The following is a 57,671-nucleotide window of genomic DNA, read 5'->3' as shown; positions in this document are numbered from 1 at the left end:
TCAGTAACAGCGGCTGTCCTGTGCGCATGATGTTATGCGCGTTAATCTGCAAACGCACGTCGATGTGCGCCTGCTGGGCTGGATGGTAGATATCCATCACCGCGGATTGCAAAAGCTCCTCCAGCGAGATTTCCGCCACATCCTGAAGATTGTCGAGGGAGTCGAGGCGTGAAAGCGTCAGTAACTGATCGACCAGTCGGGTGGCGCGTTCAATTCCCGCATGCAACTGTACCAGCGCTTTTTCCCGCGTTTGCGTGTCGTCGTCTGACAGTTGCACCACTTCCGTTTGTACTTTCAGCGCGGTCAACGGGCTGCGCAGCTCGTGGGCAGCATCAGAAGTGAAGCGCCGTTCGCGGACCATCATGGAATGGGTGCGGGTAAACAACTGATTGAGCGATTCAACCAACGGGCGCACTTCGCTAGGTACACCTTTCGGATCGAGCGGCTCTTCCGATTCCGGTGAGCGCCAGCGCAGAGCCTGCGCCAGTTTTTTCAGCGGCCTGAGTTCACGGCTAATCATGACCACCAGGATTAGCAACATCAGCGGCAGCGCAATCAACCACGGTGTTAACTGGGCGGTGACGATCGACAGCGCCATATCCTCTCGATACTCCCACTCCTGGCCTACCACAATGCGGTATTTGCCGTCAGCGGAATTCAGCCACAGAAAACGCCATGCGTCGTTGTCCCCCTTGAGTTGACCATCGGTAAAGCCTTCGCGGGTGTAGCTGTAGGGAATATCCTGGCCGTTGTCGCCATCGTGCAATACCATTTTGCCGTCGATGGTGAAGATGGCAAACGTCAGCGCGTCGTCATCAATATGGCCGTGCTTGAGCTTCTTCGGCGTGCGAGCCATATTGCTTGAGGTGGTGACGTCGCTGATATCCAGCGTGCTGAGCCGCTTGGCGAACAGCATCAGTTGGGTATCAAACAGCTCATCGACATGGTCGGTGGTCTGCTTCCAGGCTACAAAGCTCGAAACGGCCCAGGTTGCCGATGCCAGAATCAGAAAAATAAGCGTTAGCCTGACGCGCAGGCTGAGGCGTTGTGTGAGTTTCATGCGTCACCCAAGGTGTAGCCAATGCCATGCACGGTACGGATAAAGTCGCTGCCGAGCTTACGGCGTAAGTGATGGACGTGTACCTCAATCGCATTGCTGGAGACGGTTTCGTCCCAGGTATACAGTTTTTCTTCAATCAGTTTGCGGGGCAGGACGCGACCCTTATTGCGCATCAGCAGCTCCAGTAGAGCGAACTCTTTGGGTTTGAGAGACAAAGGCTCATCTGCCGCCGTGGCAACCAGCGCGCCGGGATCGAGCGTCACGTGGCCATGGCGCAATATGTTGCTCGCCTGGCCGCTGGCACGGCGCACCAGCGCCTCCAGTCTGGCGGCAACTTCGATCAGCGCAAAGGGTTTGCACAGATAGTCATCCGCGCCGAGACGCAGACCCTCAACGCGTTCCGCCAGCGCGTCGCGAGCGGTCAGAATCAGCACTGGCTCCTGCTTCCCGTTGGCTCGCCATTCGCGCAAGATGTCCCGTCCGTCGATGCCTGGCAGCGTCAGGTCGAGGATCACCGCATCATAAGGGGCGCTGTAGAGCGCTTCTTTCCCCTGGCGACCCTCGGTAAACCAGTCGATGCTGAAACCCATTTTACTCAGACCTGTTTTCAGGCCGTCGCCGATCAATGTGTCATCTTCGATCAGTAAAATACGCATATGTTCTTCCCTGCAGCCGCTCTCATTAGCGTCAGTAAACCTTGTGACTACAGCCTCTGTACAGCAAAAAAAGTATCTTTTTTTGCCTTAAGAACTTGTTAAGGATTAACTTATTTAATAGTCGTAAACCAAAATGAAAGGGAGACATGACGATGAAAAAATTAGCTGCAATGGTTGCCGTAATGGCACTGTGTTCCGCACCTGTTCTGGCAGCGCAGCAGGGCGGTTTCTCTGGACCGACAACCACCACGCAAAGCCAAAATGGCGGATTTGTCGGCCCGAATGGTAGCAGCGCGACGGTAGAAAGCGCCAAATCACTGCGTGATGACACTTGGGTTACCCTGCGCGGGAACATCGTTGAGCGTATTTCCGACGACCTGTATGTGTTTAAAGATGCGACCGGCACAGTGAATGTGGATATCGACCACAAGCGCTGGAACGGCGTAACCGTCACACCGCAGGATGTGGTTGAAATCCAGGGGGAAGTGGATAAAGACTGGAACTCCGTTGAAATCGACGTGAAACAGATTACCAAAGTTGCCAAATAATCCCCATCAGGGCCGCACTCGTGGCCCTTTTCTTTGTGACTCAACACGCCAGATAGGGTAGTATCTGCGGCAATATTGCCCTTCAATAGAGGGGTACAAAGTTGAGGAACCACGATTAATGAGCGATATGGCAGAGCGCCTGGCGCTGCATGAATTCACGGAAACCGCCTATCTGAACTACTCCATGTACGTCATCATGGACAGGGCGTTGCCGTTTATTGGCGATGGTTTGAAACCCGTTCAGCGTCGCATCGTGTACGCGATGTCCGAACTGGGGCTGAATGCCAGCGCCAAATTTAAAAAATCCGCCCGTACCGTCGGTGACGTACTGGGTAAATACCACCCACACGGCGACAGCGCTTGTTATGAAGCGATGGTGCTGATGGCGCAGCCGTTCTCTTACCGCTATCCGCTGGTCGACGGGCAGGGGAACTGGGGGGCGCCGGACGATCCGAAATCTTTCGCGGCGATGCGTTATACCGAATCCCGTCTGTCTAAATATGCGGAAGTTCTGCTGGGTGAACTTGGCCAGGGAACGTCGGACTGGGTGCCAAACTTCGACGGCACCATGCAGGAGCCGAAGATGCTGCCTGCGCGTCTGCCAAATATTCTGTTGAACGGCACGACCGGTATTGCCGTTGGTATGGCGACGGACATTCCGCCGCATAACCTGCGTGAAGTGGCGAAAGCGGCGATTACCCTGATTGAGCAGCCGAAAACGACGTTGGATCAGTTGCTGGACATCGTGCAGGGGCCGGATTACCCGACCGAAGCGGAGATCATTACCTCGCGGGCAGAGATTCGTAAGATTTACGAAAACGGACGTGGCTCCGTACGTATGCGCGCGGTATGGACGAAAGAAGACGGCGCGGTGGTGATTTCCGCACTGCCGCATCAGGTTTCCGGGGCAAAAGTGCTGGAGCAGATCGCCGCTCAAATGCGCAATAAAAAGCTGCCGATGGTAGACGACCTGCGCGACGAATCGGATCACGAAAACCCGACCCGTCTGGTGATTGTCCCGCGCTCCAATCGTGTGGATATGGAGCAGGTGATGAACCACCTGTTTGCCACCACCGATCTGGAAAAAAGCTACCGCATCAATCTGAATATGATCGGTCTTGATGGTCGTCCGGCGGTGAAAAATCTGCTGGAGATCCTCACCGAATGGCTGGCGTTTCGCCGCGATACCGTACGTCGTCGCCTGAACTATCGTCTGGAAAAAGTGCTTAAACGCCTGCATATCCTTGAAGGTTTGCTGGTGGCGTTCCTCAACATTGACGAAGTGATCGAAATTATTCGTCATGAGGATGAACCTAAGCCCGAGCTGATGTCGCGGTTTGGCATTTCCGAAACCCAGGCTGAAGCCATTCTTGAGCTGAAATTGCGCCACCTTGCCAAACTCGAAGAGATGAAAATCCGCGGCGAGCAGGATGAGCTGGCGAAAGAGCGCGATCAGCTGCAAGGCATTCTGGCTTCTGAGCGTAAAATGAGTAACCTGCTGAAGAAAGAGCTGCAGGCTGATGCCGAGGCCTATGGCGACGAACGCCGCTCTCCGCTGCAGGAACGTGAAGAAGCGAAGGCGATGAGCGAGCACGACATGCTGCCGTCAGAGCCAGTGACCATTGTGCTGTCCCAGAGTGGTTGGGTGCGTAGCGCGAAAGGCCACGACATTGATGCGCCGGGATTAAGCTATAAAGCGGGCGACAGCTTTAAGTCTGCGGTGAAGGGTAAGAGCAACCAGCCGGTGGTGTTCGTGGACTCGACCGGACGCAGCTACGCCATCGACCCGATTACGCTGCCGTCGGCGCGTGGACAGGGTGAACCGCTGACCGGGAAGCTCACGCTGCCGCCGGGCGCGACGGTTGAGCACATGCTGATGGAAGGCGACGATCAGAAACTGCTGATGGCATCCGATGCGGGTTACGGTTTTGTCTGCACCTTCAACGACCTGGTAGCTCGTAACCGTGCTGGTAAGGCATTGATTACGCTGCCAGAAAATTCGCGCGTTATGCCGCCGGTTGTGATTGAAGATGAAACCGATATGCTGCTGGCAATCACCCAAGCCGGTCGCATGTTGATGTTCCCGGTAAGCGATTTGCCGCAATTGTCAAAAGGCAAAGGGAACAAGATTATCAATATCCCTTCAGCGGAAGCGGCGAAAGGTGAAGATGGCCTGGCGCAGCTCTACGTGTTGCCGCCACAAAGCACGCTGACTATCCACGTCGGTAAGCGCAAAATTAAACTGCGTCCTGAAGAGTTGCAGAAAGTGACCGGCGAGCGTGGCCGTCGCGGTACGCTAATGCGTGGTCTGCAGCGTATCGATCGCATTGACATTGACTCGCCTCGACGCGCCAGTCACGGCGACAGCGAAGAATAACGCTACCGTCCGGCTCTCCCTGTTTTAGCCCGGGGAGAGCCAACGTTAAAAATTCCCGTGAAACCGTTGTTTATTCGTGCGTTGCGATTAACAATACGCTTTTCCAGAGAGCCGCCCTTAACAAAGCCCTAACCTGATACTGCGTGATGAATCAGGTGACGTAAAATGCCAGGCTCTTAGGCCTCAGAGGTTGTTATGCTATATATTTTTCGTTTAATCATTACTGTTATTTACTGCGTTCTGGTCTGTATTTTCGGTTGCATATACTGTCTGTTCAGCCCACGAAATCCAAAACACGTCGCAACGTTCGGTCATATGTTTGGCCGCCTGGCTCCCCTTTACGGCCTGAAGGTTGAGTGCCGCATGCCGGCAGACGCGCAGAACTATGGTAATGCTATCTATATTTGTAATCATCAGAACAACTATGACATGGTTACCGCTGCGAATATCGTTCAGCCGCCGACGGTGACGGTAGGTAAAAAAAGCCTGTTGTGGATCCCATTCTTCGGGCTGCTGTACTGGTTAACCGGCAACCTGCTGATTGACAGAAACAACCGTACCAAAGCGCACAGCACCATTGCGGCGGTGGTGAATCATTTCAAAAAACGTCGTATTTCTATCTGGATGTTCCCGGAAGGAACGCGCAGCCGTGGTCGCGGTCTGCTACCGTTTAAAACCGGCGCGTTTCATGCGGCGATTGCGGCGGGTGTCCCGGTTATTCCGGTGTGCGTTTCAACTACCTCGAACAAGATAAAACTCAACCGACTCAATAATGGTCTGGCGATTGTAGAGATGTTGCCACCGGTAGATATTAGCCATTTTGGGAAAGATCAGGTTCGTGAACTGGCAGCGCATTGCCGTACGCTGATGGAACAAAAAATCGCAGAACTCGATAAAGAAGTTGCTGAGCGGGAAGCCGCCGGTAAGGTTTAATCCGCGCAATTCGGGTTTGTTACAGGAAAAGATTTCCTGCGTGTTAATCGCCAGTTTTTCATGGAGTTTATATGTCATTCAGTCGGCGTCAGTTCATTCAGGCATCGGGGATCGCACTGTGTGCAGGTGCTGTTCCGCTGAAGGCTAATGCTGCCGGTCAGCAACAACCGTTACCCGTACCTCCGCTGCTGGAGTCCCGTCGGGGGCAGCCGTTATTTATGACGCTGCAACGCGCCCACTGGTCCTTCACGCAAGGCACGCGCGCACCTGTCTGGGGGATTAACGGTCGCTACCTGGGACCGACGATCCGCGTCTGGAAAGGGGATGACGTCAAGCTTATCTACAGCAACCGTCTGACTGAAAATGTCTCGATGACTGTCGCTGGATTACAGGTGCCAGGCCCGCTGATGGGCGGCCCGGCGCGCATGATGTCCCCTAATGCAGACTGGGCACCAGTGCTGCCGATTCGTCAGAATGCCGCTACGCTGTGGTATCACGCCAATACGCCAAATCGTACTGCCCAGCAGGTTTATAACGGTCTTGCCGGAATGTGGCTGATTGAAGATGAAGTGAGTAAATCACTGTCTATTCCCAACCACTACGGCGTGGATGATTTTCCGATCATTATCCAGGACAAGCGTCTGGACAACTTTGGTACGCCGGAATATAGCGAACCCGGCAGCGGTGGTTTTGTCGGTGATACCCTGCTGGTCAACGGGGCGCAAAGCCCGTATGTCGAAGTCTCTCGCGGCTGGGTGCGTTTGCGTTTGCTGAACGCTTCAAACTCGCGTCGTTACCAGTTGCAAATGAGCGATGGCCGCGCGCTGCATGTGATTTCCAGCGATCAGGGCTTTTTACCTGCGCCCGTTTCGGTGAAGCAGCTCTCGCTGGCGCCTGGCGAGCGCCGTGAGATCCTGGTGGATATGACTAACGGAAATGAGGTCTCTATCACCTGTGGTGAGGCGGCCAGCATTGTCGACAGGATCCGCGGATTCTTTGAGCCTTCCAGTATTCTCATCTCCACGCTGGTATTGACGCTGCGCCCGACCGGTCTCCTGCCGCTGGTGACCGACAGTCTGCCAATGCGCCTGCTGCCAACGGAAATCCTCAGTGGTTCACCGATTCGCAGCCGTGATATCAGTCTGGATGACGATCCCGGCATCAACGGTCAGCTGTGGGACGTCAACCGCATGGATATTACCGCTCAGCAGGGCTCCTGGGAGCGCTGGACGGTACGGGCGGATATGCCTCAGTCTTTCCATATCGAAGGCGTCTCGTTCCTGATCCGTAATGTGAATGGCGCAATGCCGTTCCCGGAAGACCGGGGCTGGAAAGATACCGTCTGGGTCGACGGCCAGGTTGAATTACTGGTCTACTATGGACAACCTTCCTGGGCTCATTTCCCGTTCTACTTTAACAGTCAGACGCTGGAAATGGCGGATCGTGGCTCGATCGGACAGATGTTGGTGAACCCGGCGCCGTAATGCGCCGGAGTTTCCGTTACGCCCGCCAGAACATGCGCGAGAACAGGATCAGAATGGGGTAAATCTCCAGACGCCCCATGATCATGGCCGCGCACATCAGAAGTTTTGCCTCCTCGTTTAAGGTGCCAAACGTCGTTGCGGTGATGCCAAACCCCAGCCCCATGTTATTGATGCAGGCGGCTACGGTGGCGAAAGAGGAGAAGAGATCGTAGCCCATCAGATTGAGCGCCCAGATAAAAAAGCTGGTAAATAAAACGTAGAGAAAGAAAAAGCTCCATACCGAACGCACTACTCGGTCGCTTACCACGTTATTGCCCACTTTGATATTCAGCAGGGCGCGAGGATGCGCGAGCTGATGTAACTCCTGACGGCATTGCTTGAACATAATCAAAAAACGCAGCACCTTAATCCCCCCGCAGGTCGAACCCACACAACCGCCGAAGAAGCTGGCGCTGAGCAGCATGAAGATCGTGTGCGAAGGCCACTGCGCATAATCCGCCGTCGACAGGCCATTATCTGTCAGCATGGAGCTGGCCAGAAAAAAGGCATGCACCAGGCTGTCCGTTATCCCGTACATACCCGCCCGCCAGACCTGCCAGGTGGCGATCAAGGTGACAACCAGCGCAATAAGCAGAAAGAAACGCAGCTCGGCATTACGACGAAAGGGCTTAAAGGTACGTTTCACAATAGCTACGTACCAGAGGGTGAAGTTAAACGCAGACAGCAGTGAAAACAGTCCGGCGACTAACTCAATAGCATGGCTGTTATAAAAGCCGATGCTCTCACTACGGGTGGAAAATCCGCCGAGAGAGACCGTCGACAGCCCGTGGCATAAGGCATCGAAAAACGACATCCCGGCAATCCAGTAGGCCAGAGTACAAATAAGGCCGAGAATGACGTAGGTCAGCCACAGCGTACGTGCGGTATCAGCAAGCCTTGGCGTGAGGCGTTCTTCTTTAAAGGGACCTGGCATTTCAGACTGATACAGCTTCATACCACCAATACCCAGCAGGGGTAATACCGCCACGGCAAGGACAATAACCCCCAGGCCGCCAATAAAATTGAGCTGAGCCCGATAATACAGATACGATTTCGGCAAGGCGCTGACGTCGTCAATTACCGTAGCGCCAGTGGTGGTTATCCCGGAAACCCCTTCGAACAGGGCATCGGCAAAGGAGAGATTTAAGCCATCGTCCATCCACATCGGCATGGCGCTGATAAACGAAAACAGCAGCCAGAACAGGACGATAATGACGAAGCCATCCCGGGTTCGTAGTTGAATACCTGCATGTTTGGTTGCCAGCCACGCTCCACCGCCGAGGGTAAAGAACGTCATAAATGTGCTGAAAAAGGCGAAAAAGCTCCGCTCTTTATTTAACAGAGCAATGGCCATCGGCGGCAGCATGGAGAAGCTGTAGAGAAGAACCAGAAATCCGCATAGGTGAACAACTACCCGTAACTGGGAAATATGCAGTGAATCGTTGAGTCGCAATGAAAAATCCCCCGCCGAAAAAGAGTTATCTCAGCTGGCCGGCATGGTGTTAATTATGAATGATAAAAATGGGCGTCGTAAAATTTAACAATTTAAATCACTTTCTACTTGTCTGACTCAGACTCCACTTCATTTCTTGCCGACATACAGCGTATAATCCCCGGCCTTTGATTATTTTTTTACCATTTTTGGAAGCACTATGAGCGCAATATCCCTGATCCAGCCGGACAGAGACCTTTTCTCCTGGCCGCAGTACTGGGCTGCCTGTTTTGGCCCGGCACCATTTTTGCCGATGTCACGTGACGAAATGGACCAACTTGGCTGGGATAGCTGCGACATCATTCTGGTTACCGGCGATGCATACGTCGATCATCCCAGCTTTGGCATGGCAATTTGCGGCCGTATGCTGGAAGCGCAGGGCTTTCGTGTTGGGATTATCGCCCAGCCGGAGTGGAACAACAAAGACGATTTTATGCGTTTGGGTAAACCGAACCTGTTCTTTGGTGTTACCGCGGGCAACATGGATTCGATGATCAACCGTTATACCGCCGATCGCCGACTGCGCCATGACGATGCTTATACGCCAGACAACGTGGCGGGCAAACGCCCGGACCGCGCGACACTGGTCTATACCCAGCGCTGTAAGGAAGCATGGAAAGATGTGCCGGTTATTCTCGGCGGTATTGAGGCCAGCCTGCGCCGTACCGCGCACTACGATTACTGGTCTGATACCGTTCGTCGCTCCGTGCTGGTGGATTCAAAAGCCGACATGCTGATGTTCGGTAACGGCGAACGTCCGCTGGTGGAAGTGGCGCATCGTCTGGCGATGGGTGAAACTATCGATCAGATCCGCGACGTGCGTAACACCGCGATTATGGTTAAAGAAGCGCTGCCGGGCTGGAGTGGGGTGGATTCCACGCGTCTCGACACGCCGGGCAAAATTGACCCGATCCCGCATCCATACGGCGAGGATTTGCCGTGTGCCGACAACAAACCTGTCGCACCGAAAAAGCAGGAAGCGAAAGCGGTAACTGTACAGCCGCCGCGCCCGAAACCGTGGGAAAAAACCTACGTGCTGCTGCCGTCCTTCGAAAAAGTGAAGGGCGATAAAGTGCTGTATGCACATGCGTCGCGCATCCTGCACCACGAAACCAACCCAGGCTGTGCGCGTGCGCTGATGCAAAAGCATGGCGATCGCTACATCTGGATCAACCCGCCAGCCATTCCGCTCTCTACCGAAGAAATGGACAGCGTCTTTGCGCTGCCGTACAAGCGCGTGCCGCATCCGGCGTATGGCGACAGCCGCATTCCGGCCTACGAGATGATCCGTTTCTCGATCAACATTATGCGTGGCTGTTTTGGCGGCTGCTCGTTCTGTTCGATCACCGAGCACGAAGGCCGCATTATCCAGAGCCGCTCTGAAGACTCGATCATCAATGAAATCGAAGCTATTCGCGACACCGTTCCGGGCTTTACCGGCGTGATTTCCGATCTCGGCGGCCCAACGGCGAACATGTATATGCTGCGCTGTAAGTCACCGCGTGCGGAGCAAACCTGCCGTCGTTTGTCATGCGTCTACCCGGATATCTGTCCGCATATGGATACCAACCACGAGCCGACGATTAACCTCTATCGCCGTGCGCGTGATTTGAAAGGCATTAAAAAGATCCTTATCGCTTCAGGTGTGCGCTATGACATCGCGGTTGAAGATCCGCGCTATATCAAAGAGCTGGCGACCCACCACGTGGGCGGCTATCTGAAGATTGCGCCAGAGCATACTGAAGAAGGCCCGCTGTCGAAGATGATGAAGCCGGGGATGGGCAGCTACGATCGCTTTAAGGAATTGTTCGACACCTACTCTAAACAGGCCGGTAAAGAGCAGTACCTGATCCCGTACTTTATTTCTGCGCATCCTGGGACGCGTGACGAGGATATGGTGAATCTGGCGCTGTGGCTGAAGCAACGTCGTTTCCGTCTGGATCAGGTGCAGAACTTCTATCCATCACCATTGGCGAACTCCACAACCATGTATTACACCGGGAAAAACCCGCTGGGTAAAATTGGTTACAAGAGTGAAGACGTGGTGGTGCCGAAAGGTGATAAACAGCGTCGTCTGCATAAAGCGCTGCTGCGTTACCACGACCCAGCCAACTGGCCGTTAATCCGCCAGGCGCTGGAAGATATGGGGAAAAAGCATCTGATCGGTGGCCGTCGCGAATGTCTGGTTCCGGCGCCTACGCTGGAAGAGATGCGCGAAGCGCGTCGCCAGAACCGTCATACCCGTCCGGCGTTGACCAAGCACACGCCTGTGGCGCATCAGCGCCAGACGCCTGCCGCGAACAAAAAACGTGGGAAAGTAGCAGGGCGCTAATCTGTCATGCCCGGGTGTGAAATGTTTACCGGGCCTGAAAGACCGTCGGCCGGATAAGGTGCTTGTACCGCCATCTGGCAGAAGTGCTCAGTAATTATGCCTTACGAATTCTGGCCGCTAATGCGGCCAGTTTTGCATCATCCGCCCGTTCACGATCGTGTGACGACAGATATCCTTCATACTGCTCGAAAAATTGGTTCTGCCGCGATTCAATCGGCTTCCAGTGGGGCAGATCGCATGGGACTCAATTAGCTGTGCACGTGGTCTACGTCGAAATTCAAATCAGTAAAGGCCCGACGAGAGGTCGGGCAGGAGAGAAGGGGTTAACCGCCGAACTGGTCCGGGTCTGGTCCCAGACGTTTGCCCTGATCGAGCTTTGCGATTTCGCCTAATTCATCTTTATCCAGGCGGAAGTCCCAGACGTTAAAGTTTTCTGCGATACGCGCAGGGGTGACTGATTTCGGAATAACCACCAGGCCGCTATCCAGATGCCAGCGGATGACAATCTGCGCCGGTGATTTGCCATATTTCTCTGCGAGATCGCGGATGATCTTTTGATCAAAGACGTCTTTGCCGCCCTGCGCCAGCGGGCTCCAGGATTCGGTCTGGATTTTATGCGTTGCGTTCCAGGCGTGCAGTTGGCGCTGTTGCATAAGCGGATGAAGTTCTATCTGGTTAATCACCGGTGGTACGCCGGTTTCATCCATCAGTCGCTGGAGATGATTGATCTGAAAGTTACACACGCCGATGCTCTTAATCAGCCCTTCTTTTTGCAGATCGATCATGCTTTCCCACGCTTCAACGTAGTGGTCGATCGCCGGAACTGGCCAGTGCATCAGATAAAGATCAAGGTAATCGAGCTGGAGTTTCTCCATGCTTTCGAGCAAGGCTTCCCGAGGGCGTTTCTGGTCATCATTCCACAGCTTGGTGGTGATGAATAACTCTTCCCGCGGTACGCCCGCATCGCGTATTGCTTTGCCGACACCTTCTTCGTTTTTGTACGCCGCAGCGGTATCAATTGAGCGATACCCCACTTCCAGCGCTTTATGAATGGCGGTGATGACCTCTTCGTTACTTGCCTTCCAGACCCCCAGGCCCAGCTGTGGCATGACGTTACCATCCTGTAGTTTAATAATGGTTGGACCGGTCATAATTCCTCCCCTGAATTGAGTTTACCGAGGCAAGCCCCGGTAAGTTAGGTGTGACTTAAGTCTGGCCTATCCTCGTCATACTTCAAGCTGCATATGCGTTGGCTTTATTACGCGGCCCATCCATGGGCCTCGCCCTTTCAGGGCCGCTGCAAGCAGCGTTCAAATCTGCTCCCGGCAGGTTTGTCGTTTCACCCCCAGTCACTGACTTATGTAAGCTCCTGGGGATTCTCTCCTTTGCTGCCTTTATGCAACTCGAAATATTTAGAATATAAATACCCAAAAAATCAAAGGCGGAGGTGAAAAAACCTTAGCGGGCAGCTTCGTAAATCCGACGGCTGACCTCGAGCGTAATGTCCTGATGTTCGCCCAGTTTCGTACCGCCGTGCGCTTGCAGTTTTTCCAGTAGCGCCGGGATGGAACTACCGTCCAGGCCGTAGTCAGACAGACGAGTCGGTACGCCCATTTGTTCGAAGAAAGCGCGGGTTGCGGCAATAGCGGCGTCGATGCGTTGGTCATCGGAACCTTCAGTGATATTCCAGATACGCTCTGCGTATTGCAACAGTTTGGCACGTTTGGTATCGCGTTTTTCATTCCACAGCGCTGGCAGAACGATCGCCAATGTTTGAGCATGATCCAGACCGTGCATTGCGGTCAGTTCGTGGCCCAGCATATGCGTTGCCCAGTCTTGTGGTACGCCTGCGCCAATCAGACCGTTCAGCGCCTGGGTTGCCGCCCACATAACGTTCGCACGCACGTTGTAATTTTCCGGCTCCTGCAATGCTTTCGGGCCTTCTTCTACCAGCGTAAGCAGAATACCTTCAGCAAAGCGATCCTGAATTTTCCCGTCAACCGGATAAGTCACATACTGCTCAACGGTATGTACGAAGGCATCTACGACGCCGTTCGCAACCTGACGCGGCGGCAGGGTATAGGTGTAAACCGGATCCAGTACGGCAAATACCGGCTGCACAAATGGGGTCATAAAGGCCAGCTTATCGCCGGTGGTTTTACGCGAAATGACCGCGCCGGAGTTAGATTCAGAGCCGGTTGCTGGCAGGGTTAATACGGAGCCCATCGGGATAGCGCTTGTTACGTCGTTGCCGTGGGTTTCCAGAATGCGCCATGGATCGATGCCGTCAGCGTATTGTGCCGCAGCCGCGATGAATTTGGTGCCATCCAGCACCGAACCGCCGCCTACCGCCAGCAGGAACGTCACTTTCTCATCACGCACGATTTTTACCGCGTTCATCAGCGTTTCATAAGACGGGTTCGGCTCAATACCGCCAAACTCCAGCACGTCCAGGCCTTTCAGCGCATCCTGAACCTGTGCCAGGACACCGGTTTTTTTCACGCTACCGCCGCCATAGGTAACCAATACGCGAGCATCCTGAGGGATTTGATCGCGCAGCTCAGCAATCGCACCTTTACCAAACAGAATGCGGGTTGGGGTATGGAGATTAAAGTTGTTCATTGCTCGTTCCCTTATGTGGGTAAAAAAAGAGGGCAGGAGAGTGTCTGCCGGATGATGAACATTGTGGGCGCCAGCCGCGCTGCTCTCAATGCTCATTTCTGCCGATGTCTTGCCCATTTCTACAGACTGCTGGAGAAAACGGATAAATCTGCGCATTATGTCAGGGTTGCAAACCGATGATGAAATGGTGCTCTATGAACCGTGATGAGATCTGCCTCCTGCTGACAGATAAAATTAAGCAGCTGAAAAACAATGAAAATAAACTCAGCGAACTGCTGCCAGATGTCCGCCTGCTGCACGGCACTGAGCCGGCAGCGCGTACACCGGTAATGTATCAGCCAGGAATCATATTTCTCTTTTCGGGACATAAAATTGGTTATATCAATGAACGTGTATTTCGTTATGACGCCAACGAATACCTGTTGCTAACCGTGCCGTTACCCTTTGAATGTGAAACGTATGCAACGCCGGAGGTTCCCCTGGCCGGTATCTACCTGAATGTCGATATTCTGCAATTGCAGGAGCTGTTGATGGACATTGGGGAAGATGAGCTGTTCCAGCCCGCCATGGCGGCCAGCGGGATCAACTCCGCGACGCTTTCTGACGAAATACTGTGCGCCGCTGAGCGCCTGCTGGATGTGATGGAGCGACCGCTGGATGCGCGTATTCTGGGGAAACAGATTATTCGCGAGATCCTCTACCATGTGCTGACCGGGCCGCGCGGCGGCGCATTACTGGCGCTGGTTAGCCGCCAGACGCATTTCAGTTTGATAAGCCGTGTGCTAAAGCGCATTGAAACCAAATACACCGAAAATCTCAATGTCGAACAGCTGGCGGCAGAAGCGAACATGAGCGTGTCGGCGTTTCATCATAATTTTAAAGCGGTGACCAGCACGTCGCCGCTGCAATACCTGAAGAGCTATCGTTTGCATAAAGCACGGATGATGATGATCCACGACGGGATGAAGGCCAGTGCGGCTGCCATGCGCGTCGGCTATGAGAGCGCATCGCAATTCAGTCGGGAATTCAAACGTTTCTTTGGCGTAACGCCAGGGGAGGATGCGGCCAGAATTCGAATGATGCAGGGGAGTTAAACTTGCTCAGCGCTGGCCTGATAAGCGAAACGTCATCAGGCGAAAATGCCGGGGGAACCCCGGCCTACGGTTAATACTCAGGCGCTACAGTATTTTTTTTTAATCACGACAAACAGGGTACCCAACAGACCCGCGGTTAACAGGGCAATCGGCAGGATCATTAAAAAGGTCATCACCTGATCTTCATGGCGTTTGACGAACGGGATCATGCTCAGCGCATAGCCAAAGCCGGTGACGACGGTGACCCACAGCAGACCGCTCAGCCAGTTAAAAAACTGGAACCGACGGTTTGGCAGGCCCGAAATTCCCGCCATTGTTGGCAGCAAGGTACGAACGAATGCCAGGAAACGCCCAGCCAGCAGTGCCATCAGCCCGTGTTGGTCAAACATGCAGGTAGCGCGCTGATGATATTTATCAGGTAATTGCGCCAGCCAGCCTTTTACCGTCCGCGTGTTGCCCAGCCAGCGTCCCTGAATGTAGCTCAGCCAGCAGCCCAGACTGGCTGCGGCAGTCAGAATAGCTATGGTAGGTATAAAACTCATCACGTCCTGAGCGATCAGCGCCCCTGCCAGCAATAACAGGCTGTCTCCGGGTAAAAAGGAGGCAGGCAGCAGGCCATTTTCTAAAAACAGTGTGGCGAACATTACGAAGTACACCACGCTCACAACGTGCGGATCCGCCAACGCGGCAAAATCGTGTTGCCAAAGCGCGGAGACAATATCTTGAATGACTACCATGGACTTTCCTGTGGAACAGCGTTTATGTGTGGATTGTACTCCTGAATTGTCCGGGATGCCTTGATCCCGGACGCAACAATTGCAGACTTTTCCACCAGAAGTGTCTGCATATATGTCCATCTATGGCAATTTTACTCGATTCGGGCAAATCCTGCGGCCAAATCGGCAATCAGATCGTCAACATTCTCTAAACCGATATGCAAACGGATGAGCGTTCCACTGAAGTCCACCTCGCCTTGGGGACGGATTGCCGCAATGTGTTCCGGCTGATTTGCGAGAATCAGCGACTCAAAACCGCCCCAGGAGTAGGCCATGCTGAACAGGCTGAAGTGGTCCAGATACGCGGCCAGCTCTTCATGATTTAGTTTCTTATTCAATACAAATGAGAACAGACCGCTGCTGCCGGTGAAATCACGCTTCCAGAATTCGTGGCCTTTACTGCCGGGCAGCGCGGGGTGGTTCACGCGGGCGACCTGCGGATGGCTGGCCAGCCACTCTGCGACCTTTAAGCTGCTTTCATGATGTTGGCGCAGGCGAACGCTTAGCGTACGCAGTCCGCGGCTGGTCATATAGGCGGTATCGGCGTCCAGCATTTGCCCCATCAGATAGGCATTTTCGCGCAGTTGATCCCAGCAACGGGCATTAGCCACCGCAGTGCCGACCATGGCGTCGGAATGGCCAATCAGATATTTGGTGCCAGCCTGAATAGAAATATCGATGCCAAAATCCAGCGCTTTGAACAGCACCCCGGCAGCCCAGGTGTTATCAATTATGATGATCGCATCCGGCGCGACGCTTCTGACGGCGGCAACAATAGCAGGGACATCATGTACTTCCATGGTGACAGAGCCGGGAGATTCCAGAAATACGACTTTAGTGTTCGGCTGTATGTGCTTCACAATATCGGCACCAACCAGCGGATCGAACCATCCGGTGGATACGCCGAGTTTGCCGAGAATTTTGGTGCAGAAATCCTGGCTGGGTTCATAGGCGGTATTGGTCATCAGCACATGATCCCCTTGTTCCACAAAGGCGAGGATGGTGTTGGCAACGGCCGCCGCGCCGCAGGGGAACAACGCGCAACCCGCGCCGCCTTCCAGTTCACACATTGCCTCCTGCAGGGAAAAATGCGTCAGGGTTCCGCGACGTCCATAGAAAAGCGCACCGTTAGCACGGTTGTGCGTAGCCTGCTTTTTGGCCTCTACGGTGTCAAACACTAGCGAAGAAGCGCGCTGGATCACGCTATTTACCGCGCCCAGCGTGTACTTTTTACTGCGTCCTGCGTGAACGAGTTTGGTTTCAAGTTGCTTATCTGCCATGTCGTCTTACCTGTTTTTATACGTCTGGATGTCTAAACTACCATGAATCAAAGATGACGCATCCTGCAGAACGGTCATACAGTAGAAAATAATCTCAAAATGCTTCTGGTGACTTTTTTACTGCGTAAGCGCAAGGAAAAGAAACCAAAGGTGCGGCAATATGTAAATAGTAATGAGAACGACTATCAATTCGACGTCGTTTTGATATCATTACGCTCAGATTTTGTGATTTGCGTCCTGGAGATACAGAGTGGGTAATAATTTGATGCAGACGGATCTTTCCGTCTGGGGTATGTATCAGCACGCCGATATCGTGGTTAAGTGCGTGATGATTGGGCTGATTTTGGCATCAGTGGTCACCTGGGCTATCTTCTTTAGTAAGAGCCTTGAGTTCTTTACTCAGAAACGCCGCCTTAAGCGTGAACAGCAACTGCTGGCGGACGCCCGCTCTTTAGACCAGGCAAATGAGATTGCTGCAGGATTTGATGGCAAAAGCCTGGGCGCACAGTTGATTTACGAAGCGCAGAACGAACTGGAATTGTCAGAAGGCAGCGACGACAACGAAGGTATTAAAGAGCGTACCGGCTTCCGTCTGGAGCGTCGTGTGGCGGCGGTAGGTCGTCATATGGGACGTGGTAACGGCTACCTGGCCACCATCGGGGCTATCTCTCCATTTGTGGGTCTGTTCGGTACTGTATGGGGCATCATGAATAGCTTCATCGGGATTGCACAAACCCAAACGACCAACCTGGCCGTTGTTGCGCCGGGTATCGCAGAAGCACTGTTAGCGACGGCGATCGGTCTGGTCGCGGCAATTCCTGCGGTTGTTATCTACAACATTTTCGCACGTCAGATTGGCAGCTATAAAGCGATGCTGGGCGATGTCGCGGCACAGGTATTGTTGCTGCAAAGTCGCGATCTGGACCTGAACGCTAGCGCTTCTGCCCATCCGGTACGTGCAGCGCAGAAATTACGTGTAGGATAATGTTCCATGGCAATGAGCTTTAATGAAAACCTGGACGATAACGGTGAAATGCATGAAATCAACGTGACCCCGTTTATCGATGTTATGTTGGTTTTATTGATCATCTTTATGGTGGCCGCACCGTTGGCAACGGTGGATGTGAAGGTGAATCTCCCGGCTTCCACCAGCACGCCGCAGCCGCGTCCGGAAAAACCGGTTTACCTGTCTGTTAAAGCCGATAAGAGTATGTTTATTGGCAACAATCAGGTGACGGATGACACCATGATTAGCGAATTAAATACGCTGACCGATGGGAAGAAAGACACCACGATTTTCTTCCGTGCGGATAAAACCGTCGATTATGAAACCATGATGAAAGTTATGGATACGTTGCATCAGGCGGGTTTCCTGAAGATTGGTCTGGTCGGTGAAGAGACCGTGAAAGCGAAGTAATCCTGATTGCCGGGTAATGGTTGTTGCCTTACCCGGCCTTCCTCTCCTGATTCAGCTCTCCCCAGACGCCCTTATCTGTCCTCATCCAGTGCGACTGCCGTTATCCTGGTGGGTTCGTAGTTCCCTTCAGACAGTTTACGCGTCAGGCGTAAGGTGGCTGTTTCTCGCTTGAGTATATGCTGGTATGTGCTCTCCAGCCGGGCCATGATTTTGTCCCGTAGTTCTGGTTGCTGCTCCATAATGGCTTCAATCGCGGCGCCATAGATCTCTTCTTTAGCCTGTAGCGCATAAATTTCGCGACGATTTTGCCATTTCATCCGCACCAGCGCGGCGGGAATAGAGACCATCTCCTGGGCAACGCTTTCCAACGTCGCATTTTTATTGGCAATCAATACGGCCAAATTTTGCTTTAAGACAAACTCATCGCTTTTATGGTCATCTAAAGCCAAATAAACATTATTATCCTCAACATCTTTCATTTTATTTCTCTTCCAGAGAATAAAAAATAGGATCGCTGGTCTCACGCGTAATTAAATTAAGCCAAATTTTATTGCCCTGTTCATTTACGCTGGCTGTTTTTGTAGATAAAATTTTACTTAATTCTTGAGCGTTAATGTCGCCTTCCGCTTGTAGTGAATTGAGCAGGCGAGTGAAGGACTCAATTTTTGCAGCACGAAACAGGCGCTCTTTTAAATGGCGATCGCACTCTTCAAATAACATATTGCGCGCCTGGCCGTTAGCTGTAGAGCTAATCAAAATATCGGGTTCGTAATCGCTTAATGTTCTCTTTCCCTGAGTCAAATTTTCACTATTATCTGTGGGACTGGTATTAGTAGATGAGCTGGATAAGTGAAAACGCGAGGGAACAAGATGCTCGGGAAGCATGTTGAAATATCCTTTGATGCCAATGATATGTTGTTCTAAATAAACCAGGCTGCGTTGACAATAGCATGGCGTAATTTTAAAATCAAAAAAAATGGAGCCAGTATATGAACAGTATATTTTATTCTGTTATTACCCTGCTATTGCTTACCTGCGGGGTACTTTTGTTGATGCGCAGTGCAAATAAAAACCGATATGCAGAAAATGGGCACTCTGAAAACCAGCCGGAAATGCTGAGTAAAGAAGAGGGGGAAGATCATTTTTCGGTACTGATGAATTCGATTACCCCAGTATGGTATTGGCGCGTTAATCACGAATATATCGATTTTATCCACTCAACGATCAAGCGGATGACAATGGTAGAGCTAAATGAGACGCCAGGGCTATTTGATGCACAGCGGCGTTGTAGCGATCTCAACTCTGCGGTGTATAAATATTACGACAATATAAAAAAGCGCTGTCTGAGCGGTGAGAAAGTCCCGCATGCCGATCTGGATGTGCTTAACTTACGCCAGTGCTTCAGGGAGTTCAGTTTGGAGGCTTATCCTGCGCTTGTCGCGCTGGTGTGGCCGGAATTTCAACGTCCAGAGATCAAAGCGGAAGAGGTGTGAAGGGATTGGCTGGCCCTGTTACGTGCCGGGGAGGCTAACGCCGCTTCCCGGCACAGAGTTACAAACGGCTATTTGTCAGATGAGGCCTGCCACAGGTTCAGCTTACCATCCGCGACATGCTTATCGATCTGCGCCAGTTCTTCGGCGCTGAACGTCAGGTTAGCCAACGCCTGAACGTTCTCCTCCAGTTGCTCCGGTCGGCTGGCGCCAATTAATACCGACGTCACCCGGTTGTCTTTCAGCAGCCAGCTTAAGGCCATTTGCGCCATCGACTGTCCGCGCTGTTGCGCCATTTCATTGAGCAAACGCAGGCTGTTAAGGTTTTCTTCCGTCAGCATATTTTCCGTCAGCCCACGAACTTTTTTCCCTTCACGCTGCATGCGTGAACCTTCCGGAATGCCGTTGAGGTATTTCCCCGTCAGCAGCCCCTGGGCCAGCGGCGTAAATGCGATGCAGCCCATGCCGTTGGATTCCAGCGTATCCAGCAGACCGCTGCTGTCTACCCAACGGTTAAGCAGGTTGTAAGAAGGCTGGTGGATCAGCAGCGGAATTTTCCATTCCCGCATCAGCTCGGCCATTTTCTGCGTACGCTCCGGGGAATAGGATGAGATGCCGACATACAGCGCTTTACCGCTTTGCACCGCATGGGCCAGCGCTGAGGCGGTCTCTTCCATTGGCGTATTTTCGTCAACGCGGTGCGAGTAGAAGATATCGACATAGTCGAGGCCCATGCGTTTCAGGCTCTGGTCGAGGCTGGCGAGCAGGTATTTGCGCGAACCGCCAGAACCGTATGGCCCTGGCCACATGTCATAGCCTGCCTTGGTGGAGATGATCAGTTCATCACGATAGTGTGCAAAATCCTCGCGCAATAATCGGCCAAAATTCTCTTCTGCGCTGCCCGGAGGCGGCCCGTAGTTATTGGCTAAATCAAAATGCGTGATGCCTAAATCAAATGCTTTACGCAGCAGAGCGCGCTGTGAATCCAGCGCCTGAACGTGCCCAAAACTGTGCCACAAACCCAGTGATAGCGCGGGTAAACGTAAACCGCTGCGCCCACAGTAGCGATAGAGCATCTGCTCGTAACGTTCAGGATTGGCAAACCAGTCCATGAGATCTCCTTAGTGCAGGTGAATTTCGAAACAACGTTTCTATTCTAGCGGGTTCATGGTGAATATCCCGTTCACCAGGTCACACTGGAATGAAAAACTGGGCAAAAACAGACCACTGTGCTTTGCTTAAAAAAACATCGATCTGGAGTGCTGCCATGCCGCGTCTAACTGCCAAAGACTTTCCGCAAGAATTGCTCGACTACTATGACTATTACGCTCATGGCAAAATAACGAAACGCGAGTTTCTCAATCTTGCTGCGAAATATGCAGTCGGTGGTATGACGGCGCTGGCATTATTCAATGTATTGAAACCCAATTATGCCCTCGCAACGCAGGTGGAGTTCACCGATCCTGATATCCTGGCGGAATACATGACTTATCCTTCACCTGAAGGGCATGGTGATGTGCGTGGGTATCTGGTTAAACCTGCGAAAGCGACGGGGAAAGTTCCGGCGGTAGTGGTGGTGCATGAGAATCGTGGGCTGAATCCGTATATTGAGGATGTGGCACGGCGGGTGGCGAAGGCGGGCTATATTGCACTCGCGCCTGATGGATTAAGTTCAGTGGGGGGCTATCCTGGCAATGATGATAAGGGTCGGGAGTTGCAGCAGCAGGTTGACCCCGTAAAGCTGATGAACGACTTCTTTGCCGCCATTGAATTTATGCAGCGTTATTCAGGCGCGACGGGAAAGGTGGGTATCACCGGATTTTGCTACGGTGGTGGCGTATCGAATGCCGCAGCCGTTGCTTTTCCTGAACTGGCCTGCGCAGTGCCTTTTTATGGGCGTCAGGTTCCTGCATCAGATGTCCCTAAAATCAAAGCGCCTTTATTACTGCACTATGCGCAATTAGATACCCGAATTAATGAGGGATGGCCTGCCTATGAAGCGGCGCTCAAAGCCAATAAGAAAGTCTATGAGGCATATATCTATCCCGGCGTTAATCATGGTTTTCATAATGACTCGACACCGCGTTATGATAATGCTGCCGCTGATTTGGCCTGGGAGCGTACTCTTGCATGGTTTAACAAATATTTACGATAGAAAACAAGGGATTATTTAATGCTTCAGGTTAATTATCTGAATAATAATGCTAGCTAATTTCATTAGCATTCATGTTGATATAGTGTAAATAATATTGGATGTACTTAAGAAAGTAAAAAAATAAAGAATGCATTATATCTTCTCTGTTGCCTGCCGATAACAAGGATAAGTATCGCCTGATGGCGAATTCCTCATCAACGGCAAGGAAATTATTATGCGTTTGCTGAAAAACTTCACTATTCGTATTGTCATGTTGGCAATACTGGGACTTTTTTGCCTGCTCTGGTCGGGCGTGGGTTTATTCAGTCTTCATTCTTTATCAAAAATATCTGAAGGCAATGATATTGACCGTCATCTTGTCCATCAGATGACGGTGCTCAGTCAGGGGAACGATCAGTATTTTCGCTTCGTAACGCGCTTAAGTCGCGCCATGGATGTCAAAATGAGCGGCGGAACGCCTGATTTTGCACCAGCGCAGCAGTCCCTGGAGAATATGAGCAAAAAACTCCAGGAGATGAAAACGTTGTCTCCGGGGCCTATGGATCCGGACGTTGCCGCGGCGGTACTGGCGAAGTGGCAGGCGCTGCTGGATAACGGGGTGATTCCGCAAATGCAACTGGCGCAGCAGGGCACGCTTACGGCCTTTGCGGAGCATGCCAGCACCGTTACGCCAGCGCTGAGCCGTGAATTTGGCGCCAGTGCCGAACGTTTTAACGCCACGGCAGGTGAGCGGCTTGATACCACGCGTGTCATGGTCGATGGCAAAACGTCTATCATCCGGACGCTAATTATTACCGCCGTGATCCTCGGTATTGCCCTCCTGTTCTTCACAGACCGTTACCTCGTCGCCATGATGGTGAAACCCCTGGGACGTATCCGCCAGCAGTTCCAGCAGATTGCTCAGGGCGATCTCAGCCATCCAATCGAAGATTTTGGCCGTAACTGCGTGGGCCAACTGGTGCCGTTATTGTGCGCGATGCAGGACAGCCTGCGCGAAGCCGTCAGTACAATTCGCTCAGGTAGTGACAACATCTGGCGAGGGGCTACGGAAATTTCCACCGGTAATAACGATCTCTCATCGCGTACTGAGGAGCAGGCTGCGGCGCTGGAAGAGACCGCTGCCAGCATGGAGCAACTGACCGCAACGGTAAAACTGAACGCCGAAAACGCGCGTGAAGCCAGCCAGCTTGCCGATACGGCGACAGAGACGGCAGGTAAAGGGAGCAGCCTGGTTTCAGAAGTGGTTGAGACGATGGACGGCATTGCCGCCAGCTCTAAACAGATCGCGGAAATTACGTCTGTTATTAATAGCATTGCCTTCCAGACCAATATTCTGGCGCTGAACGCGGCAGTTGAAGCTGCCAGAGCAGGCGAGCAGGGGCGTGGTTTTGCCGTTGTTGCCGGTGAGGTGCGTAACCTTGCCAGCCGTAGCGCCGGGGCGGCGAAAGAGATTGAGACGCTGATTGGCGAATCGTCGCGTCGCGTCGATCAGGGCGCTCGACTGGTTAAAGAGACGGGATTAACCATGGAGGCGATTCTGCGCGGAGCCACCGAAGTGACCGTTATCATGAAGCAAATTGCTTCTGCCTCAGAAGAACAGAATAAGGGCATTTCGCAGGTGAGCGTGGCGATCACGCAGATGGACAGCGTAACGCAACAGAACGCCGCGCTGGTAGAGCAAGTTTCCGCCGCGGCTGTGGCGCTTGAACGGCAAACGGAAGAGCTGCAACGCTCGGTACAACAGTTCCGTCTTTCAGCAAACGATGTGCAGTACGCCGCCGCCAGTACCGCTTCCCCTTCAGCAGACAGCAAAACGTCTGCGGCCGCTAAAAAGGATGAATGGGTGTCCTTTTAAGCGGGCATAAAAAAGTACGTGATACCTCTGGTCTTTGCTTAAAAAATCGCTATATAATTTATTATATAGCGATTGGAGGTTATGCATGGACAACCATTTTGGAAAAGGTTTGATGGCCGGATTAAACGCGTCAAGTGCGGATAGCGCACGCACGGCGGCCAATTTTTGTGCTGATTATAAACGCGGTTTTGTGCTGGGATTTTCTCATCGAATGTTTGAAAAAACGGGCGATCGACAGCTCAGCGCGTGGGAAGCGGGGATCCTCACGCGTCGCTATGGGCTGGATAAAGAGATGGTTATGGATTTCTTTAAAGAGAACCAGTCCAGTACAACAATTCGTTTTTTCATGGCTGGCTATCGTCTCGAAGCTTGATCCGAAAGGGGTATTATCTTGCTTTAATTAATTACACTATTGACCTACGCCTTCGTTTTGTTGCTCCGCCGAAGTATTATAATGCACATAACCATATAAAAAGTGTGGTAAATGGCGCGCCGATCGCAATATGCAACATGCGAAAGGTGCAAAATAAAAGCCAGGTCTTCGCAACGGAATAACTATAAAATGACTGGAGATAACTCTCTCATCAATTCGAACGGCATCAATCGCCGTGATTTCATGAAGCTTTGTGCAGCACTGGCCGCTACCATGGGGCTCAGTAGCAAAGCCGCCGCAGAAATGGCCGAATCAGTTTCTCGTCCTCAGCGTCCACCGGTTATCTGGATTGGTGCGCAGGAGTGTACGGGTTGTACTGAATCGCTACTTCGCGCGACACACCCTACAGTGGAAAACCTCGTTCTGGAGACAATCTCTCTGGAATACCATGAGGTACTCTCTGCCGCTTTCGGCCACCAGGTCGAAGAGAATAAACATAACGCTCTGGAGAAGTACAAAGGGCAATATGTTTTGGTTGTAGATGGTTCTATCCCACTGAAAGACAATGGTATTTACTGCATGGTTGCCGGTGAGCCGATCGTAGATCACATCCGCCGGGCCGCAGAAGGCGCTGCCGCTATCATTGCCATCGGCTCTTGTGCCGCGTGGGGTGGTGTTGCTGCTGCTGGCGTTAACCCAACGGGTGCCGTCGGCTTGCAGGAAGTTCTGCCAGGCAAAACCATCATCAACATCCCCGGCTGTCCTCCGAACCCGCACAACTTCCTTGCAACGGTCGCGCATATCATCACTTACGGTAAGCCGCCGAAGCTGGATACCAAAAACCGTCCGACATTTGCCTATGGTCGTTTGATTCACGAACACTGCGAACGTCGCCCGCACTTCGATGCAGGTCGTTTTGCTAAAGAGTTTGGCGATGAAGGTCACCGTGAAGGCTGGTGCCTCTACCATCTGGGCTGTAAAGGACCAGAAACCTACGGCAACTGCTCAACGCTGCAATTCTGCGATGTTGGCGGCGTGTGGCCGGTGGCTATCGGTCACCCTTGCTACGGCTGTAACGAAGAAGGTGTCGGTTTCCATAAAGGTATTCACCAGCTTGCTCATGTGGAAAACCAAACACCGCGTTCCGAGAAACCTGACGTCAATATGAAAGAAGGCGGCAATATTTCTGCCGGGGCGATTGGGCTGCTTGGTGGCGTAGTAGGACTGGTTGCCGGTGTCAGCGTGATGGCGGTTCGTGAACTGGGGCGTCAGCAGAAGAAAGATAACGCTGACTCACGGGGAGAATAACCGTGAACAGACGTAACTTTATTAAAGCAGCCTCCAGCGGGGCATTGCTGTTGGGCGCTGCGCCGTCCATCAGCCATGCGGCTGCAGAAAACCGTCCGCCGATCCCTGGTTCTCTTGGGATGCTCTATGACTCGACGCTGTGCGTAGGCTGCCAGGCCTGTGTTACCAAGTGTCAGGATATCAACTTCCCGGCGCGTAACCCGGAAGGCGAGCAGACCTGGTCGAACAACGACAAACTGTCACCGTATACCAATAACATCATCCAGGTGTGGCGTAGCGGAACAGGCGTTAACAAAGACCAGGAAGAAAACGGCTACGCATACATTAAGAAGCAGTGCATGCACTGTGTCGATCCGAACTGCGTCTCCGTTTGCCCGGTCTCCGCGCTGAAGAAAGATCCGAAAACTGGCATCGTCCACTATGACAAAGATGTCTGCACGGGCTGTCGTTACTGCATGGTCGCCTGCCCGTACAATGTGCCTAAGTATGACTACAACAACCCGTTTGGTGCGCTTCACAAATGTGAACTGTGTAACCAGAAAGGTGTTGAGCGTCTGGATAAAGGCGGTTTACCGGGTTGTGTTGAAGTGTGCCCTGCTGGTGCGGTGATTTTTGGTACGCGTGAAGAGCTGATGGCTGAGGCGAAAAAACGTCTCGCGCTGAAGCCTGGCAGCGAATACCACTATCCGCGTCAGACGGTGAAAGCAGGCGATACCTATCTGCATACGGTACCGAAGTATTACCCCCATCTGTACGGCGAGAAAGAGGGTGGTGGTACACAGGTTATGGTACTGACGGGCGTTCCTTACGAGGATTTGGATCTGCCGAAACTGGATGATCTTTCAACCGGTGCGCGTTCCGAACATGTTCAACATTCCTTGTACAAGGGCATGATATTACCCCTGGCTGCGCTGGCGGGCTTAACCGTGCTGGTTCGTCGTAACACGAAAAACGACCATCACGATGGAGGAGACGATCATGAGTCATGATCCTAAACCGCTGGGCGGAAAAATAATCAGCAAACCGGTCATTATTTTTGGGCCGCTTATCGTCCTGTGTATGCTCCTGATCGTGAAACGTCTGGTCTTCGGATTGGGCTCAGTCTCCGATCTGAACGGCGGTTTCCCATGGGGTGTATGGATCGCGTTTGACCTGCTGATTGGTACCGGCTTCGCATGTGGTGGCTGGGCGCTGGCGTGGGCGGTGTATGTTTTCAACAGAGGACAATACCATCCACTGGTACGTCCGGCGCTGCTGGCGAGCCTGTTTGGCTACTCGCTGGGTGGTCTGTCGATCACCATTGACGTCGGTCGTTACTGGAACCTGCCGTATTTCTACATTCCGGGCCACTTCAACGTGAACTCGGTACTGTTTGAAACGGCGGTCTGTATGACCATCTATATCGGCATCATGGCGCTGGAATTTGCTCCGGCTCTGTTTGAACGTCTGGGGTGGAAAGTCTCTCTCAAACGTTTGAATAAAGTGATGTTCTTTATCATTGCCCTTGGCGCGCTGCTGCCAACTATGCACCAGTCTTCAATGGGTTCATTGATGATTTCTGCGGGCTATAAGGTACATCCGCTATGGCAAGCTTATGAAATGTTGCCGCTTTTCTCCGTATTAACCGCTTTTATTATGGGCTTCTCGATCGTCATCTTTGAAGGCTCGTTGGTACAAGCCGGGCTGAAAGGTAATGGTCCGGATGAGAAAAGTTTGTTCATCAAGCTGACGAATACCATCAGCGTGCTGTTGGCGATTTTCGTGGTTCTGCGCTTTGGCGAACTGATCTATCGCGACAAGCTGTCCTATGCGTTCTCAGGCGATCTTTACTCCCTTATGTTCTGGATTGAAGTCGTGCTGATGGTCTTCCCGCTGGTGGTGCTGCGCGTCACTAAGCTGCGTAACGACTCGCGTATGCTGTATCTGTCTGCGCTGAGCGCATTGCTGGGTTGTGCGACATGGCGTCTGTCCTATTCGCTGGTGGCGTTCAATCCTGGTGGTGGCTACCACTACTTCCCGACCTGGGAAGAACTGTTGATTTCTATTGGTTTTGTGGCTATTGAGATTTGTGCATACATCGTACTCATTCGTCTACTGCCGATACTTCCTCCTTTAAAACAAAACGATCAAAATCGTCATGAGGCGAGCAAAGCATGAGCCAGAGAATTACTATTGATCCGGTAACCCGTATTGAGGGTCATTTACGCATCGACTGCGAAATCGAAAATGGCGTGGTATCTAAAGCATGGGCTTCCGGTACCATGTGGCGCGGCATGGAAGAGATCGTGAAAAACCGCGATCCACGCGATGCCTGGATGATTGTGCAGCGTATCTGTGGCGTTTGTACTACCACTCACGCTATCTCTTCCGTTCGTGCAGCAGAAAGCGCGCTGAATATTGATGTTCCGGTGAACGCACAGTATATCCGTAACATCATTCTGGCCGCGCACACCACGCATGACCACATTGTTCACTTCTATCAGCTCTCTGCGCTGGACTGGGTGGATATCACCTCTGCACTGAAAGCTGATCCAGCGAAAGCGTCTGCCATGCTGAACGGCGTGTCCTCCTGGCACCTGAACAGCGCAGAAGAGTTCACTAAGGTTCAGAACAAGATCAAAGACCTTGTTGCCAGCGGTCAGTTAGGCATTTTTGCCAACGGTTGCTGGGGTCACCCGGCGATGCAACTGCCGCCAGAAGTGAACCTGATTGCGGTCGCTCACTACCTGCAGGCGCTGGAATGCCAGCGTGATGCTAACCGTGTTGTGGCGCTGTTGGGCGGTAAAACGCCGCACATTCAGAACCTGGCGGTAGGCGGGGTTGCTAACCCAATTAACCTCGACGGCCTTGGCGTGCTGAACCTCGAGCGCCTGATGTATATCAAGTCCTTTATCGATAAGCTGAGCGACTTCGTTGAGCAGGTTTACAAGGTTGATACCGCGGTGATTGCTGCGTTCTACCCTGAATGGCTGGAACGTGGTCAAGGTGCGGTTAACTATCTGAGCGCACCGGAATTCCCGACTGACGGTAAAAACGGTAGCTTCCTGTTCCCGGGGGGTTACATCACCAATGAAGATCTGTCGACCTATCGTCCGATCACCTCTCACTCCGATGAGTACCTGATCAAAGGGATTCAGGAGAGTGCGAAACACGCGTGGTACAAAGACGAAGCGCCGCAGGCTCCGTGGGAAGGCACAACGGTTCCTGATTACACCGGTTGGTCAGATGATGGCAAGTACTCCTGGGTTAAAGCACCGACCTTCTACGGTAAAACGGTTGAAGTGGGTCCGCTGGCCAACATGCTATGTAAACTGGCGGCCAAACGCGAGTCTACCCATGCCAAGCTGAATGAAATCATCGCGATTTACACCAAGCTGACCGGTAAAACTATCGAAGTGTCACAGCTGCACTCTACGTTGGGCCGTATTATTGGCCGTACCGTTCACTGCTGTGAACTGCAGAATGTTCTGCAGGATCAGTACAACGCGCTGATTGTGAACATCGGTAAAGGTGACCACACCACCTTCGTGAAACCGGATATCCCGGTAACGGGTGAATTTAAAGGTGTCGGTTTCCTCGAAGCGCCGCGCGGTATGCTGTCTCACTGGATGGTGATCAAAGATGGCATTATCAGCAACTACCAGGCGGTAGTACCGTCAACCTGGAACTCTGGCCCACGTAACTTTAATGATGAAGTGGGACCGTATGAGCGCTCGCTGGTAGGTACGCCGATTGCCGATCCAAACAAACCGCTGGAAGTGGTTCGTACCATTCACTCCTTCGACCCTTGTATGTCATGTGCGGTGCATGTGGTGGACGTTGATGGGAACGAAGTGGTCTCAGTTAAGGTTCTGTAATGCGGATATTAGTCTTAGGGGTCGGCAATATTTTGCTGACCGACGAAGCCATCGGGGTACGTATCGTTGAGGCATTAGAACAACGGTACGTCCTGCCAGACTTTGTTGATGTTCTGGATGGTGGTACGGCTGGGATGGAGCTTCTCGGTGATATGGCGAACAGAGATCATCTGATCATTGCTGACGCCATTGTGTCGAAGAAAAACACGCCAGGAACGATGATGGTCCTGCGGGATGAAGAGATCCCGGCGCTGTTTACCAACAAAATCTCACCGCACCAGCTTGGTCTGGCCGACGTATTGTCGGCCCTGCGTTTCACCGGCGAGTTTCCGAAAAAGCTGACGTTAGTCGGTGTTATTCCGGAATCGCTGGAGCCGCATATCGGACTAACGCCAACGGTTGAAGCGATGATTGAACCTGCGCTTGAGCAGGTTCTTGCCGCGCTTCGCGAATCAGGTGTTGAAGCGATCCCGCGGGAGGCGGCTCATGTCTGAGGAGTTTGTCGGTTTTCAGACGGCCCCGAAGATGCAAATTCAGGCAGCGTTTGAAGAGGTTGCCCGGCGTTCAATGCACGATCTCTCTTTCCTGCATCCGAACATGCCGGTATATGTCTCTGAATTTACGTTGTTTGAAGGACAGTGGACGGGGTGTGTTATCACGCCCTGGATGCTCAGCGCACTGATTTTCCCCGGACCGGACCAGATCTGGCCGGTGCGTAAAGTCAGCGAAAAAATCGGACTGCGTCTGCCGTATGGCGAGATGACCTTTACCGTTGGTGAACTGGAGGGCGTATCGCAATACCTTTCCTGCTCATTGATGTCGCCGCTTTCGCACAGTATGTCGGCGCAAGAAGGCATGCGTCTGACTGACGATTGCGCGCGAATGCTGTTATCGCTGCCGGTTAGCGATCCGAATGCGCCGCAGCTTAATCGCCGCGCGTTGCTGCTGGGTCGTCGGAACTGCGAAAATGCATGAGCTGTCCCTTTGTCAGAGCGCGGTTGAGATTGTTCAACAGCAGGCAGAGCAGCACGGTGTCAAACGTGTAACCGGTGTTTGGCTGGAAATCGGGGCGCTCTCCTGCGTTGAAGAGAGCGCCGTTCGTTTCAGTTTCGACATCGTCTGTCAGGGGACGCTGGCTCAGGGTTGTGAGCTGCATATTGATTACAAGCCAGCCCAGGCATGGTGCTGGGATTGCAGTCAGGTTGTGGAAATCACCCAGCATGATGCGCAGTGTCCACAATGTCAGGGCGATCGTCTGCGGGTTGATGCTGGCGATTCACTGAAAGTGAAAAGTATTGAAGTCGAATAACCCATAGGTTGCTATGGGGCGGAGTCAGATATGTGTATTGGAGTCCCTGGTCAGGTTCTGGCCGTTGGTGAAGATATTCACCAGCTTGCGCAGGTTGAAGTGTGCGGCATCAAACGTGATGTCAATATTGCCCTGATTTGTGAAGGTGATACAGCTGAGCTGGTCGGGCAATGGGTGCTGGTGCACGTAGGGTTCGCCATGAGCATCATTGATGAAGATGAAGCTAAAGCCACGTTAGACGCACTTCGCCGCATGGAGTACGACGTCACCAGCGCGTGACAAATCCTGAATGAAATTGCCGGATAGCGGTTGCCATCCGGCAATTTATTTTAGTTCTGGCGCTTATCTTCGGTCTGGGTATCGAAGTCGCTGGCGTCATGGCGTTCATGAAGCTGCTCGTTCAGCGGTCCGTTAGTGCGGTTTACAATACGACCACGCTTAACCGCCGGACGCGCTGCAATCTCTTTTGCCCAGCGTTGTACGTGCGCGTAGCTTCCTGCGTCAAGGAACTCTGCTGCGTCGTAGACGTTGCCCAGAACCACATTGCCAAACCATGGCCAGACCGCCATATCGGCAATGGTGTATTCATCTCCGGCCACAAACTGATGTTGCGCCAATTGTTTATCCAGCACGTCGAGTAAGCGCTTGGCTTCCATGGTGAAGCGATTGATAGCGTACTCAATTTTAACCGGAGCATAGTTATAGAAGTGGCCAAAGCCTCCGCCGAGGAACGGTGCTGCGCCTTGTAACCAGAACAACCAGTTCAGCGTTTCGGTGCGTTTTGCCAAATCCTGCGGCAGGAAATAACCATATTTTTCCGCCAGATAGAGCAGGATTGCGCCAGATTCGAATACGCGAACTGGTGGGTTTTGCGAGTGATCGCGTAGCGCCGGGATCTTCGAGTTCGGATTCACCTCAACAAAGCCGCTGGAAAACTGATCGCCATCGCCAATGCGGATAATCCAGGCATCGTATTCCGCGCCCTTCACCCCCTGCGCCAGCAACTCCTCCAGCATAATCGTCACTTTCTGCCCGTTTGGCGTACCCAGCGAATAGAGCTGCAGCGGATGTTTGCCAACCGGCAGCGTTTTCTCGTGGGTGGCTCCGGAAACCGGGCGATTGATATTGGCGAATGCGCCCCCGTTCGATTTTTCCCACGTCCAGACTTTCGCGGGCTGATAGGTATTGTCTGACATATTGACCTGCCTTCTGAGTGGTTGTGTTGATGCAGTGTAGCAGTTAGGTAGAACTCAATTTAACAGATTGGAACTTTATGTCGCTTTGTGCTGAAAGGGGAAGATAAATCTAACCCGTTCATTGTACCCGCTCCGTACTCCATGAAGAGGAAATCAATGTTGGACGGAAATTGCTACCGTATTCGCCATTAAAAATTGGCGGTGAATAAGCAGTAATAATGAAAAATGGTGTTCCAGGAGTAAGCGGTTATCAGGGCCCGGCGGGTGGGTGGGGCGCGGTAAAAGCCGTCACTGCTTCGGTGTTTTCGCAAAAGGCTGTCGCCCGCGACATTATCGCGATGTTCAAAATGAACCAGGTGAAAGGGTTCGACTGTCCGGGCTGTGCGTGGCCGGACCCAGGGCACCGTGCGCCAATGGAGCTGTGCGAAAATGGCGTTAAGGCGGTCTCCTGGGAGACAACCAGTAAAAAAGCGTCACCGGAATTTTTCAGCCGTCACCCGGTTTCCACACTCTGGCACTACAGCGATTATGAGCTGGAAAATATCGGTCGTTTGACGCATCCGATGAAATACGATGCAGCATCAGATACCTGGCAGGCGGTGGATTGGGATATCGCCTTCCAGGAGATAGGCGAGCGTCTGCGCAGCTATGATTCACCCCAGCAGGTTGAGTTTTACACCTCCGGCAGAACGTCAAATGAAGCGGCGTTCCTGTATCAGCTTTTTGCCCGCGAATATGGCAGCAGCAACTTTCCTGATTGCTCAAACATGTGCCACGGACCGACCAGCGCAGGGCTAACGCCGGCCATTGGCCTTGGAAAAGGGACCGTTGAACTTGACGATTTTGACCATTGCGATCTGGTGATTTGTATCGGGCATAACCCTGGCACTAATCATCCACGTATGCTGACCACCTTACGCGACGTTGCCAAACGCGGGGCTAAAATTATCTCTATCAATCCGCTGAACGAAAGGGGGCTTGAGCGCTTTAGTTTCCCGCAAAGCCCGAAAGAGATGTTCACCGGTCAGTCGACGCAGCTGAGCAACGACTACTACCAGGTAAAAATGGGCGGTGACGCCTCGCTGCTGAAAGGCATCATGAAGGCGCTGATCGAAATGGATGAAGCGCGGATCTTACTGGATCAGCAACCGACACTCGATCATGCGTTTATCGATGAGCATACCGCTGGATATGCAGCGCTGTATGAGGACTTACGTCAGCATAACTGGGCGGAGCTAGAACAGGACTCGGGCCTGACGCGCAGTCAGATGGAAGACCTGGCGCACAGCTACAGTAAATCTCGTGCCACTATTATTTGTTATGGTCTGGGCATCACCCAGCATAAAAACGGTACTGAGAACGTCCAGCAACTGGTAAACCTGCTGCTGCTGAAAGGCAATGTGGGTAAGCCTGGGGCGGGGATCTGCCCGTTGCGCGGTCATTCTAACGTGCAAGGCGACCGTTCCGTGGGGATCAATGAAGCGGCATCCGAAGACTTCCTGCAACGCCTGGAGACGCATTTTTCTATCCGTGTGCCGCGCAAACATGGCCGCTCCAGCGTGGAGAGTATTCGGGCCATCGAACGGGGAGAGGCAAAAGCGCTCATTTGCATGGGTGGCAATCTGGCGGTGGCGATGCCGCAGCCGCAGCGTACCTTTGCGGCGATGAAAAATTTGGATCTGCAGGTCCATGTTGCGACCAAGCTGAACAGATCGCATTTGCTGCTGGCAAAGCATAATTACCTGCTGCCTGCATTAGGTCGAACGGAGCGCGACATTCAGGCGACGGGGATCCAGTCGGTGACCGTCGAAGACTCGATGTCGATGGTCCACGCTTCCTGCGGCGCGCTGAAGCCAGCTTCCCGCTGGTTAAAATCGGAACCCGCGATTGTGGCGGGCATGGCACACGCCACTCTGCCGCTTTCGCCGATCAACTGGGAAGCGTTAACCGGGGACTACGCGCTGATCCGTGACGCCATTGAAGCCGTGATCCCGGCGTTCCACGATTACAATGCCCGTATTGCCGAGCCGGGCGGATTTCGTATGGATACGCCCGCTTCGCGCCGTGAATGGCGAACGGCGAATGGTAAAGCCAACTTTATTGTCAGCCATCAGCGGGCGGTAGAGCGAGAAAATCAGCCTGCCGATGCACTGGTTCTGGCGACGCTGCGCAGCCACGATCAATACAACACCACTATTTATGGTATGAACGATCGCTACCGTGGCATTACCGGTCGTCGGGATGTGGTGTTTTTAAGCGCTGAAGAAGCGGCGACTCGCGGTCTGAACCAGGGAGATGTGGTCAACGTTCAGGCGCTGGACGACAGCGGCCAGCCCTGTGTGGATCGTATTATGTACGGCTTGACGGTGGTGATTTACAACATGGCGCTGGGCTCAATTGGCGCTTATCTGCCAGAAGCGAATGTCCTGCTTTCGCTGGATGCGGTGGACACACAAAGTTTGACTCCGGCGTATAAAAGCGTAGCGGTCACCGTGACAAAAGCGTAGTTCCTGCTGCGAATTTTTCGCCTCTGAGCGCCAGCCGCTGCGTTGAGGTGTATGATGATGTCGACCTCTGTCCGGTTAGTGTCGCAGAGCAGGCAATCAGAGCGAAAAATTCACGCCAACCTGCTCAGGCTGTATTGTTTTGAGGTAAGGTGCATGAGCAAAGGAACGACCAGTCAGGATGCCCCATTCGGGACATTATTGGGCTACGCCCCAGGCGGCGTAGCAATCTACTCTTCAGATTACAGCTCCCTCGACCCACGGGACTACGACGATGATGCGGCATTTCGCAGCTATATCGACGACGAATACATGGGCCACAAATGGCAGTGCGTAGAGTTCGCACGCCGCTTTCTCTTCCTTAATTATGGCGTGGTCTTCACCGATGTAGGCATGGCCTGGGAGATCTTTTCCTTACGCTTTCTACGCGAAGTGGTGAATGACAATATCCTGCCGTTACAGGCATTTCCGAATGGTTCACCCCGCGCGCCGGTAGCCGGTGCTCTGCTTATCTGGCAAAAAGGCGGTGAGTTTAACGATACCGGCCATGTGGCGGTCGTCACCCAGTTGCTGGAAAACAAAATCCGTATTGCCGAACAGAACGTGCTCCATACGCCGTTGCCTCCCGGACAGCAGTGGACCCGCGAACTGGAGATGGTGGTTGAAAACGGTTGTTACACCCTGCGTGATACCTTTGACGACACCACCATCCTTGGCTGGATGATCCAGACCGATGATACCCGTGACAGCCTGCCGCAGCCGGAGATCGCCAATGACTCGCTGAAAATTGGCGGCGCGCGACTGGAAGATAACGGGCAGTTTGACGGTAAATGGCTTGATGAACAGGATCCGCTGCAGAAAGCCTACGTGCTGGCGAACGGCCACGTTATTAATCAGGATCCGCATCAGTACTTCACCATTACCGAGAGTGCAGAGCAGGAGCTGATCAAAGCCACCAACGAGCTGCACCTGATGTATCTGCACGCGACCGACAAAGTGCTGAAAGATGACAACCTGTTGGCGCTGTTCGATATCCCGAAAATCCTCTGGCCGCGTCTGCGCCTTTCCTGGCAGCGTCGTCGGCATCATATGATTACGGGACGTATGGATTTCTGTATGGATGAACGCGGACTGAAGGTGTATGAGTACAACGCCGATTCCGCATCGTGCCATACCGAAGCCGGTTTGATCCTCGAAAGATGGGCCGAGCAGGGCTATACAGGACAGGGACACAACCCAGCTGAAGGATTGATCAACGAACTGGCGGGGGCCTGGAAGCACAGCCGCGCGCGTCCTTTTGTCCACATCATGCAGGATAAAGATATAGAGGAAAACTACCACGCTCAGTTTATGCAGCAGGCGCTACGTCAGGCCGGGTTTGACAGTAAAATTCTGCGTGGCCTCGATGAGCTACGTTGGGATGACGCTGGTCAGCTGATTGACGGGGACGGTCGTCTGGTGAACTGCGTCTGGAAAACCTGGGCGTGGGAAACCGCAATTGAGCAGGTGCGAGAGGTCAGTGAAACGGAGTACGCTGCGGTACCAATTCGTACCGGGCATACGAATCAGGAAGTGCGTTTAATCGACGTGTTGCTGCGCCCGGAAGTGCTGGTCTTTGAACCTCTGTGGACGGTGATCCCTGGTAATAAAGCGATTCTGCCGATCCTGTGGCAACTGTTCCCACACCACCGCTATCTGCTTGATACTGATTTCACTGTTAATGAAGAGCTGGCGCAAACCGGTTATGCAGTGAAACCTATTGCAGGACGTTGTGGCAGCAACATCGATCTGGTGAGCCATCAGGAAGAGTTACTGGATAAAACCAGCGGTAAGTTTGCCGAGCAGAAGAACATTTATCAGCAGCTTTGGTGTCTGCCAAAAATTGCCGGTAAATATATTCAGGTTTGTACCTTCACCGTAGGCGGTAACTATGGGGGGACCTGCCTGCGCGGCGATGAGTCGCTGGTGATTAAAAAAGAGAGCGATATCGAGCCGCTGATTGTAGTGAAGGAAGAGTAATCTTTTTGCGAGTTCTTGATTGAAATGCGAAAAGCCGGGGTATATCTCCGGCTTTTTTCTGTTTGTAGTTAAATTGACGCTGATTATATATTTAAATAAGTTACATGGAATATGGATATAATGACAATTATTACTTTAATTAATATTTTATAGCTCAAAAACATTCTTTTTATGAATGTTTTCAACGTTAATCAATTTCCTCCGTTTGTATTAGATAATATACTTTCTTGATTTTGTTTTTAGATGAATAATACTAATGTATTATTTGGTGTATTAGTGATATTGATCATATTTTATCTCAGGTAATATGTCGGATTACGTTAGCGTATTAATTATAATCGTTAATTGTCATTAACAGTTGTTGTTGACTGCCCGCAGAAATGACGTTGTAAGAAACACGTTGAGCGATTGGAAAATGCTCCGTTAGGAAATGTAAAATATCGGCAGGAACCGCCGGTCTGAGAGGGACGTATGGGTGACAGTTTTCAGAATGAAGTGCCGACGGCACGCGTTAATATTAAGTTAGATTTACATACCGGAGGCGTTCAGAAAAAGGTTGAATTGCCGTTAAAACTTTTGGCTGTAGGTGATTTCAGTAATGGTAGAGAACAACGACCATTATCCGAGCGCGAAAAGGTTGATATTAATAAAAATAATTTCAATGATGTGTTAGCTAAGTTCGCACCAGTAGTAAATATGAGTGTTAAAAATACGTTAGCTGGTGATGACAGAAATGAAGATATTAACCTTACCTTTAAAAATATCCGCGATTTTGAACCTGAGCAGGTCGCACGAAATATCCCACAATTACGCGTTCTGTTGGCTATGCGTAACTTACTGCGCGACCTGAAATCTAACTTACTCGATAACGCTGCTTTTCGTCGCGAGCTGGAAATCATCCTCAAAAATCCAGCCCTGAGTCAGGAACTGCGTGATGAACTGGCAACCATGATGCCAGAAGAGATTTAACGTTATACAGGGTTTCCTCCGCTTAATTGGCAGGAATAGTAAAGGATCATAAAAGGAATATGTTGATGTCTGTTCAGGAACATACCTCTTCAGTCGCGACCACCACGACCAGTGAACGCAGCGTTTATCAATCCCTCTTTGACAAAATTAATCTTTCCCCGGTTTCGACATTAAAAAATGTAGATGCATGGCAGAGCGATGAAGCGCTTTCTGATGCCGCTCCGGCTGAACGCGTGACCGCCGCTATTCAGGTTCTGGTCTCTTGCCTCGCGGATGCTGCGCAGCCAGTAGAGCGCCTGGATAAAACGCTGCTGGATGAGCAGATTGCTCGTCTGGATAAGCAGATTAGCGACCAGGTTAATGAAGTTATGCACCATGCTGAATTTCAAAAACAAGAATCGCTCTGGCGTGGTGTGCATTCGATGATCACCGGTATCGATTTTCGCCAAAATGTCCGTGTAGAAATGATGGATATCAGCAAGGATGCGCTGCGTGATGATTTTGACGACGCGCCGGAACTTATCCAAAGCGGGTTGTATCGCCATGTTTATATTGAAGAATATGATCAGCCTGGCGGCGAACCCATTGCGGCAATGATTTCAGCATACGAATTTGATAACAGCCCACAGGATATTGCACTGCTGCGCAATATTTCGGGTGTGTCGGCTGCCTGTCATATGCCGTTCATTGGTTCCGTTGGGCCGAAATTCTTCCTGAAGGAAAATATGGAAGAAGTCGCGGCCATAAAAGATATCAATGATTATTTCGAACGAGCTGAATACATCAAGTGGAAAGCATTCCGTGATAGCGACGATTCACGCTATATCGGATTAACTATGCCGCGTGTTCTGGGTCGCCTGCCGTATGGTCCTGATACCGTGCCGGTACGTAGTTTTAACTATGTTGAAGAAGTTAAGGGCCCGGATCATGAAAAATATCTGTGGACCAGCGCCTCTTTCTCTTTCGCTGTGAACATGGTGAAAAGTTTTATCAAGAATGGCTGGTGCGTCCAGATCCGTGGACCACAGGCGGGTGGTGCGGTTAAAGACTTGCCTATCCATCTGTACGATCTGGGGACAGGTAATCAGGTGAAGATCCCGTCTGAGGTGATGATTCCAGAAACCCGGGAGTTTGAATTCGCCAACCTCGGCTTTATTCCGCTTTCTTATTATAAGAATCGTGATTACGCCTGCTTCTTTTCTGCTAACTCGGCTCAAAAACCTGCGCTGTTTGATACAGCGGAAGCGACGGCTAACAGCCGGATTAACTCACGTCTACCGTATATCTTCCTGCTTTCTCGTATCGCTCACTACCTGAAAATCCTGCAGCGAGAAAATATAGGTACGACCAAAGATCGCCGTCTGCTTGAACTTGAACTGAACAACTGGCTGCGCAGTCTGGTAACCGAAATGACCGATCCTGGCGATGACTTGCAGGCTTCACACCCGCTTCGTGACGGGCGTGTTGTGGTGGAGGATATTGAGGATAACCCAGGCTTCTTCCGCGTGCGCCTGTATGCCATTCCGCATTTTCAGGTTGAAGGTATGGACGTCAGTTTGTCGTTAGTTTCACAAATGCCTAAGTCGAAATCTTAACGACACAATGCACAGGAGGTGCGATGAAGATCTATCGCCCGTTATGGAGCGAGGGGGCCTTTCTGGCTCCCCAGCAGTTTCAGCAACAGACACGTTGGGATGCCTATGTAGCCGACGTTGTGGCTCATATGTCACTTTCATCACCGTGGGGCGTCATCAGCGCGGAGTTTGATGAAAGTGCGCTAACGGTTTCCCGTTTGAATCCCGTTAATCTGGTTGTGCGTTTTCCTGACGGTACGTTAGTGGATACAGGTATTTCAGATAACCTGCCTCCGGCGTGTGATTTATCGCATCTTACTGGTTACAGCAGCGTTGATATCGTCCTGGCGTTGCCGCTGCTTTCGGCTAATGGCGGCAATCTTTCGTCAGGCAACGGCGTTAGCCGTCCGTGTCGCTGGCAGCAGGAATGGCTGCCAGTGCAGGATCTCTCTGGTCAGGAACGGACTGATATGGCAGTGCTGCGGCATGCTATCACCCTCCGGTATGCCCACGATGATAACAGCGCTTATCTGACCTGTCCGGTAGCTTGCCTGACTCGTAATGCTCAGGGGCAATGGGATCTGGGACGCGATTTTTTACCGCCATCGCTTTCACTCTCAGCCAGCCCCTTATTAATCAATTCTCTCAGTGATTTGGTGCATCGCATCCAGGCCCGTTGTCGCCGTCTGATGGCCTTGCGTCGTGAAAGTAACGAACGAATGGCGGATTTTGCGGTAGCAGATGTTTCGTTGTTTTGGCTGCTGAATGCGCTTAATAGCTCGGAACCTGTACTGAGAGAAATGCTGCAAAACCCAGGCCGTCACCCCGAACTTTTGTGGCGTGAACTGGCGCGGTTAGCGGGCAGCCTGCTGACCTTTTCATTAGAACATGATGTCAGCGTTGTGCCTCCATACCAGCACGCAAATCCGCAGCAAGTATTCCCTCCATTGTTTGCATTGCTGGTGGAACTGCTGGAAGCCAGCCTGCCATCTCGTGTTGTCGCTATTGAGCTGACGCAGGAGAGACAGTTCTGGAATGGTGCACTGTCGGATGCTCGACTGCGTGAAGGCGCTGATTTTTACCTGTCCGTTCGTTCAGATCTCCCTGCGCATGTCCTACTGACGCAATTTCCACAGCTCTGTAAAGCGGGGAGCAGGGCAGACGTGTCTGATGTAGTCAATGTAGCACTCAGCGGAATTCCGTTAAAACCGCTGACGCATGTACCCGCAGCCATCCCGTTACGACTGGAAAATCAATACTTTGCTCTTGAGATTAATCATCCAGCAGCTCAGGCCATGCTGGACGCTGGTAATTGCGCCTTCTATGTGCCGGGAACGCTGGGAGAGATTCAACTCGAGTTATTTGCCGTATTAAGGGATTGAAATAAATGAATAAGGATATTGATCAGGTGTTCTGGCCAACCTGGCTTGCTGTAAGCCAGCTACGTGGCGGGTTGGAAGTCGACGATGGGGCTGCTTTTTATCGCCGGGCCTGCCAATGGGTGGATTCTGCGCGTAATGCATTGCGTGATCTGGGGTACAGCGAGCACAGCGTTGAACACATGCTCTACACCCAATGTGCGTTACTGGATGAAAGCGTGTTGAACCGTAACCGGCAGGATAGCGGTTATATCACCTGGCTTGCGACACCCTTACAGGCCCACTATTTCAATACCACCAATGCCGGGGAAGAGCTCTGGGAGCGCATTCGTACCGTACTGCGCGAGCCCGTTCTTGATACCGCCGTATTAACCTGCTTTTATCGCGCAATCACGCTTGGTTTTGTGGGTCGCTATCGTGAGCAGGGTGATGAACGTCGTGAAGATGTTCTCGAAGCGCTGTCAACTCAGGCGATGCCTTTTAAGTTAAAACACGATTCACCAGTAATTATGCGTGCGTCCGGCTTCTCTGGCGGTAAGCGCCGCTGGTGGCTGGCATGGATTGTTGGCGCTCTGGCGTTGGGGGCTTTGTGGCTAACATTTTCTCATGTCTTACAAGGGCAGATTGCTCAGCTGATTGGGCAGGGTTAAGACATGGCCCAGTTGCGAGGGATCGTTAACTATGTGCTGGCGGCCGTACTGGCTTTACTGTTGGTCTGGGGATTCAGCCCAGTAAGTGCGGGTATCCGGGGCGGCCTTACCGTCATTGTTTTATTGCTTTCCATTCCAGGGATCGTTTATGGCTGGCGTCAGTATGGTCGGTTGAAGCCTGAGCATTCTGCTCGTGAAGTTGCGCTCCCTCCGGAGAGTTTCAGTGGGCCTGTCGTGCTGGTGTGTGGCGACAATGAGCCATTGTTTGCCGGACGTAGCGATTCTTGCGAGAGTTCGCAGGGCTGGTATTTATCTGTCCAGTCCCCGGAACATTTTATTGCTCTGGTTCGTCAGATAGCTGTGCAGCGTCCGGGCCTTCTAATGCGCGTGTCCGTGATGCTGGCATTGACCCCGGAACGGCATAAAGATGAAGATGCGCTTAAGCATATGCTACTCAGTTGGCGGCGTGTGGTAACCCAGAGCCGGCGTTGGTTATCAGGTATACCGCCGTTTTGGTTGTGCTGTTGGCTGAATTCTCCTCAATGTAATGAGACTGTACGTTGGTTTATTCGAACCCCTCAGGATGCAGAGGTGCAGTCAGCTACGGGATTAGACGACTTTGCACCTTTCTCTTCGGAAGAGCGCCCGGCTCGCCATTCTCATCTAACACATGCAGTGTGGTTAGATAATTTACTGGGCTGGCTGAAGAAGGTGCAAGGCGATACCGAACGCCATGCTCCGCCTCTTTTCTCTGCTTTACGGGCTGTGTGTTTCACCTCATTAGCGGTTTACGAAAATAATCTGTGGCAACGGCATATCACTGCTCAAACAACGCTTTCTCCTGCGGCATCAGCAGCGCCCGTACTGCTGCCTTTTCCTGATTTAGCGTTGCCCTTTTTATCCCGCCGCCGGGCACTGACCGCATTTCAACGAACGCTGGGCGTAAGCGGTCTGCTATGCGGCATTTTTGTCGGGCTGGCGATGACGTGCAGCTTTATCAATAACCAACATCTCATCAGGATCACAAACGATCATCTGATGTTATACCGCCATCTTACTGGCAATCCTGCCGAGCCAAAGATTCAGGCCCAGGAACAGCTTCGTCGTGATGCACAGCGGCTTGATCGCTGGTATCAGCGTGGTGAGCCCCTTTCTCTTTCAATGGGATTGTATCAGGGGATGAGATTGATCCCGCCTTTGCAGGCCGCCATCAGCGACTGGCTGCCAACTGAAAAACCGAAAGTGGCCTCCCCGCATACCGTTCGACTGGACAGTATGTCGCTGTTTGATACGGGCGAATGGGCGTTAAAAGCGGGTTCAACAAAAGTACTCATTCGAGCTTTGGTCAATATCAAAGCCAAGCCCGGTTGGCTGATAGTCATCGCCGGGCATACCGATGATGTGGGTGACGATAAATCTAATCAGCAGCTCTCTCTCAAACGCGCGGAATCTGTTCGCGACTGGATGCGTGATACCGGTGACGTCGCGGAGAGCTGTTTTGCTGTTCAGGGTTACGGCGAATTACGTCCCTACAAAACCAACGATACGCCGGAGGGGAGGGCTGCCAACCGCCGTGTAGAGATCAGTCTGGTACCGCAGGCTGATGCCTGTCGGGTGTCGGGCATGAAGGAACCGTCACCGCAAGGCGGTGACGCATTAACGAAGTAAAAATGGAGAAAGAGTTATGGCAATTCCAGTCTACCTTTGGCTGAAAGACGACGGCGGTGCGGATATTAAGGGCTCTGTTGATGTGAAAGACCGTGTGGGCAGTATCGAAGTAGTGGCTCAGGAACATAACCTGTACATCCCTACCGATAACAACACCGGTAAGTTGACCGGGACGCGCATCCATACCCCGTTTCTTTTCACTAAGGAAATCGATGCTTCCAGCCCGTATCTGTACAAGGCTGTAACCACTGGTCAGACCCTGCGTCAGGCAGAGTTCAAATGGTATCGCATCAATGATGCTGGTCAGGAAGTGGAATACTTCAACACCACTCTGCATAACGTGAAAGTGGTGAAAGTAAATCCTGTGATGTACGACATCAAAGATCCGGCTAAAGAGAAGCATAACCACCTGGAACAGATTGAACTGCGCTACGAGAAGATCGTCTGGACGTATAAGGATGGCAACATTATCCATTCTGACGCCTGGAACGAGCGTACCACCGCGTAACGCACTAACGGATGAGGATTTCCTCATCCGTTTTTTTATGCCCTCTGCTGAGTATCCGGCGCGGGGATTTAGCAGAGAGTATCAACGTCACTATTACCTTATGGGCATTGGGTTACGGCCACGGGCGGTAGCGTGCCTGAATACAGGGAGTCAGGAAGCAAATGGAACACCAGTCAGCAGTGTTATTACGACGTCTCAACCCCTATTGTGCTCAGGCGCTTGAAGCGGCGGCATCGTTATGTCAAACGCGTGCGCATGCAGAAATCACTCCTGAACACTGGTTACTGAAGCTATTGGAACAGGGAGAGGGCGATATTACTGTCATTGCACGTCGTTATGAATGGGATATCGACAATCTCTGGCAGTCGCTGCTGGCGCATCTGGATGTTCAGCCTCGTTCCGTAAAAAGCCGCCCGCAGTTGTCTGATGTTCTCCTCTCTTTAATGCAACAAGCGTGGCTGTGTGCAGCAACGGATGAAAATTCGCAGATACGTGGTGTGCATCTGCTGATGGCGCTGGTGGGAAAGCCTTCGCTACTGAAGTGTGACGGCCTGTGGCCTCTTCTGAGCGCAGGACATACTCAACTGGAACGGCTCCTGCCGCTATTAAATGTCCAGTCAGATGAACGTCCTGAAAGGCAGCAAGAGGCTGCTCTGGCGCAGTTTACCTCTGATGATGAACCGGGTCGAAATCTGGCCCAGTCGACTTTGTCGCCCGCATTACAAGGTGTGCTCGATAAATTTACATTAGACGTGACCGCGAAAGCGCGTGCCGGTGATATCGATCCGGTATTTGGTCGTGATAATGAAATTCGGCAAATGGTGGATGTGCTATCTCGTCGTCGAAAAAACAATCCAATTCTGGTTGGGGAACCCGGCGTCGGCAAGACCGCTTTGGTGGAGGGGCTGGCGCTGCGTATTGCTGAAGGTAACGTGCCGGATAGCCTGAAAACAGTAACCTTACGTACGCTGGATCTTGGGCTGTTGCAGGCAGGTGCTGGAGTGAAAGGTGAGTTTGAGCAGCGATTAAAAAATATCATTGATGCCGTTCAGCAATCGCCAACTCCTGTTCTGCTCTTTATCGATGAAGCACACACCATCATTGGGGCCGGTAATCAGGCGGGGGGAGCTGATGCAGCCAACCTGCTAAAACCCGCTCTGGCCAGAGGTGAATTGCGAACCATCGCAGCGACCACATGGAGCGAATATAAACAGTATTTTGAACGTGATGCTGCGCTGGAGCGGCGTTTTCAGATGGTTAAAGTGGATGAACCGGATGATGACACTGCCTGTTTAATGCTGCGTGGTCTGAAATCACGCTATGCAGAACACCATGGCGTTCACATCACCGACGAAGCGGTTAAAGCTGCTGTTCTGCTCTCTCGCCGCTATCTTACCGGGAGGCAATTACCCGACAAAGCCGTCGACCTGCTGGATACCGCAGGTGCAAGAGTACGGATGTGCCTTGATACCGTTCCTGAACCACTTACGCGCTTGAAGTCGGAGATCACCGCGCTTGAAATTGAAAAACAGGCGTTGCTTGCAGACCTCGCAGTAGGAAATGGTCAGCATGATGAAAGGCTGGCCAGCATTGAACAGCATGAAAATCGCCTGCTTGTCGAGCTTGATGAACTGGAAACCCAGTATGGCCAGGAAATAGCGCTCACTGAGCAACTGCTGACCAGCCGCCGTGATATTTCTCGTCAGGCGGAAACGATTGAATTGCAGCAGCAGCTTAGTGTGCTTCAGCAGGGCCATCCTTTACTGTTTCCGGATGTAGACGCGCGCACAGTTGCTACGGTGATCGCCGACTGGACCGGTGTACCGTTGTCTTCACTAATGAAGGACTCCCAGACAGACTTGCTGACGCTTGAAACCCAGATGGGAAACCGCGTTGTCGGGCAGGATTGCGCGCTAAATACTATCGCACAGCGGTTGCGGGCATCAAAAACAGGACTTACGCCGGAAAACGGCCCACAGGGTGTTTTTCTGCTAACTGGACCAAGCGGAACCGGGAAAACGGAGACGGCGCTGGCCCTGGCTGACATTCTCTTTGGCGGTGAAAAATCGCTGATCACGATTAATCTGTCTGAGTATCAGGAGTCGCACACCGTGAGCCAACTCAAGGGCTCACCTCCGGGGTATGTGGGTTATGGTCAGGGAGGGATCCTGACTGAAGCAGTGCGAAAACGCCCCTATAGCGTGGTATTGCTGGATGAAGTAGAAAAAGCGCATCGCGACGTCATAAACCTGTTTTACCAGGTATTTGACCGCGGTTTCATGCGAGATGGTGAAGGCCGAGAAATTGATTTTCGCAACACCGTTATTTTGATGACTTCCAATCTTGGCGGCGACGCTGTGATGCAGATGCTGGAAGAACAGCCGGAAACCACGGAGTCCGATCTGCACGAGCTGCTGCGCCCCCTCTTGCGCGATCATTTCCAGCCGGCGCTACTGGCCCGCTTCCAGACTATTATCTACCATCCGCTCAGTGAACCTGCGTTACGTACGATTGTACAAATGAAACTGGATCAAGTTAGACAGCGATTACTGCGTCACTACGGCATCACTACGACGATATCTGAGAACCTTTTTGATGCCCTGACAGCCGCTTTTCTGCTACCGGATACGGGGGCGAGGAATATTGATAGCCTGCTGAATCAACAAATCTTGCCAGTGCTCAGCCAGCAGTTGTTAACGTATCTTTCCCGGCAGCAAAAAGCATACTCGTTGCACCTTAGCTGGGATGACTCCAAGGGCATCATGATGGAGTTTAAGAGTGACTAAAAATATTAAGGAAGGGGGGCTCAGAACGCTTACACCTGGGGAGATTGAACTGGCAAAGACCGTATTTTTCTCAACTATCCAGTATCATAAAGTGTGGATCCACAGGGACAGCTATTTGCCTTTTAATCTACAGGATTTGAATACGGCAATGGCTCCTGACGGTGAGATTTACTTTCGTGAACAGTATCGTGAAGATTTTTCTCAGACATTACCCCATTATCAACACTTATTTATCCATGAAATGAGTCATGTCTGGCAACGAGAAAAAGGCATGAATGTTATCTGTAGAGGATTGGTGAGTTGGCTAGTCAGTTATCGGTATAAATTGGATGGGCGGCTTCTAAGTGAATATCCCTTGGAACAGCAGGCCCAAATCATTGCAGACAATTTTATAATGCAAAATGCAGGGTACTACGCTTGGTTAAATATGCGTTTGAAGCATATTGTGACTTTAGATGGGGATGTTCATAAAAGCGTGATTCGAGACGCGTATAAAAACACCCTTCGAGGATTCCCTTGGTGATAAAAAATAGAGCATTTTTTACTTTCAGTCTGCTGAGTTGCTGCCTGGTAATTCTTTCTGGTTGCCCTGGATATGGTGACAGAGCATTTACTGATGAGGAAGCCGTGGTTAGCGTGATTGGAAATAATATCTGCTTCTGGGTGAAGGACTCTGAGAAATACCAACCAAGTATCATTACGGTTACTCGTAGAGGTGCTGATTTTGGTAACGAGAAATTTATTCTAAATCCACCACTAATTCTTCTTGAAAATAAATGGTGCATAACACCAGATGTTTATATTTTTCCAGATAGTGGGCAGTTTGTAGTTACGTATACGTTAGGGATTCCTTATTCAAGTGACAGGCCGCGAAGTATTGTTAGTGGGGTTGAATTCTCTAATGGTCGCATTTTTAACATCCATCTTACCGATATGGAAATAGCCAGACCTTATTCTGCGATGGATAAGTGATTTTTAACATCGAGAAATTTTGAGTGTTGAAAGGAGTTAATCTTATGGATAAGTCTCAGCAAGCAGTGATAACTACGCTTAATCGATATTTTTTATCTATTTCTTCTTGCTCTTCTGCTCTGGATGTAGAGGATTTCAGTGGCTCTGAAGGACTGAGTCGGAATTATTACTATGATATTTTATTTACCAGTGCGGATAAGGATATTCAGGCAAATCAGCTCTTGCGTCAGATGGCAACATTGACGATGGATGCTGGCAAGCTGGCATCTATGACGACGCAAAAAATAGTTCATGGTGTGATAACTGATTTTTAGCGGTTATCTGGTTCTGCCGATGAATCAAGATATCATATTACGTTAACGCCTTATCTTTCCCTGCTTGATAAACAGTTCCGCACACACCGCTTTTTTATCAATAAATCAGTTCCGGAAGTGGTGAGTGAAATCCTGCAGGAGCACGCCCTGCACGGCTGGGAGTATGAATTCACGCTGACGCAGAGTTATCCGAAACGTGAGCAGATAAATCAGTATCAGGAGAGTGACCTGGCGTTTATTGAGCGTCTGCTGGCTGAAGTGGGGATATTTTACTTCTTTACGCTGCAGCCGGACACCCGGACGGAAGTGGTGCATTTTGCAGACCAGCAGAGCGCGTATGAATTTGATAAACGGCTGGCGCTGAACAGCCCGTCAGGAATGAGCGACAGCGGGGCGGACTCCGTCTGGGGACTGAAAATCCTGCACCAGGTGGCACCGGCGGGAGTGACCACAAAAGACTATAACCATCGCGAAGCGCAGAAGGTGCTGCAGTCGGCGAGGGCGGATATCACCGGTGGCGAAGGCGAGGAAATGCGTTATGGCGAGGTGTATCACTATAAACCACGCCATCTTGAGACAGGTGACGCATCCGGCTCGGCACCGGAAACCGGAAACTTCTGGGCGCGACTGGATCATGAGCGTTTTCTGGCGGAGCAAACGCTGATAACGGGAGTCAGCACGGATGCGGGGTTACGTCCAGGACAGGTGCTGACGATAACGGACAGCAGCGTGCCATCGACGTTGCCGGGCGTGTTGCAGCAGCCGGTGGTGGTCATCCGGACCGGGTTCAGCGGCAGCAGGAAAGATGCGCTGAGGGTGACGCTGGCGGCGGTACCGTACAGTGAGACGCAGTGCTGGCGTCCGGCGCTGAAGGCAAGACCAAAGGTCAGCGGCACCCTGACGGCACGGGTCAGCAGCCCGAAGAGCGGGGATATCTACGCGCATCAGACGGCGGAGGGATTGTATCGTGTGAAGTTTGATGCCGACCAGGACAGCAAACAGCAGGGTTACGAGAGCATGCTGCTGCGCCTTGCCAAACCCTATGGCGGCGACACCTACGGTATTCACTTCCCGCTGATACAGGGCACAGAAGTGGCGGTGGCGTTCCATGAAGGGGATCCGGACCGGCCTTATATCGCCCATGCGCTGCATGACTCCCGACATCCTGACCACGTGACGGAGGCAAACCACACCCGTAACGTCATCCGCACGCCCGCCAATAACAAATTGCGCATGGAGGACAAACGGGGCGAGGAGCACATCAAGCTCAGCACCGAGTACGGCGGGAAGACGCAGCTGAACCTGGGGCATAACGTGGATGCGCAGCGCGTGATGCGGGGAGAGGGCGCGGAGCTGCGCACCGACGACTGGGTGGCGGTACGCGGCGGTAAAGGGGTTCTGATAACGGCAGAGATGCAGGCGGAAGCCGTGGACCGGATGCTGGAGATGGACGGTGTGATACGTCAACTTGAGCAGGCGTTGTCGCTGGCAAGGAGCCTGCAGAGGTCAGCGGAGACGGCAAAGGCAACTGCAGGAGACACAGCGAGCCAGCAGGCGCTGAATGATGCACTGGAGGAACTGGCTCAGCCGGGTCTTATTCTGCATGCGCCTGCGGGCGTAGGGATGATGAGTGCGAAGGCCGTGCGGGTGTCGTCTGGAACGGACAGCGTGGGAATAATGTCGGGGCACAATACAGATATCAGCACCGGCAGGTCGTTTACGGTGGCGGCGAGCGATACGGTGAGTCTGTACGCACAGGAACAGGGAATGCAGCTGTATGCGGCAAAGGGAAAAGTGGATATTCAGGCCCAGGACGATGAAATGGGTGTGACGGCGAAGAACGATATTACGGTAAGCAGCACAGAGGGGAAAATCACCGTGAATGCGAGCGAGGAGCTCTTGCTGAACTGTGGCGGAGCGTATATCCGGCTGAAAGGGGGAGCAATTGAACTTGGATGCCCGAAGAATATCCTGCTGAAGTCGCTGAATGTGCAGAAATTGGGGGTTACAAGTTTGAATACTCCTACAGAGGAATTACCCCACGGGTTTTGTGAAGGTTTTACAGTTAAAAATAAAGAAACAGGTAAGCCAGTCCCTTTTTCTCAATATCGGATTACCACTGGTGAAGGCGATGTTTATGAAGGTGTGTCAGATCAAGATGGCAAAACAATGCCAATATATACGGCAACCCTAACAAAGCTAAAAATAGAACAAGTAAAAAAAAGTAATTCATAAAACGTGGTTTGTGAGGTGAGAGTATGAACTGTAATAATGTTAATAGATTTTTTGTTGCACTTCTTTCTGTTTTTTATTGTATCGTGTAAGAGTTATGATGTAAGAATGCTAGAGGCAATGTCTGAGTCAGGTGATCATAAGGCTCAGGGTAATCTTGGCTTTATGTATCAATATGGCTATGGTGTTCGGGCAAATTATAATGAGTCCTTAAAATGGTATAAACTTGCGGCAAGTGATGGTGATCCTCTTGCTGAAGGTACAGTAGGCAGGCTTTATTTTGAGAAAGAGGATTATAAAAATGCTCTTCTTTAGTTTAAAAAATGCGCCTTGCATGATATCCAATCTGGTACAGAAAGAAAAACGGAACAGGCTATTCTGGCTTGAAAGGGAATGGCGGGCACTATGTATTTATATGGGCAAGGCGTTCCAGTAAATAAACTGGAAGCTACAGTCTGGCTGAAAAAAAAGTAGCAGATTGAGGAGAAGGATCTGCACAATGTTATGTAGGTGATTTTTATTATCTCGAACGGAATTATAAATCAGCCTATTCTTATCTCCAAAGTGTCTTGGAAAAGGGCTGCGCGAATGCAGCAAATACTTAAGCGATATGTACAATAATGGCTTTTTTTAGAAAAAGATAGTCAGCGATAGAAATAATTATACGAAAAGTATCTCCGTCTCAAGAGTTATGACTAGGATGTCATATTCGTGATTTACACAATGTCATTATAAATGACAGGAGTTGGAATTCATCCCAGTCATCTGACTGTGTATTCGGCAGATCATGCTTATCCCATCTCAGATGTTCTTAACTTAAAGTAACGAAAAGGAATTCTAATTATGACAAAAGTGACAACATCTACTCAGTGCAAATACCCTGATTTTTTTATAGAAAACGAGGCATTCGATTGGGTGGAGTTCCAGTTAGTGGACGAATTAGGGGATGTCGTAGCCAATATGGAGTGGTTTGCCGAAAACGAGGCTACAAGGTGCGGTTTGATTCCTCGCTATACTGGCTATAGTGATGCTAATGGAATTATAAAGATTAAAGATATACATCCATTACCTTTGACATTAAAAGTCCAGTCTCAGCCTTTGGTTGATGAGATGGAGAACCGGGCCTTACGATTTGAAAGAGAGGGGGTTAATTCAAAGGTCAAAAAACGCTCATCTGAGAATAACTATGGATACCAATATGTCAAAGTTGGACAACTCTGCAATGTCAGACCAAAATTAGATAAATGGGATGGAATCGTTCTACCAGATTTTCATTTCCCTCTGGATAAAACGTATAAAGGCGTTACCGTTCATGTGGCGGATCTTAATAAACGTACAATGATCGAAATTTGTCCATTTCGGGCATGGACATTAATCTTACATCACACAGCGAGTTACTCTCTGACCAATGCTTATAACTTGGGTATTATGGCCGATTTGGCTTACAGTTATGACTCAGAGACTGATCGCAATTCGGTATATGGATTCTTTTGTATTCAATGTCTGGATCTGTCGTCTATTCCTGTTTTTGAAGATGGCAAACATCGATTCCCTGCTATTGTCACCGATGTCCCTTTTCGTGAACGGCATTCTAAACCCATTTTTATGGATACGGCAGATGAAGAGGAAGGGGAAACTCAGCTATTTTATGTTACGACGAAAACGCAGGCGATCGTGGCCTGGCGTGGTACAGAGATGAGTAAGTTCAGTGATTTATGGACAGACGCAAGTTTTATGCCGGTAGAATGTTTTGATTTCCTTCCTGAAGGAAAGATTCACGGTGGTTTTCTGGATGCTTATCAAATTGCAAAAGAAAAATTTCCTCTAGAGTTTAAAGAGATAAAAGAGGATGGAATGGCATTAAAATTATTTATCTGCGGACATAGTCTGGGAGGTTCGCTTGCACTGATTCACAGTGCAGAAATAAGAGATCTTAACCCTTTGCTATATACATATGGTATGCCCAGGACATTAACTGCTTCTGCCGTTAAATATCTAAAAAACCTCACCCATTTCCGCCATGTTAATGATACTGACACCATCCCAAGCGTTCCACCTGATGCAAATCTCGATAACTGGTTTTATGACTTATGGGGACCAGTAGGTGGCACGCTGGGTTTTTTCTGGTCGGTAATAGAACTCATGCCTCAAGCGCTAGGGGTGAAGTTTTGGGATTGTTTTTGGCATCATGGAAGTATTGCCTTATTTTTTAACACCACGCAAACGACGGAATGGAAAGAGTGTAAGGTACCCAACAACCCTTCTTCATGCCACAGGATTCGTAAACGACTTCCCATCGAGACCAGATTGTATTTGGTTCCTGAACTTATTTTAGAGGCCAGTCAAAAGGCTAGTGAAGCACAAAAAAGATTCACCCAATTATTAACAAAGATGGATAAAGAAGACTGGTTTCCTCCCTATACTAACCCATGATTTAGATCATGCGACGAACGTTGGTAGGCATTCCATGCCAGATCAATATTTGAGCTATCTTAATAACCAACTAAAAGAATGTACTCAGCCAACATTGACTATGATGAGGAAAATAAAAAGAGAGAAATTTTTAAAGCAAATGAAGATGTATGAAAGTAGTTCTCCAAAGGAAGAGTTTACAAGAAACAGTGCTTTCATTGAAATTCATGATGTAGTCGCATCGACGCTGGATATGACGCGTGGAGTTAAGGGAGGAAATGAAGCCTTGGAATATATAAAACCACTTAACCTTGAGGAGTTTGAGCTATGATTGAAAAATGCTTTATTTTAACCTTGGTTATTATGTTATCGGGTTGCATTTCAGAGCGGAATCGAACATTATCCCCACCAGAAGATACCCAATGGGTCACGGTGGGAGTCAACGTCCCAGAAGATCTTGTAGTGCTTCCTTTGGAGGTGGGCTATCGCTCCGAACGATGCAAGCATACCCGGCATAATTCATCGGGTAAGGCCTGGGAAGTTCCAGGCTATAACACTGTAGAAGTACCGTTAACCAAAAAAAATGAAGCAACTGATTTTTTTGAAGCGAAAATAGCCACGAATGGAGGGGGACAATGCAAATGGCATTTATCGGTTATTAATATCAAGCTTGCATATAAAAACACTCAGAAGTTTGGCCAGCAGCTAACCCCAGTAATTTCTGTACGAACAAAATTATTATTTGACTATGTTTCATTAAATAATAGATTGAGTTATCAGAGAATAGGTAATGATGGAGTAATAAAAGATGAGTATTTTCCATTTATTACAGAGTCTTTTTTAGGTAAATACGAGAAACAAATATGGCTCTATAGTGGTCGTTATGACAAAATGTATTCTGCTTTGGGTTTTAGTACTATCGTTTTTAAACCCAATTTCCATGCAGATAAAATAGTCAGAGGTATAGGACCTAAAGTAAAGGAAGAGGGAGTATATGGGACGTTGATTTATCCTGATGGTACGATTATACCGCGAACAGAAAGCTTTCCTGATATAGACTTTTTGAAGGGGTTTATAAAGTGATGAAGGATAGGGCAATCGCTCATCATGCCATAAATACAGATCTCTTTTTTCCTTTTAACTTTTGTAAATTAACTATCCGTTAATGGTTTAATGACTTTATCGAGAGATTGGAATATGATATAGAAATATTTATTTTTGCACCATTGATGATGTTATGGGGCTGCGTTTTAGAGCGGAACCGAACATTATCCCCATCAGAAGATACCCTGTGGGTCGCGGTGGGAGACCCATGTGTCTGAAGAGCTGGTCGTGCTGGCAGGGTTATATTAGATGAATGTTGATGTGGGGATGTTAGTGAAGAAACTTGGTAAACCGTATCGAGAAATTTATAGCTAAGGTTTATAGGAGTGGCAGTAGCTTACACATTACCAGTTCCAGAACAAAATATTACTGCCTCATTTAATTATAATAAATATTCATTTGTATAAATAATGACTTTTTATTTATTGGAACATCCTAAAGAAATTCACACTGCGCTGGAAAACGGCTGGATGGAAATGAGTGTGAGCGCTGAGATATTTTATTAATACCAGATGTTAATAAATTCAGGTGTGTTAATTAAGTATGTTAAATCTAATTCTCTTTATTAAACTGAGTTAACGTATGAATATGGAACTAACAACATCACGGCCCACGCTTAGCCGCTACAGCTTAACGATTCCTTCATGCCCGTATGCACTGGATGTGGTGCGTTTTGAGGGGCTGGAGCAGTTAAGCGTTCTCTACCATTTTTCTGTCCGATCTACTTGTAGTATTGAGTTTGAGTTAAGAGCTAATGATGCTGGAGTTTAATAATGAGTAAACGTAACGATATTATTGAACCTTCTGAGTGGACATCGACTCGTAAAACAGGGCTTGTTTATAGCGAAATATTGGGATGGATAGATATAGGCCATGCACAGGGAAGTGATATCAAAAACCTGATGATAGATATAAAACGAGGTGAATCAGGCTGTGATGGTTATTATGAAGTCACTTATAGCCAAAAAATGTTTGTATACCATCGCCAGTTTGGTACAGGAAAGTTTGTTAAGTGGCGTATCAAACAAGGTTTATCTGCATGTGAGAAAAACAGCGTTGCGTTGGCCATGATGATGACGACGGCGCGCGTGTTTGAAAGTTTGCAAGCTAATTGGTGTTTTAGTTGGTATACCGACAGTGGTTTTAGCGGAGAGGATCTTACCTCTGATCTTTTAGGCTTCTACAGGGCAATTCTTCCCTCAGATTACCAGTCAAGACTAAGGTTAGTCAGTAAAGAGCGAGCACTGAATCGATGGGATTTTTATGGGCCGATAGGCAATTATAAGAATAAAGGATTTTTACCATTACTGTTTCCAGACCCGTCGGATAATTGTGCTGTTCATAAACCCTATAAAGGGAGTTTGCCTTCGTTTATGACATGGGTGCAACCGTGGAGTGATTTCACTTCTGGTCGGGTACAAGTGATCAGCGGGGATGGCGGTTATTATTCATTTTTGTCGAGGTGAATGGTAATGAGCTACTATAAAATATTACTGGTGGCTATTGCTTTGATTTCCTTGTCACCTCTTTTAATACCCTGGCCAGATAAATTAGAATATCGGGAAAGTGATTTTTTTGATTACTATTTCTACACAGATGTTGATATCAAGCAGGCCCCAAGGATCTCAAATAATTATTATTTCGAATATATTTCTCCTGAGGGAAGTACTCGGGAAACAAATCTTATTATTTTTCACGGTGGTGATGCAGAAGTTATTCGTAATTATCTAACAGGTCTTGGTTTTTATCTTTATGATTATAGTGATAATGGTAGGGAAGAGCTTTGGATATCTAGCGATAATCTTCGATTTACTTTTTTCATTGTCACAAATAAGAAATCGGATATAGTTGTTTTAATAAAGACAATGCGTTGAGAGTAGCTTTTACTTTCTGAAAATAGCTCTTTATAAAATTACAAGGGTTAAATGTATGGGAATGTCTGAATCACTGGGTGGTGGGATGTTATTTATATCTGAAAATACGATAAACCGTTATCAATTGTATATCCCTTCATGCAAGTCTGTACTGGATGTTATTAATTTTAGTGGTACGGAGGAAATGAGTTCGCTGTATCGATATGTAGTGCATTTTTCCAGTCATGATAAAGACATTGCAGCAGAGTCGATACTTAGAAAATCGACTACATTGATCATGGGAATAGGGAGGTTAAGTGAGTTAACTGCCCGAAAAGTGGTACATGGTATTGTGACATCTTTCCATCGTATAAGTGGTTCAAAAGACCAGGCAACCTATCAGTTAATCATTGAACCTTTTGTCGCGTTGTTGAAAAATCAATTTCGCACGCACCGTTTTTTTATAAATATGTCAGTTCCGGAAGTTGTTAGTCAAATTTTACAGGAGCATGGTTTAAAAGACTGGGAATATAATTTTGATTTGGCAATGGAATATCCAAAACGAGAGCAAATTAATCAGTATCACGAAAGTGATCTGGTTTTTATTGAACGTTTGCTCTCTGAAGTGGGAATATTCTTCTTCTTCAGGCTTCAGCCTGATGCTGGTACTGAAGTGATCTATTTTGCTGACAAACAAAGCGCATGGGAGTTTGGCAAAACATTACCGCTGAATAGTCCCTCCGGAATGAATGACAATGGTATCGACTCAGTCTGGGATATTCAGTTCCACCAGTCTGCAGTGCAGGCATCGGTTACTGCTGGGGACTATAACCATCGTCAGGCACAGAAAATATTATTTTCTGCACAAGCCGATATGACTTACGGTGACGGTGACGGGGTGACTTACGGGGATGTTTACCACTATCGCCCGCGCCATCTTGAAACGGGTGATAAGGTATCTCCATCGCCTGAGACAGGGAATTTTTGGGCTCGTCTGGAACATGAGCGTTATCTCTCCTCACAAGCCACAATCACTGGATTATCAACCGATGTAAGCCTCAGCCCGGCTCAGGTCCTGAATATTACGGAATCCACACCTGTCCCAACGCTTCCTGCCAGTGTGTGTAACAGCTTGCTGGTTACGGCGGTTTCATTCAGCGCAAGCCGAAAGGAAGCACTACAAGTGGTGTTGATGGCGACCGTTTACAGTGAAACGCGCTGTTGGAGACCTCCACTAAAACCGCGGCCAGTGATTAGCGGCACGCTAATGGCACGTGTTTCAAGCCCGAAAAAGAATGATGAATATGCTCATTTGAATCAGAGCGGGCTTTATTGGGTTAAGTTTGATGCGGATCGTGATGATAAACAACAGGGCTACGAAAGTATGCCAGTACGCCTTGCCAAACCCTATGGCGGCGACACCTACGGTATTCACTTCCCGCTGATACAGGGCACAGAAGTGGCGGTGGCGTTCCATGAAGGGGATCCGGACCGGCCCTATATCGCCCATGCGCTGCATGACTCCCGACATCCTGACCACGTGACGGAGGCAAACCACACCCGCAACGTCATCCGCACGCCCGCCAATAACAAATTGCGCATGGAGGACAAACGGGGCGAGGAGCACATCAAGCTCAGCACTGAGTACGGCGGGAAGACGCAGCTGAACCTGGGGCATAACGTGGATGCGCAGCGCGCGCTGCGGGGAGAGGGCGCGGAGCTGCGCACCGACGACTGGGTGGCAGTACGCGGTGGTAAAGGAGTTTTTATCACCTCCGACAGGCAGAGTGAAGCTTCGGACGGGATGCTGGAGATGAAAAATGCTGCCGCGCAAATGGTTCAGGCGCTTTCTGTGAGTGATGCCCTGGCGAATGCTGCCAGTATCGCACAGGCGTGGCCGGCAGACTCAGATACAGCAAAGGCACTGAATATAGCGTTAAACAATCTTACTCAGCCAGGGATTGTGCTCAATGCACCTGAGCATATCAGCATCAGTAGTCCGAAGTCAGTGCGTCTATCGTCCGGCAGTGAAAGCGTGGGGCTGGTCGCGGGGGGGAATACCGATATCAGCGTGATGAAGAAATTTACTGCCGTGGCGGGGGAAGCCATCAGTCTGCTGGCCCTGAAACTGGGTATACGTTTATTTGCCGCAAAGGGGAAGGTTGAAATACAGGCTCAGGATGACGGCATAGACGCGGTGGCGAAAAAGGACATTACCGTCACAAGCGTGGAGGGCAAAGTGTTAGTGACGGCAGCCGATGAGCTGGTGCTGAACTGTGGTGGAGCCTATATCAAACTCAGTGGCGGAAATGTGGAGATAGGCTGTCCGAAAAATATTCTGCTCAAATCTATCAGCGTGCAGAAAATGAGTACGACGGATTTTCGTATACCACCGATAGAGTTGCCTAAAGGGTTCGAAGAGCGTTTTACGATCAGAGATCAGAAGACCGGTGACATTGTGCCATTTGCCCGTTACCGGATAACCACTGAAAAGGGGCAGATATTTGAAGGGCGAACTGATGCAGAAGGGAAAACGGCCAGTGTTTATACCGCATTGCCTGAATCACTGAAAGTAGAACTACTGTAAACCATGGAAGGGAGAAAGCTGTGATGGCACAGATACTGGGAACCGGTGAGGGCAAAACATCGTCAACGGCAAAAGAACCGGTTGTTGAGCGCAAACCCGCACAGGTCTTTTTTGAGTCACTGGCGCTGGCAGCCTCCATGAGCGGTTATTATGCCGGGACGACAGCAACAACGCTGGGGGAGGTTACAACCGCGGGTTTGGGAGAAGGTGCCGCTGTAGGTTCGCGGGTGCTGTCAGCACCGACGCCCCTGACTGTTGCATTATTCGCCATGTTCTATTCGAAAGGGCTGAATGCAGGTGAGACGGAAATGCTGCAGAGTATACGTGGCGACCAGCTCTACCATAACCTGAGCCACGGACAAATGCTGATTGGTGCATACACCCGTCAGACCGTCACCGTCACCCGGCAAGATTATATCTCAGAATATGATCTCCGGAAAATTGCTCAACAAAACGGGAAAGCCCGCACACGTGTACGTTTTCGTAT

The 57,671-nt window shown here is 50.6% G+C and carries 49 protein-coding genes and 3 pseudogenes (1 of these 52 cut by a window edge); 40 read left to right on the top strand and 12 right to left on the bottom strand.

Translation table 11 applies throughout. The annotated features are described in order from the left end of the window. Both qseC and qseB read right to left on the bottom strand, forming a co-directional pair. Positions 1 to 1,060: the 5' portion of a quorum sensing histidine kinase QseC gene (qseC, locus tag OGV52_RS17260; protein WP_287108844.1), read on the bottom strand. 290 nt of this gene lie to the left of the window's left edge; the window shows 1,060 of its 1,350 coding nt (coding positions 1-1,060); it begins with the start codon at positions 1,058 to 1,060; its stop codon lies beyond the left edge, outside the window. Then, complete coding sequence (qseB, locus tag OGV52_RS17255; RefSeq protein WP_141875655.1) at positions 1,057 to 1,716, bottom strand: quorum sensing response regulator transcription factor QseB; 660 nt, start codon at positions 1,714 to 1,716, stop codon at positions 1,057 to 1,059. Before qseB ends, qseC begins: the two co-directional genes overlap by 4 nt. A 152-nt stretch (positions 1,717 to 1,868) precedes the next feature. Between qseB and OGV52_RS17250 the strand changes: the two genes are divergently transcribed. The 4 genes from OGV52_RS17250 (at position 1,869) to ftsP (ending at position 7,058) form a co-directional block, all read left to right on the top strand. Beyond that, positions 1,869 to 2,264: a YgiW/YdeI family stress tolerance OB fold protein gene (locus OGV52_RS17250; RefSeq protein ID WP_016154511.1), complete on the top strand. Its 396-nt coding sequence runs from the start codon at positions 1,869 to 1,871 to the stop codon at positions 2,262 to 2,264. A 118-nt stretch (positions 2,265 to 2,382) separates the two neighbouring features. Then, positions 2,383 to 4,641 (top strand): DNA topoisomerase IV subunit A, encoded by a 2,259-nt coding sequence (gene parC, locus OGV52_RS17245; protein WP_016157479.1) that lies wholly within the window; start codon positions 2,383 to 2,385, stop codon positions 4,639 to 4,641. Between the two features lie 195 nt (positions 4,642 to 4,836). Then, a complete protein-coding gene (gene plsC, locus OGV52_RS17240) occupies positions 4,837 to 5,574 on the top strand; it encodes a 1-acylglycerol-3-phosphate O-acyltransferase (protein ID WP_016154509.1) in 738 nt (245 codons plus the stop codon). A gap of 71 nt (positions 5,575 to 5,645) precedes the next feature. Beyond that, positions 5,646 to 7,058: a cell division protein FtsP gene (gene ftsP / locus OGV52_RS17235; protein ID WP_016154508.1), complete on the top strand. Its 1,413-nt coding sequence runs from the start codon at positions 5,646 to 5,648 to the stop codon at positions 7,056 to 7,058. 16 nt (positions 7,059 to 7,074) lie between these two features. Here the strand turns inward: ftsP and OGV52_RS17230 are convergent, their stop codons facing one another. Continuing rightward, positions 7,075 to 8,550 carry a TrkH family potassium uptake protein gene (locus tag OGV52_RS17230; protein ID WP_049283273.1) on the bottom strand — a complete coding sequence of 492 codons (1,476 nt, stop codon included), beginning with the start codon at positions 8,548 to 8,550 and terminating at the stop codon, positions 7,075 to 7,077. Between the two features lie 199 nt (positions 8,551 to 8,749). On the opposite strand from OGV52_RS17230, the gene OGV52_RS17225 reads away from it, so the two are divergent. Further along, a complete protein-coding gene (locus OGV52_RS17225; protein ID WP_003024532.1) occupies positions 8,750 to 10,921 on the top strand; it encodes a YgiQ family radical SAM protein in 2,172 nt (723 codons plus the stop codon). Between the two features lie 94 nt (positions 10,922 to 11,015). Here OGV52_RS17225 and OGV52_RS17220 read toward each other — a convergent pair. The 3 genes and pseudogenes from OGV52_RS17220 to yqhD form a co-directional block, all read right to left on the bottom strand. Beyond that, positions 11,016 to 11,156: pseudogene (locus OGV52_RS17220) on the bottom strand (hypothetical protein); the annotation flags it as partial. An 88-nt stretch (positions 11,157 to 11,244) separates the two neighbouring features. Beyond that, on the bottom strand, positions 11,245 to 12,072 hold the full coding sequence (gene dkgA, locus OGV52_RS17215; protein ID WP_016154506.1) for a 2,5-didehydrogluconate reductase DkgA: 828 nt from the start codon (positions 12,070 to 12,072) through the stop codon (positions 11,245 to 11,247). 307 nt (positions 12,073 to 12,379) lie between these two features. After that, positions 12,380 to 13,543 carry an alcohol dehydrogenase gene (gene yqhD / locus OGV52_RS17210; RefSeq protein ID WP_003838168.1) on the bottom strand — a complete coding sequence of 388 codons (1,164 nt, stop codon included), beginning with the start codon at positions 13,541 to 13,543 and terminating at the stop codon, positions 12,380 to 12,382. Positions 13,544 to 13,737: 194 nt separating this feature from the next. Here yqhD and OGV52_RS17205 point away from each other — a divergent pair, with 194 nt between their 5' ends. Beyond that, the gene (locus OGV52_RS17205; protein WP_029139662.1) at positions 13,738 to 14,637 is read left to right on the top strand and encodes an AraC family transcriptional regulator; all 900 of its coding nucleotides are present in this window, start codon (positions 13,738 to 13,740) and stop codon (positions 14,635 to 14,637) included. 77 nt (positions 14,638 to 14,714) lie between these two features. Here the strand turns inward: OGV52_RS17205 and yghB are convergent, their stop codons facing one another. Further along, positions 14,715 to 15,374, bottom strand: coding sequence for a DedA family general envelope maintenance protein YghB (gene yghB / locus OGV52_RS17200; protein ID WP_016154504.1), 660 nt, complete (start codon positions 15,372 to 15,374; stop codon positions 14,715 to 14,717). A 131-nt stretch (positions 15,375 to 15,505) separates the two neighbouring features. After that, positions 15,506 to 16,693 carry a cystathionine beta-lyase gene (gene metC, locus OGV52_RS17195; RefSeq protein WP_016157474.1) on the bottom strand — a complete coding sequence of 396 codons (1,188 nt, stop codon included), beginning with the start codon at positions 16,691 to 16,693 and terminating at the stop codon, positions 15,506 to 15,508. A gap of 250 nt (positions 16,694 to 16,943) precedes the next feature. Between metC and exbB the strand changes: the two genes are divergently transcribed. After that, positions 16,944 to 17,678 (top strand): tol-pal system-associated acyl-CoA thioesterase, encoded by a 735-nt coding sequence (gene exbB / locus OGV52_RS17190; RefSeq protein ID WP_016154502.1) that lies wholly within the window; start codon positions 16,944 to 16,946, stop codon positions 17,676 to 17,678. 6 nt (positions 17,679 to 17,684) lie between these two features. Continuing rightward, positions 17,685 to 18,110 carry a TonB system transport protein ExbD gene (gene exbD, locus OGV52_RS17185; protein WP_016154501.1) on the top strand — a complete coding sequence of 142 codons (426 nt, stop codon included), beginning with the start codon at positions 17,685 to 17,687 and terminating at the stop codon, positions 18,108 to 18,110. Between the two features lie 71 nt (positions 18,111 to 18,181). On the opposite strand, the gene OGV52_RS17180 is transcribed toward exbD, so the two are convergent. Both OGV52_RS17180 and OGV52_RS17175 read right to left on the bottom strand, forming a co-directional pair. Next, the gene (locus tag OGV52_RS17180; protein WP_016154500.1) at positions 18,182 to 18,589 is read right to left on the bottom strand and encodes a hypothetical protein; all 408 of its coding nucleotides are present in this window, start codon (positions 18,587 to 18,589) and stop codon (positions 18,182 to 18,184) included. A 1-nt stretch (position 18,590) separates the two neighbouring features. Continuing rightward, a complete protein-coding gene (locus OGV52_RS17175) occupies positions 18,591 to 18,995 on the bottom strand; it encodes a hypothetical protein (protein WP_046276175.1) in 405 nt (134 codons plus the stop codon). A gap of 104 nt (positions 18,996 to 19,099) precedes the next feature. On the opposite strand from OGV52_RS17175, the gene OGV52_RS17170 reads away from it, so the two are divergent. Then, positions 19,100 to 19,603, top strand: a complete 504-nt coding sequence (locus OGV52_RS17170) for an ESA_00282 family adhesion-associated protein (protein ID WP_016154498.1) — start codon at positions 19,100 to 19,102, stop codon at positions 19,601 to 19,603. A 68-nt stretch (positions 19,604 to 19,671) separates the two neighbouring features. Here the strand turns inward: OGV52_RS17170 and OGV52_RS17165 are convergent, their stop codons facing one another. Further along, the gene (locus OGV52_RS17165; RefSeq protein WP_016154497.1) at positions 19,672 to 20,712 is read right to left on the bottom strand and encodes an aldo/keto reductase; all 1,041 of its coding nucleotides are present in this window, start codon (positions 20,710 to 20,712) and stop codon (positions 19,672 to 19,674) included. 155 nt (positions 20,713 to 20,867) lie between these two features. Here OGV52_RS17165 and yghX point away from each other — a divergent pair, with 155 nt between their 5' ends. The 11 genes from yghX (at position 20,868) to hybG (ending at position 30,736) form a co-directional block, all read left to right on the top strand. Continuing rightward, positions 20,868 to 21,755, top strand: coding sequence for a YghX family hydrolase (yghX, locus tag OGV52_RS17160; protein WP_047499231.1), 888 nt, complete (start codon positions 20,868 to 20,870; stop codon positions 21,753 to 21,755). A 214-nt stretch (positions 21,756 to 21,969) separates the two neighbouring features. Next, positions 21,970 to 23,610, top strand: a complete 1,641-nt coding sequence (locus OGV52_RS17155) for a methyl-accepting chemotaxis protein (protein ID WP_279263767.1) — start codon at positions 21,970 to 21,972, stop codon at positions 23,608 to 23,610. 85 nt (positions 23,611 to 23,695) lie between these two features. Then, positions 23,696 to 23,983: a DUF2623 family protein gene (locus tag OGV52_RS17150; RefSeq protein WP_016154494.1), complete on the top strand. Its 288-nt coding sequence runs from the start codon at positions 23,696 to 23,698 to the stop codon at positions 23,981 to 23,983. Positions 23,984 to 24,172: 189 nt separating this feature from the next. Beyond that, positions 24,173 to 25,291, top strand: a complete 1,119-nt coding sequence (gene hybO, locus OGV52_RS17145; protein ID WP_016154493.1) for a hydrogenase 2 small subunit — start codon at positions 24,173 to 24,175, stop codon at positions 25,289 to 25,291. Between the two features lie 2 nt (positions 25,292 to 25,293). Further along, the gene (gene hybA, locus OGV52_RS17140; protein ID WP_003828357.1) at positions 25,294 to 26,280 is read left to right on the top strand and encodes a hydrogenase 2 operon protein HybA; all 987 of its coding nucleotides are present in this window, start codon (positions 25,294 to 25,296) and stop codon (positions 26,278 to 26,280) included. Then, on the top strand, positions 26,270 to 27,448 hold the full coding sequence (hybB, locus tag OGV52_RS17135; protein WP_016154492.1) for a Ni/Fe-hydrogenase cytochrome b subunit: 1,179 nt from the start codon (positions 26,270 to 26,272) through the stop codon (positions 27,446 to 27,448). Before hybA ends, hybB begins: the two co-directional genes overlap by 11 nt. Further along, the gene (gene hybC / locus OGV52_RS17130; protein WP_137380606.1) at positions 27,445 to 29,148 is read left to right on the top strand and encodes a hydrogenase 2 large subunit; all 1,704 of its coding nucleotides are present in this window, start codon (positions 27,445 to 27,447) and stop codon (positions 29,146 to 29,148) included. Before hybB ends, hybC begins: the two co-directional genes overlap by 4 nt. Beyond that, a complete protein-coding gene (locus OGV52_RS17125; protein WP_016157468.1) occupies positions 29,148 to 29,642 on the top strand; it encodes a HyaD/HybD family hydrogenase maturation endopeptidase in 495 nt (164 codons plus the stop codon). The genes hybC and OGV52_RS17125 overlap by 1 nt, the downstream gene beginning before the upstream one ends. After that, positions 29,635 to 30,123 (top strand): hydrogenase-2 assembly chaperone, encoded by a 489-nt coding sequence (gene hybE, locus OGV52_RS17120; RefSeq protein WP_016154490.1) that lies wholly within the window; start codon positions 29,635 to 29,637, stop codon positions 30,121 to 30,123. Before OGV52_RS17125 ends, hybE begins: the two co-directional genes overlap by 8 nt. Further along, the gene (gene hypA / locus OGV52_RS17115) at positions 30,116 to 30,457 is read left to right on the top strand and encodes a hydrogenase maturation nickel metallochaperone HypA (protein WP_016157467.1); all 342 of its coding nucleotides are present in this window, start codon (positions 30,116 to 30,118) and stop codon (positions 30,455 to 30,457) included. The genes hybE and hypA overlap by 8 nt, the downstream gene beginning before the upstream one ends. Before the next feature lie 30 nt (positions 30,458 to 30,487). Then, complete coding sequence (hybG, locus tag OGV52_RS17110; protein WP_003024459.1) at positions 30,488 to 30,736, top strand: hydrogenase maturation factor HybG; 249 nt, start codon at positions 30,488 to 30,490, stop codon at positions 30,734 to 30,736. 50 nt (positions 30,737 to 30,786) lie between these two features. Here the strand turns inward: hybG and yghU are convergent, their stop codons facing one another. Next, on the bottom strand, positions 30,787 to 31,653 hold the full coding sequence (gene yghU, locus OGV52_RS17105) for a glutathione-dependent disulfide-bond oxidoreductase (RefSeq protein ID WP_103767113.1): 867 nt from the start codon (positions 31,651 to 31,653) through the stop codon (positions 30,787 to 30,789). A gap of 218 nt (positions 31,654 to 31,871) precedes the next feature. On the opposite strand from yghU, the gene OGV52_RS17100 reads away from it, so the two are divergent. The 20 genes and pseudogenes from OGV52_RS17100 to OGV52_RS17005 form a co-directional block, all read left to right on the top strand. Beyond that, positions 31,872 to 34,160 (top strand): FdhF/YdeP family oxidoreductase, encoded by a 2,289-nt coding sequence (locus OGV52_RS17100; protein WP_287108843.1) that lies wholly within the window; start codon positions 31,872 to 31,874, stop codon positions 34,158 to 34,160. 153 nt (positions 34,161 to 34,313) lie between these two features. Continuing rightward, positions 34,314 to 36,176, top strand: coding sequence for a bifunctional glutathionylspermidine amidase/synthase (gss, locus tag OGV52_RS17095; protein WP_016154486.1), 1,863 nt, complete (start codon positions 34,314 to 34,316; stop codon positions 36,174 to 36,176). Between the two features lie 471 nt (positions 36,177 to 36,647). Continuing rightward, a complete protein-coding gene (gene tssB, locus OGV52_RS17090) occupies positions 36,648 to 37,145 on the top strand; it encodes a type VI secretion system contractile sheath small subunit (protein WP_287108842.1) in 498 nt (165 codons plus the stop codon). A 65-nt stretch (positions 37,146 to 37,210) separates the two neighbouring features. Next, positions 37,211 to 38,740, top strand: a complete 1,530-nt coding sequence (tssC, locus tag OGV52_RS17085) for a type VI secretion system contractile sheath large subunit (protein ID WP_016157464.1) — start codon at positions 37,211 to 37,213, stop codon at positions 38,738 to 38,740. A gap of 23 nt (positions 38,741 to 38,763) precedes the next feature. After that, positions 38,764 to 40,101, top strand: a complete 1,338-nt coding sequence (gene tssK, locus OGV52_RS17080; protein ID WP_141875647.1) for a type VI secretion system baseplate subunit TssK — start codon at positions 38,764 to 38,766, stop codon at positions 40,099 to 40,101. 5 nt (positions 40,102 to 40,106) lie between these two features. Next, positions 40,107 to 40,748 carry a type VI secretion system protein TssL, short form gene (gene tssL / locus OGV52_RS17075; RefSeq protein WP_287108840.1) on the top strand — a complete coding sequence of 214 codons (642 nt, stop codon included), beginning with the start codon at positions 40,107 to 40,109 and terminating at the stop codon, positions 40,746 to 40,748. A gap of 3 nt (positions 40,749 to 40,751) precedes the next feature. Continuing rightward, complete coding sequence (locus tag OGV52_RS17070; protein WP_287108839.1) at positions 40,752 to 42,416, top strand: OmpA family protein; 1,665 nt, start codon at positions 40,752 to 40,754, stop codon at positions 42,414 to 42,416. A 16-nt stretch (positions 42,417 to 42,432) separates the two neighbouring features. Beyond that, on the top strand, positions 42,433 to 42,924 hold the full coding sequence (tssD, locus tag OGV52_RS17065; protein WP_003024437.1) for a type VI secretion system tube protein TssD: 492 nt from the start codon (positions 42,433 to 42,435) through the stop codon (positions 42,922 to 42,924). Positions 42,925 to 43,085: 161 nt separating this feature from the next. After that, on the top strand, positions 43,086 to 45,710 hold the full coding sequence (gene tssH / locus OGV52_RS17060; protein WP_287108837.1) for a type VI secretion system ATPase TssH: 2,625 nt from the start codon (positions 43,086 to 43,088) through the stop codon (positions 45,708 to 45,710). Continuing rightward, positions 45,703 to 46,233, top strand: coding sequence for a type IV secretion protein Rhs (locus OGV52_RS17055; protein ID WP_287108836.1), 531 nt, complete (start codon positions 45,703 to 45,705; stop codon positions 46,231 to 46,233). Before tssH ends, OGV52_RS17055 begins: the two co-directional genes overlap by 8 nt. Next, positions 46,230 to 46,682, top strand: a complete 453-nt coding sequence (locus OGV52_RS17050) for a putative T6SS immunity periplasmic lipoprotein (RefSeq protein ID WP_200079832.1) — start codon at positions 46,230 to 46,232, stop codon at positions 46,680 to 46,682. Before OGV52_RS17055 ends, OGV52_RS17050 begins: the two co-directional genes overlap by 4 nt. 44 nt (positions 46,683 to 46,726) lie before the next feature. Then, positions 46,727 to 49,231: pseudogene (locus tag OGV52_RS17045) on the top strand (type VI secretion system Vgr family protein). Between the two features lie 117 nt (positions 49,232 to 49,348). Then, a complete protein-coding gene (locus OGV52_RS17040) occupies positions 49,349 to 49,543 on the top strand; it encodes an SEL1-like repeat protein (RefSeq protein WP_200079830.1) in 195 nt (64 codons plus the stop codon). Between the two features lie 528 nt (positions 49,544 to 50,071). Beyond that, positions 50,072 to 51,661 (top strand): lipase family protein, encoded by a 1,590-nt coding sequence (locus OGV52_RS17035; RefSeq protein WP_287108835.1) that lies wholly within the window; start codon positions 50,072 to 50,074, stop codon positions 51,659 to 51,661. Between the two features lie 34 nt (positions 51,662 to 51,695). After that, the gene (locus OGV52_RS17030; protein ID WP_287108834.1) at positions 51,696 to 51,971 is read left to right on the top strand and encodes a hypothetical protein; all 276 of its coding nucleotides are present in this window, start codon (positions 51,696 to 51,698) and stop codon (positions 51,969 to 51,971) included. Next, positions 51,968 to 52,723 (top strand): hypothetical protein, encoded by a 756-nt coding sequence (locus OGV52_RS17025; RefSeq protein ID WP_200108139.1) that lies wholly within the window; start codon positions 51,968 to 51,970, stop codon positions 52,721 to 52,723. The genes OGV52_RS17030 and OGV52_RS17025 overlap by 4 nt, the downstream gene beginning before the upstream one ends. Positions 52,724 to 53,517: 794 nt before the next feature. Continuing rightward, complete coding sequence (locus OGV52_RS17020; RefSeq protein ID WP_049268749.1) at positions 53,518 to 54,210, top strand: hypothetical protein; 693 nt, start codon at positions 53,518 to 53,520, stop codon at positions 54,208 to 54,210. A 6-nt stretch (positions 54,211 to 54,216) separates the two neighbouring features. Further along, positions 54,217 to 54,618 (top strand): hypothetical protein, encoded by a 402-nt coding sequence (locus OGV52_RS17015; protein ID WP_200052155.1) that lies wholly within the window; start codon positions 54,217 to 54,219, stop codon positions 54,616 to 54,618. A gap of 55 nt (positions 54,619 to 54,673) precedes the next feature. After that, positions 54,674 to 57,184 carry a type VI secretion system Vgr family protein gene (locus OGV52_RS17010; protein WP_200052156.1) on the top strand — a complete coding sequence of 837 codons (2,511 nt, stop codon included), beginning with the start codon at positions 54,674 to 54,676 and terminating at the stop codon, positions 57,182 to 57,184. 23 nt (positions 57,185 to 57,207) lie between these two features. Further along, positions 57,208 to 57,671, top strand: a pseudogene (locus OGV52_RS17005) (S-type pyocin domain-containing protein); the annotation flags it as partial.

The sequence above is a fragment of the Citrobacter sp. Cb041 genome, from assembly GCF_030336655.1.
GTDB lineage: Bacteria > Pseudomonadota > Gammaproteobacteria > Enterobacterales > Enterobacteriaceae > Citrobacter > Citrobacter braakii.
The sequence above is the reverse complement of the archived record's forward strand: the minus strand, read 5'-3'. Positions and strand labels throughout refer to the sequence as shown.

What these genes read in the sequence shown, in the direction of transcription:
- qseB (WP_141875655.1), bottom strand. Translation starts at nt 1,716, where the DNA reads ATGCGTATTTTACTGATCGAAGATGACACATTGATCGGCGACGGCCTG.
- OGV52_RS17250 (WP_016154511.1), top strand. Translation starts at nt 1,869, where the DNA reads ATGAAAAAATTAGCTGCAATGGTTGCCGTAATGGCACTGTGTTCCGCA.
- parC (WP_016157479.1), top strand. Translation starts at nt 2,383, where the DNA reads ATGAGCGATATGGCAGAGCGCCTGGCGCTGCATGAATTCACGGAAACC.
- plsC (WP_016154509.1), top strand. Translation starts at nt 4,837, where the DNA reads ATGCTATATATTTTTCGTTTAATCATTACTGTTATTTACTGCGTTCTG.
- ftsP (WP_016154508.1), top strand. Translation starts at nt 5,646, where the DNA reads ATGTCATTCAGTCGGCGTCAGTTCATTCAGGCATCGGGGATCGCACTG.
- OGV52_RS17225 (WP_003024532.1), top strand. Translation starts at nt 8,750, where the DNA reads ATGAGCGCAATATCCCTGATCCAGCCGGACAGAGACCTTTTCTCCTGG.
- dkgA (WP_016154506.1), bottom strand. Translation starts at nt 12,072, where the DNA reads ATGACCGGTCCAACCATTATTAAACTACAGGATGGTAACGTCATGCCA.
- yqhD (WP_003838168.1), bottom strand. Translation starts at nt 13,543, where the DNA reads ATGAACAACTTTAATCTCCATACCCCAACCCGCATTCTGTTTGGTAAA.
- OGV52_RS17205 (WP_029139662.1), top strand. Translation starts at nt 13,738, where the DNA reads ATGAACCGTGATGAGATCTGCCTCCTGCTGACAGATAAAATTAAGCAG.
- yghB (WP_016154504.1), bottom strand. Translation starts at nt 15,374, where the DNA reads ATGGTAGTCATTCAAGATATTGTCTCCGCGCTTTGGCAACACGATTTT.
- metC (WP_016157474.1), bottom strand. Translation starts at nt 16,693, where the DNA reads ATGGCAGATAAGCAACTTGAAACCAAACTCGTTCACGCAGGACGCAGT.
- exbD (WP_016154501.1), top strand. Translation starts at nt 17,685, where the DNA reads ATGGCAATGAGCTTTAATGAAAACCTGGACGATAACGGTGAAATGCAT.
- OGV52_RS17180 (WP_016154500.1), bottom strand. Translation starts at nt 18,589, where the DNA reads ATGAAAGATGTTGAGGATAATAATGTTTATTTGGCTTTAGATGACCAT.
- OGV52_RS17175 (WP_046276175.1), bottom strand. Translation starts at nt 18,995, where the DNA reads ATGCTTCCCGAGCATCTTGTTCCCTCGCGTTTTCACTTATCCAGCTCA.
- OGV52_RS17170 (WP_016154498.1), top strand. Translation starts at nt 19,100, where the DNA reads ATGAACAGTATATTTTATTCTGTTATTACCCTGCTATTGCTTACCTGC.
- OGV52_RS17165 (WP_016154497.1), bottom strand. Translation starts at nt 20,712, where the DNA reads ATGGACTGGTTTGCCAATCCTGAACGTTACGAGCAGATGCTCTATCGC.
- yghX (WP_047499231.1), top strand. Translation starts at nt 20,868, where the DNA reads ATGCCGCGTCTAACTGCCAAAGACTTTCCGCAAGAATTGCTCGACTAC.
- OGV52_RS17155 (WP_279263767.1), top strand. Translation starts at nt 21,970, where the DNA reads ATGCGTTTGCTGAAAAACTTCACTATTCGTATTGTCATGTTGGCAATA.
- OGV52_RS17150 (WP_016154494.1), top strand. Translation starts at nt 23,696, where the DNA reads ATGGACAACCATTTTGGAAAAGGTTTGATGGCCGGATTAAACGCGTCA.
- hybO (WP_016154493.1), top strand. Translation starts at nt 24,173, where the DNA reads ATGACTGGAGATAACTCTCTCATCAATTCGAACGGCATCAATCGCCGT.
- hybB (WP_016154492.1), top strand. Translation starts at nt 26,270, where the DNA reads ATGAGTCATGATCCTAAACCGCTGGGCGGAAAAATAATCAGCAAACCG.
- hybC (WP_137380606.1), top strand. Translation starts at nt 27,445, where the DNA reads ATGAGCCAGAGAATTACTATTGATCCGGTAACCCGTATTGAGGGTCAT.
- OGV52_RS17125 (WP_016157468.1), top strand. Translation starts at nt 29,148, where the DNA reads ATGCGGATATTAGTCTTAGGGGTCGGCAATATTTTGCTGACCGACGAA.
- hybE (WP_016154490.1), top strand. Translation starts at nt 29,635, where the DNA reads ATGTCTGAGGAGTTTGTCGGTTTTCAGACGGCCCCGAAGATGCAAATT.
- hypA (WP_016157467.1), top strand. Translation starts at nt 30,116, where the DNA reads ATGCATGAGCTGTCCCTTTGTCAGAGCGCGGTTGAGATTGTTCAACAG.
- hybG (WP_003024459.1), top strand. Translation starts at nt 30,488, where the DNA reads ATGTGTATTGGAGTCCCTGGTCAGGTTCTGGCCGTTGGTGAAGATATT.
- yghU (WP_103767113.1), bottom strand. Translation starts at nt 31,653, where the DNA reads ATGTCAGACAATACCTATCAGCCCGCGAAAGTCTGGACGTGGGAAAAA.
- OGV52_RS17100 (WP_287108843.1), top strand. Translation starts at nt 31,872, where the DNA reads ATGAAAAATGGTGTTCCAGGAGTAAGCGGTTATCAGGGCCCGGCGGGT.
- gss (WP_016154486.1), top strand. Translation starts at nt 34,314, where the DNA reads ATGAGCAAAGGAACGACCAGTCAGGATGCCCCATTCGGGACATTATTG.
- tssB (WP_287108842.1), top strand. Translation starts at nt 36,648, where the DNA reads ATGGGTGACAGTTTTCAGAATGAAGTGCCGACGGCACGCGTTAATATT.
- tssC (WP_016157464.1), top strand. Translation starts at nt 37,211, where the DNA reads ATGTCTGTTCAGGAACATACCTCTTCAGTCGCGACCACCACGACCAGT.
- tssK (WP_141875647.1), top strand. Translation starts at nt 38,764, where the DNA reads ATGAAGATCTATCGCCCGTTATGGAGCGAGGGGGCCTTTCTGGCTCCC.
- tssL (WP_287108840.1), top strand. Translation starts at nt 40,107, where the DNA reads ATGAATAAGGATATTGATCAGGTGTTCTGGCCAACCTGGCTTGCTGTA.
- OGV52_RS17070 (WP_287108839.1), top strand. Translation starts at nt 40,752, where the DNA reads ATGGCCCAGTTGCGAGGGATCGTTAACTATGTGCTGGCGGCCGTACTG.
- tssD (WP_003024437.1), top strand. Translation starts at nt 42,433, where the DNA reads ATGGCAATTCCAGTCTACCTTTGGCTGAAAGACGACGGCGGTGCGGAT.
- tssH (WP_287108837.1), top strand. Translation starts at nt 43,086, where the DNA reads ATGGAACACCAGTCAGCAGTGTTATTACGACGTCTCAACCCCTATTGT.
- OGV52_RS17040 (WP_200079830.1), top strand. Translation starts at nt 49,349, where the DNA reads ATGTCTGAGTCAGGTGATCATAAGGCTCAGGGTAATCTTGGCTTTATG.
- OGV52_RS17035 (WP_287108835.1), top strand. Translation starts at nt 50,072, where the DNA reads ATGACAAAAGTGACAACATCTACTCAGTGCAAATACCCTGATTTTTTT.
- OGV52_RS17030 (WP_287108834.1), top strand. Translation starts at nt 51,696, where the DNA reads ATGCCAGATCAATATTTGAGCTATCTTAATAACCAACTAAAAGAATGT.
- OGV52_RS17025 (WP_200108139.1), top strand. Translation starts at nt 51,968, where the DNA reads ATGATTGAAAAATGCTTTATTTTAACCTTGGTTATTATGTTATCGGGT.
- OGV52_RS17020 (WP_049268749.1), top strand. Translation starts at nt 53,518, where the DNA reads ATGAGTAAACGTAACGATATTATTGAACCTTCTGAGTGGACATCGACT.
- OGV52_RS17015 (WP_200052155.1), top strand. Translation starts at nt 54,217, where the DNA reads ATGAGCTACTATAAAATATTACTGGTGGCTATTGCTTTGATTTCCTTG.
- OGV52_RS17010 (WP_200052156.1), top strand. Translation starts at nt 54,674, where the DNA reads ATGGGAATGTCTGAATCACTGGGTGGTGGGATGTTATTTATATCTGAA.